General features: G+C 45.4%; 63 protein-coding genes (2 of these 63 cut by a window edge). 51 read left to right on the top strand and 12 right to left on the bottom strand.

All coding sequences use genetic code 11. From position 1 onward, the window contains the following. On the top strand, positions 1-246 hold the 3' portion of the coding sequence (locus tag AC4E8D_RS23925) for a DNA glycosylase AlkZ-like family protein (RefSeq protein WP_405130664.1). Its footprint begins 1002 nt before the window's first position; the window shows 246 of its 1248 coding nt (coding positions 1003-1248); its start codon lies off the left edge, out of view; the stop codon is at positions 244-246. Positions 247-426: 180 nt separating this feature from the next. Here the strand turns inward: AC4E8D_RS23925 and fabV are convergent, their stop codons facing one another. Next, positions 427-1620 carry an enoyl-ACP reductase FabV gene (fabV, locus tag AC4E8D_RS23920; RefSeq protein WP_339178688.1) on the bottom strand — a complete coding sequence of 398 codons (1194 nt, stop codon included), beginning with the start codon at positions 1618-1620 and terminating at the stop codon, positions 427-429. A gap of 203 nt (positions 1621-1823) precedes the next feature. On the opposite strand from fabV, the gene AC4E8D_RS23915 reads away from it, so the two are divergent. From AC4E8D_RS23915 to AC4E8D_RS23900, 4 genes are all read left to right on the top strand, one after another. After that, positions 1824-3104 (top strand): XRE family transcriptional regulator, encoded by a 1281-nt coding sequence (locus AC4E8D_RS23915; RefSeq protein ID WP_490205321.1) that lies wholly within the window; start codon positions 1824-1826, stop codon positions 3102-3104. A gap of 99 nt (positions 3105-3203) precedes the next feature. Then, a complete protein-coding gene (locus tag AC4E8D_RS23910) occupies positions 3204-3437 on the top strand; it encodes a transcriptional regulator (protein WP_076329132.1) in 234 nt (77 codons plus the stop codon). 503 nt (positions 3438-3940) lie between these two features. After that, positions 3941-4357 (top strand): hypothetical protein, encoded by a 417-nt coding sequence (locus tag AC4E8D_RS23905; RefSeq protein ID WP_221824681.1) that lies wholly within the window; start codon positions 3941-3943, stop codon positions 4355-4357. A 98-nt stretch (positions 4358-4455) separates the two neighbouring features. Then, entirely contained in the window at positions 4456-5250 is a 795-nt protein-coding gene (locus AC4E8D_RS23900; protein WP_339185444.1) for a hypothetical protein, read from the top strand. Between the two features lie 97 nt (positions 5251-5347). Here AC4E8D_RS23900 and AC4E8D_RS23895 read toward each other — a convergent pair whose 3' ends face one another. Continuing rightward, complete coding sequence (locus tag AC4E8D_RS23895; protein ID WP_036674482.1) at positions 5348-6163, bottom strand: class I SAM-dependent methyltransferase; 816 nt, start codon at positions 6161-6163, stop codon at positions 5348-5350. A 73-nt stretch (positions 6164-6236) separates the two neighbouring features. Beyond that, a complete protein-coding gene (locus tag AC4E8D_RS23890; RefSeq protein WP_339178680.1) occupies positions 6237-7154 on the bottom strand; it encodes a helix-turn-helix transcriptional regulator in 918 nt (305 codons plus the stop codon). Positions 7155-7486: 332 nt separating this feature from the next. On the opposite strand from AC4E8D_RS23890, the gene AC4E8D_RS23885 reads away from it, so the two are divergent. After that, positions 7487-8920 (top strand): glycoside hydrolase family 1 protein, encoded by a 1434-nt coding sequence (locus AC4E8D_RS23885; RefSeq protein WP_339178678.1) that lies wholly within the window; start codon positions 7487-7489, stop codon positions 8918-8920. A 162-nt stretch (positions 8921-9082) separates the two neighbouring features. Here the strand turns inward: AC4E8D_RS23885 and AC4E8D_RS23880 are convergent, their stop codons facing one another. After that, positions 9083-9814 carry a phosphatase PAP2 family protein gene (locus AC4E8D_RS23880; RefSeq protein WP_397376298.1) on the bottom strand — a complete coding sequence of 244 codons (732 nt, stop codon included), beginning with the start codon at positions 9812-9814 and terminating at the stop codon, positions 9083-9085. A gap of 102 nt (positions 9815-9916) precedes the next feature. Here AC4E8D_RS23880 and AC4E8D_RS23875 point away from each other — a divergent pair, with 102 nt between their 5' ends. After that, positions 9917-10489: a hypothetical protein gene (locus AC4E8D_RS23875; RefSeq protein WP_221824679.1), complete on the top strand. Its 573-nt coding sequence runs from the start codon at positions 9917-9919 to the stop codon at positions 10487-10489. A gap of 344 nt (positions 10490-10833) precedes the next feature. Here AC4E8D_RS23875 and AC4E8D_RS23870 read toward each other — a convergent pair whose 3' ends face one another. Further along, positions 10834-11619: an AraC family transcriptional regulator gene (locus tag AC4E8D_RS23870; protein WP_490205320.1), complete on the bottom strand. Its 786-nt coding sequence runs from the start codon at positions 11617-11619 to the stop codon at positions 10834-10836. A gap of 19 nt (positions 11620-11638) precedes the next feature. Next, positions 11639-12220 carry a LysE family translocator gene (locus AC4E8D_RS23865; RefSeq protein WP_221824677.1) on the bottom strand — a complete coding sequence of 194 codons (582 nt, stop codon included), beginning with the start codon at positions 12218-12220 and terminating at the stop codon, positions 11639-11641. 206 nt (positions 12221-12426) lie between these two features. Between AC4E8D_RS23865 and AC4E8D_RS23860 the strand changes: the two genes are divergently transcribed. The 6 genes from AC4E8D_RS23860 (at position 12427) to mmsB (ending at position 20822) form a co-directional block, all read left to right on the top strand. Further along, entirely contained in the window at positions 12427-13434 is a 1008-nt protein-coding gene (locus AC4E8D_RS23860; protein WP_124116413.1) for a substrate-binding domain-containing protein, read from the top strand. Between the two features lie 91 nt (positions 13435-13525). Next, positions 13526-15394, top strand: coding sequence for a cache domain-containing sensor histidine kinase (locus AC4E8D_RS23855; RefSeq protein WP_339178670.1), 1869 nt, complete (start codon positions 13526-13528; stop codon positions 15392-15394). An 8-nt stretch (positions 15395-15402) separates the two neighbouring features. Continuing rightward, on the top strand, positions 15403-16701 hold the full coding sequence (locus tag AC4E8D_RS23850) for a response regulator (protein ID WP_405132468.1): 1299 nt from the start codon (positions 15403-15405) through the stop codon (positions 16699-16701). 316 nt (positions 16702-17017) lie between these two features. After that, positions 17018-18103: a multiple monosaccharide ABC transporter substrate-binding protein gene (gene chvE, locus AC4E8D_RS23845; RefSeq protein ID WP_221824672.1), complete on the top strand. Its 1086-nt coding sequence runs from the start codon at positions 17018-17020 to the stop codon at positions 18101-18103. Between the two features lie 21 nt (positions 18104-18124). Continuing rightward, positions 18125-19690, top strand: coding sequence for a multiple monosaccharide ABC transporter ATP-binding protein (mmsA, locus tag AC4E8D_RS23840; RefSeq protein WP_490206509.1), 1566 nt, complete (start codon positions 18125-18127; stop codon positions 19688-19690). Then, entirely contained in the window at positions 19659-20822 is a 1164-nt protein-coding gene (mmsB, locus tag AC4E8D_RS23835) for a multiple monosaccharide ABC transporter permease (RefSeq protein WP_036674453.1), read from the top strand. The genes mmsA and mmsB overlap by 32 nt, the downstream gene beginning before the upstream one ends. A 69-nt stretch (positions 20823-20891) precedes the next feature. Here mmsB and mgtE read toward each other — a convergent pair whose 3' ends face one another. Next, positions 20892-22262: a magnesium transporter gene (mgtE, locus tag AC4E8D_RS23830; RefSeq protein WP_221824670.1), complete on the bottom strand. Its 1371-nt coding sequence runs from the start codon at positions 22260-22262 to the stop codon at positions 20892-20894. Positions 22263-22451: 189 nt separating this feature from the next. Between mgtE and AC4E8D_RS23825 the strand changes: the two genes are divergently transcribed. From AC4E8D_RS23825 to AC4E8D_RS23760, 14 genes are all read left to right on the top strand, one after another. Further along, positions 22452-23156: a DNA alkylation repair protein gene (locus tag AC4E8D_RS23825; protein ID WP_221824669.1), complete on the top strand. Its 705-nt coding sequence runs from the start codon at positions 22452-22454 to the stop codon at positions 23154-23156. A gap of 42 nt (positions 23157-23198) precedes the next feature. After that, positions 23199-23753 (top strand): methylated-DNA--[protein]-cysteine S-methyltransferase, encoded by a 555-nt coding sequence (locus tag AC4E8D_RS23820; RefSeq protein ID WP_221824667.1) that lies wholly within the window; start codon positions 23199-23201, stop codon positions 23751-23753. A 219-nt stretch (positions 23754-23972) separates the two neighbouring features. Continuing rightward, positions 23973-25199, top strand: a complete 1227-nt coding sequence (locus tag AC4E8D_RS23815; RefSeq protein WP_490206508.1) for an amidohydrolase — start codon at positions 23973-23975, stop codon at positions 25197-25199. Positions 25200-25327: 128 nt separating this feature from the next. Beyond that, a complete protein-coding gene (locus AC4E8D_RS23810; RefSeq protein ID WP_490205319.1) occupies positions 25328-25738 on the top strand; it encodes a GNAT family N-acetyltransferase in 411 nt (136 codons plus the stop codon). Between the two features lie 32 nt (positions 25739-25770). Continuing rightward, on the top strand, positions 25771-26220 hold the full coding sequence (locus AC4E8D_RS23805; RefSeq protein ID WP_490206507.1) for a GNAT family N-acetyltransferase: 450 nt from the start codon (positions 25771-25773) through the stop codon (positions 26218-26220). A gap of 17 nt (positions 26221-26237) precedes the next feature. After that, positions 26238-26666, top strand: coding sequence for a GNAT family N-acetyltransferase (locus AC4E8D_RS23800; protein WP_490205318.1), 429 nt, complete (start codon positions 26238-26240; stop codon positions 26664-26666). 41 nt (positions 26667-26707) lie between these two features. Beyond that, on the top strand, positions 26708-27409 hold the full coding sequence (locus AC4E8D_RS23795; RefSeq protein ID WP_490205317.1) for a DUF1361 domain-containing protein: 702 nt from the start codon (positions 26708-26710) through the stop codon (positions 27407-27409). Between the two features lie 79 nt (positions 27410-27488). Beyond that, positions 27489-28118, top strand: a complete 630-nt coding sequence (locus AC4E8D_RS23790; protein ID WP_074096143.1) for a hypothetical protein — start codon at positions 27489-27491, stop codon at positions 28116-28118. Beyond that, the gene (locus AC4E8D_RS23785; RefSeq protein ID WP_490205316.1) at positions 28115-28501 is read left to right on the top strand and encodes a DUF6896 domain-containing protein; all 387 of its coding nucleotides are present in this window, start codon (positions 28115-28117) and stop codon (positions 28499-28501) included. Before AC4E8D_RS23790 ends, AC4E8D_RS23785 begins: the two co-directional genes overlap by 4 nt. Positions 28502-28539: 38 nt before the next feature. Then, positions 28540-29484 (top strand): GNAT family N-acetyltransferase, encoded by a 945-nt coding sequence (locus AC4E8D_RS23780; RefSeq protein ID WP_490205315.1) that lies wholly within the window; start codon positions 28540-28542, stop codon positions 29482-29484. Beyond that, the gene (locus AC4E8D_RS23775) at positions 29481-30221 is read left to right on the top strand and encodes a metallophosphoesterase family protein (protein ID WP_490205314.1); all 741 of its coding nucleotides are present in this window, start codon (positions 29481-29483) and stop codon (positions 30219-30221) included. Before AC4E8D_RS23780 ends, AC4E8D_RS23775 begins: the two co-directional genes overlap by 4 nt. 34 nt (positions 30222-30255) lie before the next feature. Further along, the gene (locus AC4E8D_RS23770) at positions 30256-30405 is read left to right on the top strand and encodes a hypothetical protein (RefSeq protein WP_165790026.1); all 150 of its coding nucleotides are present in this window, start codon (positions 30256-30258) and stop codon (positions 30403-30405) included. Between the two features lie 17 nt (positions 30406-30422). Further along, entirely contained in the window at positions 30423-30881 is a 459-nt protein-coding gene (locus AC4E8D_RS23765; RefSeq protein ID WP_339178649.1) for an NUDIX hydrolase, read from the top strand. A gap of 27 nt (positions 30882-30908) precedes the next feature. Beyond that, positions 30909-31436, top strand: a complete 528-nt coding sequence (locus AC4E8D_RS23760) for a DinB family protein (RefSeq protein ID WP_339178647.1) — start codon at positions 30909-30911, stop codon at positions 31434-31436. A 66-nt stretch (positions 31437-31502) separates the two neighbouring features. Here the strand turns inward: AC4E8D_RS23760 and AC4E8D_RS23755 are convergent, their stop codons facing one another. Continuing rightward, positions 31503-32408, bottom strand: a complete 906-nt coding sequence (locus AC4E8D_RS23755; protein ID WP_339178645.1) for an ArsR/SmtB family transcription factor — start codon at positions 32406-32408, stop codon at positions 31503-31505. Positions 32409-32581: 173 nt separating this feature from the next. Here AC4E8D_RS23755 and AC4E8D_RS23750 point away from each other — a divergent pair, with 173 nt between their 5' ends. The 14 genes from AC4E8D_RS23750 (at position 32582) to AC4E8D_RS23685 (ending at position 42410) form a co-directional block, all read left to right on the top strand. Then, complete coding sequence (locus AC4E8D_RS23750; RefSeq protein ID WP_339178643.1) at positions 32582-34075, top strand: glycoside hydrolase family 43 protein; 1494 nt, start codon at positions 32582-32584, stop codon at positions 34073-34075. A 98-nt stretch (positions 34076-34173) separates the two neighbouring features. Beyond that, the gene (locus AC4E8D_RS23745; RefSeq protein ID WP_091020301.1) at positions 34174-34746 is read left to right on the top strand and encodes a hypothetical protein; all 573 of its coding nucleotides are present in this window, start codon (positions 34174-34176) and stop codon (positions 34744-34746) included. Positions 34747-34845: 99 nt separating this feature from the next. Beyond that, on the top strand, positions 34846-35391 hold the full coding sequence (locus tag AC4E8D_RS23740) for a GrpB family protein (protein ID WP_339178640.1): 546 nt from the start codon (positions 34846-34848) through the stop codon (positions 35389-35391). Positions 35392-35432: 41 nt separating this feature from the next. Next, on the top strand, positions 35433-35855 hold the full coding sequence (locus tag AC4E8D_RS23735; protein WP_339178638.1) for a hypothetical protein: 423 nt from the start codon (positions 35433-35435) through the stop codon (positions 35853-35855). A gap of 30 nt (positions 35856-35885) precedes the next feature. After that, complete coding sequence (locus AC4E8D_RS23730) at positions 35886-36407, top strand: cysteine hydrolase family protein (RefSeq protein WP_339178635.1); 522 nt, start codon at positions 35886-35888, stop codon at positions 36405-36407. Between the two features lie 47 nt (positions 36408-36454). Further along, complete coding sequence (locus AC4E8D_RS23725) at positions 36455-36889, top strand: hypothetical protein (protein ID WP_339178631.1); 435 nt, start codon at positions 36455-36457, stop codon at positions 36887-36889. Positions 36890-36901: 12 nt separating this feature from the next. Continuing rightward, a complete protein-coding gene (locus AC4E8D_RS23720) occupies positions 36902-37180 on the top strand; it encodes a hypothetical protein (protein ID WP_339178628.1) in 279 nt (92 codons plus the stop codon). Positions 37181-37389: 209 nt separating this feature from the next. Continuing rightward, positions 37390-37926, top strand: a complete 537-nt coding sequence (locus AC4E8D_RS23715) for a GNAT family N-acetyltransferase (RefSeq protein WP_490205313.1) — start codon at positions 37390-37392, stop codon at positions 37924-37926. 30 nt (positions 37927-37956) lie between these two features. Beyond that, complete coding sequence (locus tag AC4E8D_RS23710) at positions 37957-38445, top strand: DinB family protein (protein WP_490205312.1); 489 nt, start codon at positions 37957-37959, stop codon at positions 38443-38445. A 19-nt stretch (positions 38446-38464) separates the two neighbouring features. After that, entirely contained in the window at positions 38465-39343 is an 879-nt protein-coding gene (locus AC4E8D_RS23705) for an aminoglycoside phosphotransferase family protein (protein ID WP_490205311.1), read from the top strand. Between the two features lie 127 nt (positions 39344-39470). Next, complete coding sequence (locus AC4E8D_RS23700) at positions 39471-39818, top strand: hypothetical protein (protein ID WP_339178621.1); 348 nt, start codon at positions 39471-39473, stop codon at positions 39816-39818. A gap of 239 nt (positions 39819-40057) precedes the next feature. Beyond that, positions 40058-41059 carry an endo-1,4-beta-xylanase gene (locus tag AC4E8D_RS23695; protein WP_490205310.1) on the top strand — a complete coding sequence of 334 codons (1002 nt, stop codon included), beginning with the start codon at positions 40058-40060 and terminating at the stop codon, positions 41057-41059. A 197-nt stretch (positions 41060-41256) separates the two neighbouring features. Next, a complete protein-coding gene (locus AC4E8D_RS23690) occupies positions 41257-41427 on the top strand; it encodes a hypothetical protein (protein ID WP_490205309.1) in 171 nt (56 codons plus the stop codon). A gap of 164 nt (positions 41428-41591) precedes the next feature. After that, positions 41592-42410, top strand: coding sequence for a purine-nucleoside phosphorylase (locus AC4E8D_RS23685; RefSeq protein ID WP_062835781.1), 819 nt, complete (start codon positions 41592-41594; stop codon positions 42408-42410). A gap of 119 nt (positions 42411-42529) precedes the next feature. On the opposite strand, the gene AC4E8D_RS23680 is transcribed toward AC4E8D_RS23685, so the two are convergent. Beyond that, positions 42530-43606 carry a LacI family DNA-binding transcriptional regulator gene (locus AC4E8D_RS23680; RefSeq protein WP_339305346.1) on the bottom strand — a complete coding sequence of 359 codons (1077 nt, stop codon included), beginning with the start codon at positions 43604-43606 and terminating at the stop codon, positions 42530-42532. Positions 43607-44146: 540 nt separating this feature from the next. Between AC4E8D_RS23680 and AC4E8D_RS23675 the strand changes: the two genes are divergently transcribed. From AC4E8D_RS23675 to AC4E8D_RS23640, 8 genes are all read left to right on the top strand, one after another. Then, positions 44147-45007 (top strand): ABC transporter permease, encoded by an 861-nt coding sequence (locus tag AC4E8D_RS23675; RefSeq protein ID WP_223200008.1) that lies wholly within the window; start codon positions 44147-44149, stop codon positions 45005-45007. 16 nt (positions 45008-45023) lie between these two features. Next, positions 45024-45905, top strand: coding sequence for a carbohydrate ABC transporter permease (locus tag AC4E8D_RS23670; RefSeq protein WP_036617174.1), 882 nt, complete (start codon positions 45024-45026; stop codon positions 45903-45905). Positions 45906-45960: 55 nt separating this feature from the next. Beyond that, positions 45961-47568, top strand: a complete 1608-nt coding sequence (locus AC4E8D_RS23665) for an ABC transporter substrate-binding protein (RefSeq protein WP_490205308.1) — start codon at positions 45961-45963, stop codon at positions 47566-47568. A gap of 25 nt (positions 47569-47593) precedes the next feature. Continuing rightward, the gene (locus AC4E8D_RS23660) at positions 47594-49069 is read left to right on the top strand and encodes a glycoside hydrolase family 32 protein (RefSeq protein ID WP_490205307.1); all 1476 of its coding nucleotides are present in this window, start codon (positions 47594-47596) and stop codon (positions 49067-49069) included. A gap of 34 nt (positions 49070-49103) precedes the next feature. Further along, entirely contained in the window at positions 49104-50003 is a 900-nt protein-coding gene (locus AC4E8D_RS23655; RefSeq protein ID WP_490205306.1) for an ROK family protein, read from the top strand. A gap of 257 nt (positions 50004-50260) precedes the next feature. Further along, a complete protein-coding gene (locus AC4E8D_RS23650; RefSeq protein ID WP_490205305.1) occupies positions 50261-50698 on the top strand; it encodes a GNAT family N-acetyltransferase in 438 nt (145 codons plus the stop codon). 327 nt (positions 50699-51025) lie between these two features. Further along, positions 51026-52255 (top strand): MFS transporter, encoded by a 1230-nt coding sequence (locus AC4E8D_RS23645; protein WP_490205304.1) that lies wholly within the window; start codon positions 51026-51028, stop codon positions 52253-52255. Between the two features lie 30 nt (positions 52256-52285). Continuing rightward, complete coding sequence (locus AC4E8D_RS23640; RefSeq protein WP_490205303.1) at positions 52286-53608, top strand: LLM class flavin-dependent oxidoreductase; 1323 nt, start codon at positions 52286-52288, stop codon at positions 53606-53608. A 127-nt stretch (positions 53609-53735) separates the two neighbouring features. Here the strand turns inward: AC4E8D_RS23640 and AC4E8D_RS23635 are convergent, their stop codons facing one another. Further along, positions 53736-54437 carry a DUF6199 family natural product biosynthesis protein gene (locus AC4E8D_RS23635; protein WP_490205302.1) on the bottom strand — a complete coding sequence of 234 codons (702 nt, stop codon included), beginning with the start codon at positions 54435-54437 and terminating at the stop codon, positions 53736-53738. Positions 54438-54670: 233 nt separating this feature from the next. On the opposite strand from AC4E8D_RS23635, the gene AC4E8D_RS23630 reads away from it, so the two are divergent. Beyond that, the gene (locus tag AC4E8D_RS23630; RefSeq protein ID WP_490205301.1) at positions 54671-55498 is read left to right on the top strand and encodes a sugar phosphate isomerase/epimerase family protein; all 828 of its coding nucleotides are present in this window, start codon (positions 54671-54673) and stop codon (positions 55496-55498) included. 69 nt (positions 55499-55567) lie between these two features. On the opposite strand, the gene AC4E8D_RS23625 is transcribed toward AC4E8D_RS23630, so the two are convergent. Continuing rightward, positions 55568-56446 carry an SDR family NAD(P)-dependent oxidoreductase gene (locus AC4E8D_RS23625; protein WP_490205300.1) on the bottom strand — a complete coding sequence of 293 codons (879 nt, stop codon included), beginning with the start codon at positions 56444-56446 and terminating at the stop codon, positions 55568-55570. A gap of 135 nt (positions 56447-56581) precedes the next feature. On the opposite strand from AC4E8D_RS23625, the gene AC4E8D_RS23620 reads away from it, so the two are divergent. Next, positions 56582-57043: a MarR family winged helix-turn-helix transcriptional regulator gene (locus AC4E8D_RS23620; protein ID WP_449003436.1), complete on the top strand. Its 462-nt coding sequence runs from the start codon at positions 56582-56584 to the stop codon at positions 57041-57043. Positions 57044-57173: 130 nt separating this feature from the next. Here AC4E8D_RS23620 and AC4E8D_RS23615 read toward each other — a convergent pair whose 3' ends face one another. Continuing rightward, positions 57174-57375: the 3' portion of a hypothetical protein gene (locus tag AC4E8D_RS23615; RefSeq protein WP_449003437.1), read on the bottom strand. Its footprint extends 89 nt past the window's final position; the window shows 202 of its 291 coding nt (coding positions 90-291); its start codon lies off the right edge, out of view; its stop codon occupies positions 57174-57176.

The following is a 57375-nucleotide window of genomic DNA, read 5'->3' as shown; positions in this document are numbered from 1 at the left end:
TATTATGCCATGCCTATTCTTCACGGTGATCGGTTGATTGGACGTATGGACCCAAGACTTGATCGCAAAACGGGAGTACTTACCGTTCGTTTGTTATCGATGGAAGAGACTGCTCCACCTGTGGAGGAATGGATCACGGATTTTCGGGAGGGGCTTCAATTCTTTGCGTCCATGCATGGAGCACGTTCTATTACTATCGAGAAGACGATACCAAAAGAGCTGAAAAAGCTGCTTAAATCGATTTGATTCGGGGAAATACGAAAGAATGTATGGATAAGGAAATTGGAATTGATGAGTGATTTTAAAAGGGCAAAAAAAAGAGGAGCCAGATGGCTCCTCCTTCATTGATTTTAAAATCCGATCTTTAACATGATATCCGCAAGTTAGCTAACGAAAATCTAAGCTCACGTCCACGCCCAAACTTCTTTAGTTCACCAGATGAGGCATTTCAACGTTTGGATCAACGTCTGCTTCATAATCCACACCATCGGTTTCAAAACCAAACAGCTGGAAGAATTCACGACGGTAACCTTCCAAATCGGACAGATCGTAGATGTTCTCTGTGGTCAACTCATTCCAGAGCTTCGCCACTTCTTCCTGAACGTCAGCTCTCATCTCCCAATCGTCAATGCGAATGCGACCTTCTGCATCGGTTGGAACTTCTCCTCCCGCATACAGGCGATCAGCGAACAGACGTTGCAATTGCTCGATGCATCCTTCATGCAAGCCTTTTTCTTTCATGACTTTGTACAATGCTGAGATGTACAGCGGCACGACTGGAATTGCCGAACTGGATTGAGTCACCAGCGCCTTGGCTACAGTTAAGTACGCACGTCCACCTTTTTCACTTAAACGATCATTCAGCTTGTGTGCAGTCGCTTCCAGATGATTCTTGGCTTGACCGATGGAACCATCACGATAAATAGCATGGGTAAGTTCAGGACCGATGTAAGAGAAAGCGATCGTTGTTGCATCGTCAGCAAGCACGCCGCCTTGTTGCAGGGCATCCATCCATAGTTCCCAATCGTCTCCGCCCATAACGGTTACCGTCTGACGAATTTCCTCTTCGTTTGCCGGTTCAAGGGTAACGGAGCTAATTTCGCCTGTGTGGAAGTTCACCGTTTTGTTCGTGTAGGATTGTCCGATAGGCTTCAGCACAGAGTTGAATACTTCACCCGTGTTCGGATCGGTACGGCGTGCCGAGGCTACGCTGTATACGACCAGATCGACTTGACCGAGTTCACTGCGAATCAGTTCAACGGCTTTGTCTCGTGTTTCGTTTGCGAATGCATCACCTGTAACGCTGTACGATTTCAGGCCTGCTTCTTCAGCGGCTTTTTCGAATGCAGCGGAGTTGTACCAGCCTGCAGAAGCCGTACGTTTCTCTGTGGAACTGCTTGGACGATAAATGCCGACTGTATTCGCTCCAGCTCCAAAGGCAGAAACAACACGTGACGCGAGACCGTATCCGGTGGAAGCACCGATCACGAGCACATTACGCGGTCCTTTCAGCTCAGGCTGGGATTTCACATAATCAATCTGTTCCTGCACTTGCGCAGCGCAACCTACAGGATGGGAAGTGGTACAAATAAAACCACGTGTTCTTGGTTTAATAATCATTTATTTGCATCCTTTCATATTCAGCTCATGTTTCAGCATTTCGATAAAATGCTCTTACACATACTTTCTTATTGTAAAACAATTACCTCGGAAACGGAAACCGTTTCGTTTGATTTCGCTGGAAGGGTGGCGTGATATCTCTAATTTTGCGATGATGTGAATAGAATGTACTCGCTTGTTAGGATAGAAAGGACAGGGATACCATGCTGAAGGAACGCATTGAACTGCTAAGCAAAAGAAAACAAATCTCCCGTAAAGACCTTGTGGAAGGTCTGGTCACGCAGGCCCACTTTGCCAATATCCTGGCGGATCGTTATCCTCTACCTGAGGACTTGGCAGAAGCCATCGCTGGGCGTCTTGGGGTATCCCCTTCCTATATTCTAAAAGCTGCGGCTCAGGACGAGGAAACAATTGAACGGGCAGAGGTCGTTTTCGAACAAATGTCTGTTCCAGCGTCGGCGATATCCGAAGATACGGTGCATGCACTGGCAGATCGGGATGACACGTTGACCGTTGAGCTGACAACGGCCTTGATGAAGGCGGTTTATTATCAGCAATTAAACGATGCAACAGCTCATGAATATATACATACGTCCTACCTCAATTTTTACCTGGAGAAATACGGTCGTCCAGACGATATTGATTTGCCACGTCCGTTAGTCAAGGCACTTTTATTCTATAAAATACAATATTATCGTTCCAAAATGGCTTTTGTGGATGTATTAACTCATGCAACCAGGCTCAGTGAGCTGGCGCTTCCTGGTAGTGAATTCTGGTTGTCTGTGCAAAATATCAAGATGGAAGCCTACATCCAGGTCAAACAGTATGAAGAGGCAAAACAGGTATTTGAGCTTACGATGCATCATGTCTATGATCAGCGGATGTTTCATCGGTTGTCTGGATTATATGTGGCATATAGTGGTTATTGCTTCGCAATGGGGCTGGTTCAGGAGGCACTTTCGGCATTAACCATGGCGGAGGCAAACCTCGTGTATGCTGGCAACCAGGGAGATCTGGTGACGGCGATTGCCAACAATCGGATTGTCATGCTGACGATGACAGGTGAACTGGATCAGGCACAGGCGGAGATTGAACGATTTGAATCGTTATTGCAGCAGGAAACGGAAGAAACACAGATCGCCATGCAGCCGCTCGTCAGTGTGTATCGATGCGAAGTGGCTCTGGCACGGAAGAACTGGGGCGTGCTCGCGCAGAGTGTAGATCAACTCTTGAAATGTGCCACAACACAGGACCAGCAGATGAGCGCAACCTTCTACCAAAGCCATCTGGCTCTTGCGCATGGAGATCGCGAAGTTTTCATGGAGCGTGCACTTGCGTGTCTGCCTTATTTTGAATCCGCGCAGCATGTCATGCGGCTTGAACCGTTATATGAGGGGATGGCCGTAGTATCCGAGGATCAGCGGAAATACAAAGAAGCGGCGATGTATTATCGGAAGCTTGTCTATCTGTTACGCAAAAAATAGAGCGGAAATCAGCTTGGATTTATCCATAAGAGTATATTCATGCTGGCAATGGACCACGCTTAAGGTTAAATATTATCTTATGCGGGAGGTCATCGCTTCTTGAAATTTGAACTAGGACGTTGCTTACTGAGTGAACGATTGATGGAATCCGGAAAGTCAGCAGAATGGTTGGCAAAAGACTTACTTTTTAAACCGGAACGAGTTTACGACTTTATTGAAAACAAAAGAGTGATGCCACTCAAAATTGCCATATCGATCGCCGATTCCATCGGTTGTGATGTTCGTACCTTGTATGAATTAATACCGAACGACAATGAAATAAAAGGAGATTAATGGAGTAAGTGGCAGGTTGCATTAAGGCTACCACTAGTCCGTCTGGAGGTTCGGGAAAGCTTAAAGTTATGTTTTTGGCATGATTTTGTGCATTGCCGATGGATTTGGCACAAAATATGGCTACCAATCGTGAAATGAAGATCGGATCAGTAGATCTTTTTTTGTGAAATTAGCATCATTCCTTACTAAAGAGGCGATCATTCCGTCATTCAATGACCGGATTTTTCGTTTTTTTTGTATGCCGCCAGAAGGGTATTCAAGGACAAGTCACGGTGTTTATAATTTAACTATAAATACGTGTTCAAAAAGTCTGGTTTTCAGTACCGAGAAGATGGAATGAAGATAGAAATGGAGTAGCGGAGCGTAGGAGACCTACGTGAGCAACGGACATTTCGGCTGAATTTCATATTCGATGCTGATGATGCCGCTAGGCATGATTCGTAATCAAAAGTGGACTTTTTGAACAACTTCTAAAAACAAATAAAACAAATGAGGTGTTTGATATGGGATGGTTCGGTAAAAAGAACAAACAGGAAGATGCGATTGCTAAAGCGGATAAAATGATGAATAAAGGACTCACTGGCATGATGATGAAAGGTTTTGTATCAAAGGAACATCGGGAGGCGATCAACCAAAGTCTGGATTCGGCAAAGCAGGCACAGTTGGCTGCGAGTGGTTCTCTGCCTTTAACGGCAACAGCAACGGTGGTGACAATCACCGATACAGGCAAACTGATCAACTTTGATCCGATTGTTGTGCTTGTATTGGATGTGACCGAAACGAATGGTAACCAGTATCAGCGGACATTGGAGACACTGGTGTCCAAAATGCAGATTCCACGAGTAGGCGATCGGGTGGGATTAGGTCAGAATCCAGCAAATCCGTCCGAGCTGATCTACATGGGGCTATTGTCCAGCTAGAAGGTATTTGGTTATAAGACGTCATAATCTATTTAGATAATGCTTATAACAACGTTGAATAGAGATATTAAGAAAAGGATTAAGAGAGGGTGGATCATATGGTGGGATTTCTGAGATTCATTGGCGTATTAACTGTATTCGGGGTGGGGTTCTCCCCATTTCTGGCACAGCAGCTGTGGAATGATCCGTTTATGATTATGCAGGCATGGTGGTACACTCCGGCGATCTTTGCCGGGTTTGCACTGATCTTTGTTCCTGCGATTTTGAGCAATATTTTTGGCGTAGGTCGAGTAAGGACAGGTTTACCAGCAGTGGGAGTCATTAAGACAATACAACTGACGGGGACGTATATTAATGAACAACCTGAGGTTCGATTGGGTCTGACGGTGTCGCGTAAAGGGCGAGAGAAATACGATACCGAGATGAAAAGCGTCATTCCACTGACCTCCATGGCACAGTTTCAGCCGGGCAGTTTTATTCCGTTAGTTGTCTCCGTAAAGGATGAGCGCAAGGTAGGGCTTGATATGAAGGGGCAATTATCACAGGAGGATATGCAGCAATTGCTGGATGAAAAGATGGTACAGCAAGGGGTATCACCTGAAATGATGGATATTGCAAGAACAGGGGAAAAAGCGATGGCCAAGATCCTTGATGTCACTCCACTTGGGAGTGGAGGCACTAATAAGATCAAGCTTCAGCTCAAACTCAGCATAACGAAAACGAACGGTGAAACCTTCATTGTGACAACGCAAAAAGAAATTTTATCATCTGCGCTGCCCCAGGTGCAGCAAGGTCATATCATTAACGTCATTTATTCAAGACAAGATCCAACAAAATTGGTGTTGGCATTGAATGTACAGGAGCGACAATTAAGTGACTTATTCTCTTCCTGAGGATGTAGACAAAAGGAGGTCCTACAGATCATGTTTATGACGTGTAGGACCTCCTTTTTCATTTGGTATGTATAGAGATACAAGGAACGGACGGTTTTCAAACAATACCAAGGCGCATGCGATAAGAAAAGAGTACTTTTCTGGATTCTCCATCAAATACACGATTAGCCAGCGCTCTGAACTCGTCAGCAGCTGTTAATAGATCATCCGCTCCGAGCTTCAACGCCGTTTGCAGGCCGCCTTGGCTCAGGGCGAGATTGACATATCGATCGGCTGTGAATGTCTCGTGGTGATGAAATACGATTTCCCGAACATATCGGAACAGCCCGGACTGCTGAATCTGCTGCAAATGCCCATCCTTGCTCCATTTGTGTGCCTGACTATCCTGGGGAGCCAGACTGGCTGCTCGTTGATCTGCTTCCTTATTCAGCTGCAGATAGGCTTGTTCTAACTGCCAGTCTAACATTGGCGGCCAGTCACAATCGTAGGCTGCAAATATGCCCCCTGTACGAAGTACACGTGCAAACTCGCGTAGTGTGGGTTGCGGCTCCATCCAGTGAAACGATTGCGAGCAGGTCAGCACATCCACACTGCCATCTGGTAGTCCAAGGTCGTGAGACAAGCCGGACACAAACCGCAGGTTATCCGGCTTCCCGGCAGATTCCCACTTGGATTCAGCTACAGACCTCATGTCATCGCTGGGTTCAAAGCCGATGATACGTTCAGCTTCATTAAGCCAGATCCACGAGGATAAGCCGGTGCCACAACCAATATCTGCGACCATACGCGGTGTGCTGCCAAGATATGTCGTTAGAATATCCACCACTTCAGTGGGAGCAGCTGGTCGGTTCTGATCGTATAACGTACCAAAACCTTTGAAACGTTCCACATTGTTGCGTCTAATGTCTTGCATGAATAAACCTCCTTCGGTCAGATGGATGACGGAGAGTCAGCTGTGATCAAAAGTTGTATAGGCCTATATTATATCATTCATGGTTGGGAAGTTTGTTCATGACGTTCTGCAAATGTTCAACGGCTTTGATATGACGTCTGAGCAATTCCTGTCCAACATGAACAGGCTCAATTACGGTCAGCTCGGAACCAAATGACAGCAGGAAGGAGTAGAGCCATTCCCCTACATTCAGTTCGAGAGAAACACGGAGCCTGCCATCAGGCTCTTTTTTAATGAGGGAGGGTTCGAAAAAATCATACACTCGGTATGCAATATTGCTGGAGAACGAGAGTGTAAGAGGAGTCAGGACAGGAGCTGCTTCTGATTCAGGGTCGTTTGATCCGGCAGTAACAGAGTGATCGTGTTTTCTCGTTAGAAAACTCAATTGGGTGATCCGTTTCATTTTGAATGTCTCGAATTCTTTCCGCTCAGGATCATCATGAATATAGCCTTTGAAGTACCATGTACTGTTTTTGAATATAAGTTTCTGTGGCTCCACGGTCGGAATGCTCTTCTCACCATCCGAATTAACATAATGAAACGTAATCAGTTGATTCGTTAATATAGCCTGCTTCACCTGATTGAACAGTTCTCTCTCCTGCAGAGGGATGCTGCCCCATGGTGAGAAATTGAATTCGATCCAATCCAGCTTGTGATCAAAAAGGGCGGTTAACCGTTGGAGCATATGGGCACTGTTAAGATGGGGGATCGCACTGATGCTGTATAGTCCCATCAAAATTTCATTCTGGTCTTCTTCTGACAACAGGGACTTGTCCATGACATAGTTGTCCATCAGATGGATACCGCCATGCTTGCCGGTCGTTGTATAGACGGGAATGCCCGCAGCACTCAACCGATCGATATCACGATACACCGTGCGTACAGAAATCTCGAACATACGGGCGAGTTCGGGTGCGGTGGCTTTCTTTTTCTCCAATAACAAAAGCAACATTCGAAATAGTCGGTTATTTTCCATGCTCTTATTATACCATGACAATAGGTGTCAGGGTATGGGTGGTACACTGGTGTAAAAGTCTTACCAAGACATTTTGACTCAGTCTTATAATTTGTTCTTCATTTATTGCGAAGTAGTGAAGGGGACGATATCGATTCTGAAGAAACGAAGTGTTCGCATTTATCATGGGATTTTTCCATTTAGAAATGGGAATAAAAGAAATCCGAGGATAACAGCGATCAGAAGAACGATTCGTGACCGGAACGGCTACTCGCATAATATCAAGCACTTTATATCGAAATGAGTTAAATATGAAGGAGGAACTGGTCATGACAATGAAAGAAGGATTTTACTGGGGTGGCGCAACGGCTGCCAATCAATTCGAGGGTGGATGGAACCAGGGTGGCAAAGGGCCAAGCACGTCGGACATGATGACAGGGGGAACTCACACGATTCCACGCCGGATTACGCCTGTATTGGAAGAGGGCACGTATTATCCGAGCCATGAAGCGGTTGATTTTTACGGACATTACAAAGAAGATATTGCCATGATGGCAGAGATGGGCTTCAAAATGTTCCGCATGTCCATCAACTGGTCCCGGATCTATCCGAACGGTTACGATCTGGAGCCAAACGAAGAGGGATTGCAGTTCTACGATAACGTCTTTGCCGAGTTGAAAAAATACAATATTGAGCCGCTCGTAACAATCTCCCATTATGAAACGCCATTTGGTCTGACACAGAAGTATAATGGCTGGGCTTCCCGTGAAGTCATCGACTGTTATATCCGCTATTGTACAACCCTCTTTAATCGATACAAGGATCAGGTCAAATACTGGCTAACGTTCAACGAAATCAACTGTCTGACGATGCCGATGGGTGCTTATATGGCTGCAGGTATTCTGTTTGAAGGTAAAGAGACACTGGTCGACGGAGTGGATGATCCACAGACTCGTTTCCAGGCATTACATCATCAATTCATTGCCAGTGCCAAAGCGGTGAAGCTGGGACATGAAATCAACCCTGATTTTCAGATCGGCTGTATGGTCGCTTTCATGACAACCTATCCAAACACATGTAACCCGGACGACATGTTGCTCGCACAGAAGAAAGACCAAATCTCCAACATGATCTGCGGTGATGTTCAGGTTCGTGGAGCGTATCCTGGATTCGCCAAACGTTTCTTCGCCGAAGAAGGCATCCAGATCGAGATGCAACCAGATGATGAACAGACCCTGCGTGACGGCTGCGTAGACTTCTACTCCTTCAGTTATTACATGTCTTTGGTTGAAAGTGCAGACGAGTCCCTCGAGAGAGCAGAAGGTAATCTGCTTGGCGGTATCAAAAATCCATATCTCGAAGCCTCCGACTGGGGTTGGCAGATTGATCCAAAAGGACTGCGTTACACGCTGAATCATCTGTATGATCGTTATCAGATTCCACTGATGGTGGTTGAGAACGGTCTGGGCGCTGTTGATGTGGTAGAGGAAGATGGCACCATTCAAGATGACTATCGCATTGATTATTTGAAAGGTCACATTGAGCAGATGAAAGAAGCGGTAGCTGACGGCGTAGATCTGATTGCCTACACCATGTGGGGATGTATCGACCTGGTTAGTGCATCCACTGGAGAGATGAAGAAGCGTTATGGCTTCATTCATGTCAATAAAGACAACGACGGTAACGGAGACTTGAGCAGAACACCGAAGAAGAGTTTCCACTGGTACAAAAAAGTTATCGAATCCAATGGTGAAGAGTTATAATTTGGTGTAAAAAAAAACAGATCCGTCTGTTCGCTTAAATGGGACAAGCGGATTCATGTATCTGAACGAGTTCAGGACTACTATAATGAATATAGAAATACCCGGCTATCCTTCAGTTAAGGAAAGCCGGGTATTTCTTTGTGTAGTACAACAGCGGGCCGCCTAGGCCAGTCTTCTGCTTTGCAGTTGGGACATGCGTTCCAAATGCCGCCGATAAAACCATATGCATGTGGAGAGCCAGCAACCACTTAAGAAGTATCCGCCGACAATATCACTTGGATAATGTACCCCCAAGTAGATACGACTTATCCCAATGGTCAGTATAAATACGGCGCTGGCAATAATCATCAGTACACGTCCAGTGACGGTGGGTACATGTTTCCAGATTAGAAAGGCCAGTCCACCATACAGGCTAAATGCTGCCATAGAATGCCCACTGGGGAAGCTATAACCGCTCACTTCAATGATTCGGTTAATGGTAGGTCTGGCACGCTGGAATACCAGCTTGAGCAATGCATTTAACAGGGTTGAACCTGCGATCACACAAGCCAGGAAGAGCAGTTCGCGTTTGTGTCGCAGGAAAATGTATAACACAATCATGGCGATGATGGTAATGAAGACCACTGGCATTTCGCTGCCGATCCAGGTGAAAAGGTGCATGAATTGTGTCATACCAGGGGATTCCAACCCCTGAATCCATCCGATTAAGGTATCATCAAATCGATGAATCTGGTTGTCGCTGATGGACAGGGCGATGCTTACAAAAGCGATCATGCATAACGCTGCAACGAGCAACGGGAATGAGACGTTTCTTTTCCAGTTTTGCATCAAATGTTCAGTTCCTCCGCGATGTTTGATTTTGTAGATTGTGTCTGCGAATGCGATCATAGCCATATTGGTATTGTGCTATAATTTTACAATAATTATTGCAGCAATAAAAATATGTAACCTTAACACGGTTGTTTGAGCAGAGAATCTAATAGGGGAGTGGGCGGAATGAAACGACGGTTGGTGATGTGCATGTTGGTCTTACTGTTGGTTACGTCTGGGTTAGCTCTATTTCCCGGAGAGAAAGTGTATGCTTGCAGTTGTGTCGAGAGTAATGTTCAAGAGAGATTGAAGACAAACACAACTGTATTTACAGGAGAAGTGGTGAAGAAGGGACGTTCTCAACAGTCGAAGCATGATGGCATCTTAAGAGAGTATACCTTTGATGTAGATACTGCATGGAAGGGGGTTAATGCCAAAAAGATGAAAATTCTCGCGAGTGACGGTGGTTCTGAGTCCTGTGGCATTCAATTTGAAAAGAATCAATCCTACCTGATCTATGCTTATCAATATGAAGTGGATCATAAGCTTCATACGAATCTGTGCAGTCGCAATGTTCCAATTGAACAAGCCGGAGACGATCTGAAATTGCTGGGTGCGGGCAAGCTTGTAAGTAAAGAAGATTTTGGAGAAACCACCGATGGGAGAAGTGAATATATCCAACTCATATTATATGGTGGAGTCATTTTATTGGCAGCGTTGGCAGTCGTGTGGATATGGAGACGAAAGAAAAGAATCTGAGTGCCCAACGAAAAAAGAAGCCAATCCCCGTAAGAACGTTGAGGTACATCCGCGTTCCATACGGGGATTTTCAGGAGTGGCGTCAAAATTGTATCCAATTGGAGCTGGAACTATCGATCCGATGAAACTATATAAATTAAACTAAACATTTACACAAAACGGAGAGGACAGAAAGAACCAGAAGAAGCGTAGCGTTCGCCTAAAAGCTTTCTGAAAGAAAGCTACATCGGAAGCATACGCTATCCCCGGATTTTCCCTTTATAAAAAGGGATCAAAAAAATCTGGGGATAACAGCGATCAGAAGGTTATTCTGTCATCGGAGTGGCCAGTGTATATTCTTTAGTTCATCTTTTATAGTTTAACTGCAACATGTATTCATAAGCTGTGACACCAAATACCCGTTTGAAATGACGATTCAGATGGGTCAGATCAACAAATCCGCAATCGGCAACAGCAGTATATACGTCCTTCTGCTTTTCGATGGATTGACGGGCACGCTCCACCTTGCAGTTTAAGAAAAACTGGTAGGGGGATATACCTGCATGTGCCTTGAATTCACGGATAAATTGAAACTTGGACATGCCAAATTCGGAACTTAGGTTGTCCAGCTTGAGCACATCTTCGGTGCTGCAAAACATGATTTCCTTGGCTTTTCGAACCAGACTGTCCTGAGGCAACCAGAGCTTGGTGTCCATTTCCTTCTGAGCCAGAAGGTGAACCAGATCGAAGACCCGTTCGCTGCACTCGGCTTCGTCCTGTCTGAGTTGAACGGCGTCGTTCAGCATCAGGATCTTACGGGCAAGCTCGGGATCATAGACGATGGGACTTCCAAAACGCAATTCCTTTTTGCCTATAATCTCCTCTACCAATTCCGGCTTCAAATACAGCATCACATAGTCAATGCCAGCCTTATCATAGGAACTTCCATCATGGGACTGTTCACGGTTGAACAACATGACACCATTTTGGTGAGACGCCTGATATTGTCCGTCCAGGTTGTATTGTTGAATGCCACGCAGGGTTACGCCAACCGCATACTCTTCATGGCAATGTTTTTTGTATGCAAAATCAGTAAAGCTGGCGGATAGTGCCAGCACGTCTTGCGACTTTTTATAGTTAAATCGTTCCATGCAGCACACCTCCCAAGCTTTAGATTAATCCGGATACTATAATGGCTGAGTATAACAAAAAAAGGGCCATGAGAATACTTAGTATTTTCTGGTGGCGATTCAGCAACGTTTTGAAAACCGTGCCAAAAACAACCCAACTGGAATAGGCCAGGAATCCAATGAAGGTAATTAACACCACGAACAGGAACGAAGAAAATGAACTTTGATAAAAGGGCAATACATAACTTGGAATGACAGTGAAAGTAAACAAGACTACCTTTGGATTCACAAATTGCATGATGAAACCGTTCCAAAATCCGGTAACTTGTTTTGGTGCATCCTCCGTGGTACCCATCTTGTAGATCTGGTACGCCAGATACACCATGTACAGGCCGCCGACAATCTGCATCACCTTCAGAATTCCGGGCAACACTCCCGCAAGAAGCTGATTAAGAAAAGCTGAAGCGGTAAGCAGCAGACCAAATGCCAGCGTAGCTCCCCACACATATTGCATCGTTTGACGTGCCCCAACATGTTGTACGGAAGAAAGAATTACGATATTGCTGGGGCCGGGGGTGAATGTAACGACGATGCAGTAGATTAAAAAAGATGCAAGATTCATAGTGATGATGCTCTCCTCAGGTTGTAGTTTAGTTCCATGATCATACGTCTAGAGGGAGAAACCATATAGTACATTATTGCAGCAGGTACACCGTTAGCAACAGGAGCTTCCTTTTAAAAGATAAGGGGGAGTTTTCTTTTTGAATGATTGCGTTTACAATTTAAACGAAGTACAAGGTGATCAGACAACTTGAGGAAGTGAACGGAATGAAAAAAATGTTGCTTGTTTACATTTTGCTAATCTCAGCATTTGCGTTGTATGTGTTGAGATTCGAATACACCAGTCAGGTAAACAGTTCTTGGGAGGACCGGGGGCTGCGCGGTGATATCGGAGAGACGTATATCATGATTACATTCCAGTCCGGGCTGGAGTATTGGAAGAGCCCGCTCAAAGGCTTCGAGGATGCCGCGGATGCGCTTGGCGTGACCGTAGAATATCGCGGGGCTACCCGGTATGATGCGAAGGAGCAGACCATGGTAATCGAGCAGGCTATCGCTCGTAAACCCGCAGGCATTGCTATATCTGCAATCGATCCTCAATCGTTAGTTCCAGCGATTAACAAGGCAATCGACGCAGATATCCCTGTTGTATTATTTGACGCGGATGCACCCGATAGCCAGGCCTATTCTTTTCTTGGGACAGATAATTACAAGTCGGGTGTAATGGCTGCCGATAAAATGGCTGAACTGCTGGGTCGTGAGGGAGAGGTCGCGGTATTAACCTTGCCCGGACAACAAAATCATGAAGAGCGCACGAAGGGCTTCCGCGATACGATCAAGGAGAGATACCCTTCCATGCAGATTGTTGAAGTTGCAGACGGACACGGCGATGCGATGGTATCCAGAGACGAAACACAGAGAATGATGAAGGAACATCCCGAGCTGGCGGGTATTTTTGTGACTGAAGCTACCGGAGGGGCAGGAGCGGGGGAAGCCGTTCAAACTGCCGGGGACAGACATCCGTTGCAGATTATTTCGTTTGATACAAATAAGGCTACATTGGATATGATCAAGAACGGTACGATCTCAGCTACAATTGCACAGGGAACCTGGAATATGGGATATTGGTCACTCCAATATCTGTTCCATCTACATCACCAGTTAACGGTTCCTGCCCCATCTTCATCCGGTGAAAATGCACCGCTTCCCGTGATGGTGGACACAGGCATCTCTGTGGTGACACGCTCGGATGTGGATGATTACTATGCCAAATAACAAGGAGGATTTTAAGAGTCCAGGGCATTGGAGCAGGAGAGCGATTCTCTCAACTTTCAGGAACGGGATTCGGCGTTTACGCTTGCGTAATATGCCCCTTCGCTACCAGCTGATGCTGCTTTTTCTGCTATTCGCCATTGTACCTTCCGTAGGACTTGGGTTGCTTGTGAACTGGACGGTGGAGCGGGTAGTTGAGCGACAGGTTGAAGGGCATACCATGCAACTGATTGGCAAAGTGAATGAAGCTCTGAACAGCAAAATGGAGAATTTGCAAAATATGACCTATCTGATTGCATTTGACCCGGATATTGATGGTTTTATGAACGACAAAATGCCACCGAATGATGATGCAGGCATCGAATCGATGGACATGGACACAATTACCGAAACACAGCAAAATCGGTTATATGGCATCAAACAAACCTTGCAGGGGTTCACAACATTGTATCCTGAAATCGCCGGGATCGTTCTCGTCAATGCAAGTGGTGACTATATTAGCAACGAGATGTATCCCCGAGCGGAACAGAGCCTGATCCAGGAAAATTGGTACCAAAAAGCTTCGGCCAATCCGGGCATCTTCATGGTATTGGGTCAGCCGAAAGACCGTAATCTCACGACACATGTACGGTACAAGGATGATGAGATTGTATCGGTTGCACGCTCCATAACGGATGAAGCGTCAGGACGTGTGCGGGGCGTTATTATGATTGATCTTAAACTAAGGTCCGTCTCTCAGGCTGCCCGTAATGTAACCTTGGGGAAATCCGGTTATGTGATGGTGACGGATGCAGAAGGTCAAAGTGTATACAAGCCGGAGCACCCGCTAATAGAACACATTCCCACAGACTGGTTCCCCTCCGGTGAGAGTGGAACATTTACCGCCGATACAGAAGGTGGAACGTTATTATTCATGTATCAGTCGTCTACCTTTACGGGTTGGAGAACGGTAGGGGTATTTCCCACAAGAGACTCGATATCCGAAGTACGCCAAATCCAGTTTTACGTGGTTAGCTTTGTATTTGTGGTGTGTTTGTTTGGCCTGAGCGCCTCTTTATGGTTCTCCCGTTCCATTGCTCAGCCCATTTTTCGGCTCATGTCCTACATGCGCAGGGCGGAGACCGGCAATCTCAGACCAGGCCGCTGGAGTGATCGCGCTGACGAGATTGGCATGCTTGGCAACAGTTATAACCGAATGCTGGCACAGATTCGAGAACTGATATCACTTAATGAATTGCGGGAGCGGCAGAAGCGTGACGCTGAGATGCGAAGTTTGCAGGAGCATATCAAACCACACTTTTTGTACAATACCCTGGATACGATTCATTGGATGGCACGCAAAGAGGGTGCAGAAGATGTATCCGGCATGGTAGGCGCGTTATCTCGATTATTTCGCATAGGGCTTAGTAAAGGACAGGATTACATTCCGCTGCATTCCGAGATTGAGCATATGACCAGCTATCTGCAAATTCAGCAGACACGATACCGCGATCGTCTTCAGTATACATTGAATATTCCAGAGGATCTGCGGAACCTTTTTGTGTTAAAGCTGCTGCTTCAGCCCCTAATAGAGAATGCAATCTATCATGGAATCAAGGGCAGACGTGGGCCGGGACACATTCGGGTGGAGGCCAGATTGGAACATAACAGACTGCTGCTGACCGTTCAGGATAATGGAGCAGGAATGTCCAACGAACGGCTTGCCGAGATGCAACAGCTGCTCGAAGCTCCTTTGGCCAGTTTGGAAGCGTCTTCGCCTGGGATGACAGGCAAAAGTTATGGAATGTTGAATGTGCAGGCCCGTCTCCGGCTGTCCTTTGGTGACGAGTACGGTATTGTGCTGGAGAGCCAGGAAGGTGAAGGAACGAGTGTGACCATCATTCATCCGTTGATGCGGGAGCTCCCACCAACCAAGCAAATCAATAACGAAGAGAGGCAGGAGAGTGAATGGGAAAATTCATGAAGTCGACCGTGACAACTTCCACTGAAACAGATGAGACACCCGCTTCAGCCACGGTAATGGAGATTACGCAGGATAGCGATGTGGCGAAGAAATACCGCGTGCTCATCGCTGATGATGAACCGATCATTCGTGAGGGGATTCGAGATGCCATTGACTGGGCAACGCTTGGGATGGAGGTTGTTGGTGAAGCGGAAGATGGCGAGGAAGCGCTGGAACGGGCGGCTGACTTGGGTGTGGATATTGTTCTCGTTGATATGAATATGCCATTCCTGAACGGTATCGAACTAATCCGTGCCCTTCAGCAGAAGTGCCCGGGCTGTCGTTACCTGATCATCTCGGGACATGATGAATTTGCATATGCGCAGGAGGCGGTTCGTCTTGGCGTAGAGGATTACATCTTGAAGCCTGTGCAAGCAGAACAATTATATGCTGCACTTGAGCGATTGCATCAGCGACTTACTGAAGAGCACCAGAGGACGGCATATGTACAACAGGCAGCTCATCAGATTGAACGTAATATCCCGTTGCTTCGCCAGCGATTTATGCTGGAGTGGCTGGAGGGGCAGGCTGAAGGAAGGGATCTGACGGAGCAGCTTGTGTTTTTACGGCTGCCCGCCGTCCCACCTGTGCAGATCGGGGTCGTACGCTGGCCTGCCGCTGAAGCTCGTCAGACGATACTGAGAGAGAATGATCGTCAGTTGTTTCTGTTTGCAGTGGAAAATATAATTAGTGAACTGCTGGGGGACGTGCCACATGTCCTGTTTCGGGACGTAAGCGGCTTGATCGGCATGTGTCTGTGGCAGGAAGCTCCTGAAGAAATAGAGTCTCTATTGGAACAACAGATCAGTTCTTGCCTGAATATTGCCATTCATGCTCATGTGGCGACACATGCAGGGACACTGGAAGAAACGCCCGATACGTACCGTCATTGCCGTGAACGGGTTTACGGGGAAGTGCAGTTGTCGCCTCTGGTGCGCAGGGCAAGACAACTTATTCACGAAGAGTATGCCGATCGGGAACTGACGCTGGAATCGCTCGCTTCCCGTCTACAAGTATCTGCTGTATATCTTAGTCGTGTGCTGAAGAAAGAGCTGAATGATTCCTTTGTCACGCTTGTCACGCATGCTCGCATTCGCAAGGCTATACAGCTGTTGGACTCAACAACACTGCCGATCCACACCATAGCTGAGCGTGTAGGTTATGATACCCAGCATTATTTCAGCACTGCGTTTAAGAAAACAATGGGCATTTCACCAGTGCAGTATCGAAAGAACGGGGGGACAGCTTATCATCCTTCCGCGAATTAAATATCGCATTACAGTTGTTCATTCAGACGTGTGATAAATGAGATGGATATGTTCTACTTCGTGTGAAGCGAAGTGGAGCATGTCTTTTTTTGATTCTGGTATGGTTTCTCATGGGTCACACTTGTATTTTAAGCGTTTCCATCAAAAGTTGAATTTTTATAAAAAAGGTTCAAAACGTGCAAAGACCTTGCGGCATCTCGAATGCTACCATTAGTCTCAGACAGGAACAGCAAGCAACAGGATGCACTACATGCATTGTAAGCGTTATCTTATAACTCATTCAGAACCGTATGACGTGAGGAAAGGGGAACTTCATATGAAAAAAGGAGCAATGCTCATCTGGCTTCTGGTGATGACCTTGATGCTCTCGGCCTGCAATCTGGCAGAGAGTGGTCCAGGCAGCAAAGACAAGGGATATGTCGGTATATCGATGCCAACCAAATCATCAGAACGATGGGTGGGAGACGGGGAGAACATGGTCCGTCTGTTTCAGGAGCAGGGGTACAAAACCGATCTTCAGTATGCTGAGGATGTGGTCGAAAATCAGATTTCACAGATTGAAAACATGATCACCAAAGGTGTGGATGTGATGGTCATCGCGTCCGTGGATGGCAACACATTAACGGATGTAATCAAGAAAGCGCATGACGAAGGGATACAAGTGATCTCGTATGATCGGCTCATTCGCAATACGCCATACTTAACCTATTACGCCACGTTCGACAATTTTAAGGTGGGTGTGCTTCAAGCCTCCTACATTGAACAAAAGCTTGGACTCAAGGATGGAAAAGGACCGTATAACATTGAGCTGTTTGGTGGCTCTCCTGATGATAATAACGCCTATTTCTTCTTCGACGGTGCGATGTCTGTGCTGAAGCCGTACATCGATTCCGGCAAACTGGTGGTACGCAGCAAGCAGATGACGATGGCCCAGATTGCGACCTTGCGCTGGGACGGGGCACTGGCCCAGTCACGGATGGATAACCTGCTGAGTGCGTATTACTCGGGTGATAATCTGGATGCAGTATTATCTCCTTATGATGGAATCAGTATTGGTATCATTTCATCCTTGAAAGGGATTGGTTACGGTACTTCGAACAAGCCGCTACCCGTTATTACAGGACAGGATGCAGAACTTGCCTCAATCAAGTCCATTGTGGCCGGGGAACAGACGCAGACGGTGTTCAAGGATACACGGAAGCTAGCGGAGAAGACGGTAGAGATGGCCAATAGTATTTTGCAAGGAAAACAGGCGGAAGTTAATGATACAACATCATATAACAACGGAATTGAGGTTGTTCCGGCGTATCTCTTGGATCCGATCTCAGTGGACCGTACAAATGTGGAGCAGGATATCGTTGGTACACAGTATTACACGAAGGAAGAAATCGGACTGAAATAATAAATGAAAGGAGCACATCCCATGGCCGGAATCATTCTGGAAATGAAAAACATCACCAAAACCTTTCCTGGCGTCAAAGCGCTGGAAAATGTCAATCTGAAAGTCCGTGAAGGCGAAATTCATTCCATATGTGGTGAAAATGGCGCAGGTAAATCTACGTTGATGAAGGTGTTGAGTGGTGTATATCCACATGGCACGTATGAAGGTGGCATTTTATTTCAGGGCAAAAATTGTGAGTTCAAGGATATTAAGCAGAGCGAGGATCTGGGAATCGTCATTATCCATCAGGAGTTGGCCCTGATTCCCTACCTTTCAATCGCGGAAAATATATATCTGGGCAATGAGCGTGCCAGCAGAGGAATTGTCAACTGGAAGGAAACTTTTGTAGGTACACGGGAACTGCTCTCGAAGGTGGGACTGAGCGAAAATCCAAACACGCTGGTATCCAGCATCGGGGTAGGCAAGCAGCAACTGGTCGAAATTGCGAAAGCGCTCTCCAAAAAGGTGCGGCTGCTTATTCTGGATGAGCCAACCGCTGCGTTGAACGAGGACGACAGTGAAAACCTGCTGCAATTGATGCTGGAATTCAAGAAACAGGGCATCGCCTGTATCCTGATCTCACACAAGCTGAATGAGGTATCCAAGGTATCCGATTCCGTGACCATTTTACGGGATGGCAAGACGATTGAGACGTTGGATATGAAGAAGGAAAAAGTGACGGAGGACCGGATTATTAGCGGAATGGTAGGACGTGATCTCACCAGCCGTTATCCGGAGCGTCATGCCACCATAGGTGAAGTTATCCTTGAGGTAAAGGACTGGACGGTATATCACGAACATCATGCCGAGCGGAAAGTACTGGATCAGATCCATATGAATATCAGACGTGGTGAGATTGTAGGTATTGCCGGGCTGATGGGCGCTGGGCGTACCGAGCTTGCCATGAGTATCTTTGGCAAATCCTATGGCCGGAATATTTCGGGTCAACTCATTAAGAATGGTAAACCGATCCACAACAATACTGTCACAGAGGCTATTCAGAACGGTTTTGCTTATGTGACAGAAGACCGCAAGGAATACGGACTCATTCTGATGGATGACATCAAGCGCAATATTTCCTTGACGGGTCTGAGCAAGCTGACGCGAAACGCAGTAGTGAACGAGCGTGAAGAAGTACTGGTAGCAGAAAAGATGAAGAAAAGCATGAACATCAAAGCACCAAGTATTTTGCAGAAGACCGGTAATCTGAGTGGAGGCAACCAGCAAAAAGTGGTGCTCAGCAAATGGATTTTTGCCGGACCAGATATTCTTATCCTGGATGAACCTACCCGCGGTATTGATGTGGGAGCAAAATTCGAAATCTATACGATCATTCATCGGCTTGCTGCTGAAGGCAAGGGTGTACTGGTAATCTCATCCGAGCTTCCGGAGGTTCTTGGCCTGTGTGACCGGATCTATGTGATGAATGCCGGACGAATCACCGGTGAAGTCAGCCGGGAGCAAGCATCGCAGGAAACGTTGATGAGATATATGACCAAGTCTGGAGGCGGCAAGCATGGAAATGATAACAAAACTGTTCAAAAATAATATCCGTCAATACGGCATGATTATTGCCTTGGTTGTGATTATGCTTTTGTTCGAGGTACTTACAGGCGGGCTGTTGCTCAAGCCGATTAATATTACAAATTTGATTTTGCAGAACAGTTACATTTTGGTGCTGGCGATCGGAATGGTGCTGGTCATCATTACCGGGCATATTGACCTGTCTGTTGGTTCCATTGCAGCCTTTGTTGGTGCCGTTGCTGCGATTATGATGGTTGATTGGCAGCTTCCGGCTTGGCTTGCAGTCATCGCTTCCTTGCTGGTTGGAGCTTTGATCGGTGCATGGCAAGGCTTCTGGATCGCCTATGTGCGGATTCCGGCATTTATCGTGACGCTGGCAGGGATGTTACTGTTCCGCGGCTTGACGATGATCGTGCTGGAGGGGCAATCGATCTCTCCTTTCCCGGGTGGTTTCCAGAAAATAAGCTCTGGCTTCCTGGCGGACATTCAATTCTCAGGTTTTGGTCTGGTATCTATCATTGTGGGTCTTGTGCTCACCGTTTGGTACATTGTCAATGAACTGCGGGAACGCCGTTCCCAGCGAAAATATGGATTTGAAGTCGTGTCACAGGGACTGTTTTTGCTCAAGTTGATTGTGGTGGCTGTTGTGACAAATCTGTTTACGTTTGTACTCGCAAGTTATGCAGGTATTCCGAATATCCTGGTCCTGCTGTTTGTCCTGATCGTTGTGTACTCCTTCGTTATGAATCGTACTGTCATGGGACGGCATGTGTATGCGCTTGGAGGTAATGAGAAGGCCGCAGGTCTGTCTGGGGTCAAAACAAAAAAGGTAACCTTCTGGGTTTTCGTAAACATGGGTACACTTGCCGCGGTATCCGGGTTGATCTTCGCCGCACGTCTGAATGCAGCTACGCCAAGAGCGGGTACCAACTTCGAGCTGGATGCCATTGCGGCCTGCTTCATCGGTGGTGCTTCCGCTTCAGGGGGCATAGGTACGGTATTTGGTGCCATCATCGGTGGTTTGGTTATGGGTGTGCTGAATAACGGGATGTCCCTGATTGGTCTCGGTATTGACTGGCAGCAGGGAATTAAGGGATTGGTACTACTGCTCGCTGTAGCGTTTGATATCTATAATAAAAATAAAAGATCAGCGTAACACTGGATAAAATGAAAAAACAGACCTTGATCTCAGGATCAGGTCTGTTTTGCTGTATGCCCAACTTATTTACATCAAGGCATCGAGGAAACGTGTGGCGATGCCAAAATAGATAAACAGGGACAAGATATCATTCAATGTGGTGATTAACGGGCCAGAGGCAACAGCCGGGTCGACTTTGAAACGACTAAGCAGAAGCGGGATGCATGTACCGGTCAGTGTACCAATGACAAGAGTGAGGAACAGAGATACCCCTATAATGGCGCCCAGCAGCCAGTCCCCTTGCCAGAAATAAGCGATGACAGTAATCAGCAATCCACATACCAAGCCAATCATTATGCCTACCTTGATCTCCCGACCAATCAGTGCGAGTACGGTGGCTTTGTCGAGTTTGCGTCCGATCAGTCCGCGTACCACAACAGCCAGAGACTGCGTTCCTGTGTTACCTGTCATACCTGCAATCATCGGCATGAAAAATGCCAGTGCTACAACCTGATTCAATGTATCCTCGAAAAAATCCACGATACTTCCCGAGATTAATCCAATCAAGAGAAGCAATATGAGCCAGGGAAGCCTGCGTGTGACGGCCACAAGTGGTTTGGTATCAAAGTCGATATCCTTGCTGCCGCCCCCCATCTTGGCCAAATCTTCACTGGCTTCATCCATAATAATATCGATGACATCATCCATCTGAATGATACCGCATAACCTGTGATTTTCATCCACCACCGGAAGTGCAATAAACTCATAACGCTGTAGAAGCTGTGCTGCTTCTTCCTGGTCCATATCTACCGTTGCATGGATCACCCGCCGGGTCATCAGTTCTTCAACCTGGGTCTTATCGTCAGCCAAGGCAAGAGATCGATAACTCACAACACCGACCAGTTTGCCTTCATCATCGGTCACATAGAGGTAACTGGAGGGGGAGATATGCATGGTGCCTTGCGATTGCCGTAGGGCTTCCTTTGCTGTCTCGTGGGAGAGCAGGGTCCGGTACCGATCTGTCATGATGCGTCCTGCCGTCTCCGGCGGGTAATTAAGCACGGATCGGATAATGGCAGAGTGATCCAGATTCATGTTGGACAGCAATTCTTCTCTGCGTTTGGCGGGTAAATCGTGCATGAACCGAATCAGATCACTTTTGTCCATCTGCTGCATGACTTCAAGTGTTCGTTCCGGCCCAAGTCGTTCAAACAGTTGAATCTGTTCGTGCAGCTTCAAGGTCTCGGCGAGATCCGCCAGAGCATCGGGTTTGAACAGGAGCAGAAACCGATTGGTTTCTTCTTCAGGGAACTTTTTATATACAAGTGAGAGGTCGTAGGGATGCAGTTCTTTCACCAATTTATAGAAATCGGGAAGGTTCTGGGATTGTACATGTTGCACGAGTTGTTCGGTGATCTCCTCCACGGAGAAATCTTTCTTGGTATGAGGTCCGTTCATATCGACACTCCTTTCTATTCGGTCAGCTTCATATTTTTAAACGAAATAGGTTGGCGGTTAAACAAATGGAGAAAAAGAGAATACCCAAAATGATATTGTAATCTTGCTCAAACATTCGATATGGGCTTACAAACATTCGCTGCAAGGATATACTTGTTGTACAGCAACAGACGAGGAGGACATGCGCTAGTGGAAGTAGATATCAGAACACAATTGCTCAGCATGGTTGAGCCGGAGTATCAGAAATTCTCGGCTGCACTTATTCCCAACATCACGAATGTACTTGGTGTAAGGTTGCCAGCCTTACGAAAAATTGCCAAGCAGCTTGCCGCCGGGGACTGGCGCACGTATCTGGAAACGGCAGAGGATGAATATTTTGAAGAAGTGATGTTGCAAGCAATGGTCATTGGACATGTACAGGCTGATCTGGACGAACTGTTAAAGGCTATTGAAACATTTGTACCGAAGATTGACAACTGGTCGGTGTGTGACAGCTTCTGTGCGGGACTGAAATATACGAAGGTCCATTCGGAGCCCATGTGGGCGTTCTTGCAGCCGTATCTAAGATCAGATCAGGAATATGAAATCCGGTTTGGTGTGGTAATGCTGTTGAATTTTTATCTGAATGAGCGATATATCGATCAGGTTCTATCCGCATTGGATCAGATTAGACACGAGGCGTATTATGTGAAAATGGCAGTTGCTTGGGCCATCTCAATGGCTTATGTGAAACAACCTGAGGTGACTATGCGTTATCTAAAGGATAATACCTTGGACGATTTTACGTATAATAAGGCACTTCAGAAAATCACGGAATCTTATCGCGTTGATCCGGAGAGCAAGCAGATCATCCGCAGTATGAAACGTAAGGTGAAGAGGCAGGTTACCTCTTAGTCCTAACTTGAAGCATTCCACCGGGGAGAGGGCGATAAACGAATGAGAAATAAGTTGATGTACACCACGATGCAGTTGGACGGTCGTCCATGGGTGCTGCTCGCTACGGAACAGGGATTGTGCCGAGTGGTTATGCCCAACGAAACATTGGAAGATTGGAACGGCTGGATACAAAAAGTTGCACCTGGCGTGGAACTGGAAGAGAACGAGGATGCTCTGAAACAAACAGGTATGATGAACTGGTTGCAGTCCTATTTTGCAGGAGAGCCCATGACTTATACAGAAGCGATCCCACTGGACTTGATCGGAACGAACTTCCAGCAGGAGGTATGGAGAGAGTTAGGGCGTGTGCCTTACGGTGAAATTCGGACCTATGGTGACATTGCCGCTGCGATTGGAAGACCTTCGGCTGTGCGAGCGGTTGGTGCTGCAAATGGAGCCAATCCAATTCCGGTTCTGCTACCGTGCCACCGCATTATTGGGGCTAATCGCAAGCTGACCGGGTTCCGGGGAGGCCTGGAGATGAAGCGCAGACTGCTGGATATCGAACAGATTGAAGGCGTGACCGATGGAGGGCATGCGAGGTTTCATTTCTAATAGACTCGCGTAATCAAGAAGATTAAGGCGATTATAGAGGGCAGGCACATATTGTGCCTGTTTTTTGCATGTATGTAAGGTAGCGTAATGCAAACGTTCCGCATATAGAACACCAACCTTTTACGTATTTTTGCCCGGTGAAACCGTATGGTACCATGGATCATAGATCAATTGGTATCCGGGGGACGTAATGCCGGGTAAGGAAAGAGGGACGACATGATGAAGCAGGCTTATTGGTTAACAAACGTGACTGTGGAGCGGAGTTATATTCGGGAAGGGCAACAGGTGACGGGGACACGGACAAGCCTCGCTCATCTGCGGATTGAAGATGGAGTGATTGCGGATATTGTGGAAGGAAACAACCCGCTGTCTAGCGATCTACCACAAGTAGATGCCAAGGGACTTCTGCTGTTACCTTCGTTCGAGGAGGCACATATTCATCTGGATAAAACCTACTACGATGGGCCGTGGACAGCCGTTAAACGTATCTCCAGTATTTTCGAACGTATTGAAGAAGAGAAGGTTCTGTTGCCCAAGCTGCTACCAGATGCCCAGCGTCAAGCGGAGAGTATTCTGACCTTGATCCAGGGGTACGGCTCCACTCATGTACGTAGTCATTGCAATATTGAACCTGTCAGTGGCTTGAAAAGACTGGAAGCGACGCGGCAGGCTCTGGAATCATTCTCGGGCAAAATCTCTTCCGAGATCGTGGCTTTCCCGCAGCATGGACTTCTTCGCTCCCATTCAGTGGAGCTTATGGGCCAAGCGATGAAGGAAGGGGCAACACATGTGGGCGGACTTGATCCCCATACGGTGGACGAACAGATTGAGAAATCACTGAACGCCATGGTTGAACTGGCTGTTCAGCACCAGGCGGGCATCGATATTCATCTGCATGATGGCGGGCAGGCCGGCAAACAAACGCTGCTGGAACTCGCGAATCTGACCGAAGCCGCAGGGCTTCAGGGTAAAGTTACGGTAAGTCATGCGTTCTGGTTCGGCGGCGCAGACCAGCAGGAGGCAGAAGATATGGCGCAGCGAATGGCCTCGCTTGGGATGAGCATTGCTTCCACGGTGCCCATTGGCAGAACGATGATGCCTCTTCCCATGCTCCGCCGTATGGGTGTGAACGTGAAGCTGGCCACAGACAGCTTGACGGATCATTGGTCTCCTTTTGGCAATGGGGATATGCTTGAGAAAGCGGGACGATTCGCAGAACTGTACGGATATAGTGACGAACTGTCCTTGTCTCAATCTTTGGCATGGGTAACAGGCGGTATTACACCACTGGATTCACAAGGGGAGCAAGTCTGGCCGAAGGTAGGCGACACCGCGAGTTTTGTATTGGTGCATGCGAGTTGTTCGGCGCAAGCCGTTGCGCGGCGATCTGCGCGGCAAGCTGTATGGTACATGGGGCAATTGGTGAGCAGATCGACATCGGATTGAGGAAAATAGAGCGGCTGGAGCCACGGGAAACCGTGGTTTTTTGGCATGGGAGAAAAAGAGGAAGGAACTGTTCGCATATACCACATTTTGGGTTATGATGGACGTAGTTAATGAAGGGGGCAATTCCAATGAAGATTGAATATGCAACGGAAGCCGACTATGACTATATCATTGAAAGAGATCGGCATATGCATCAGCCACTTGTGAAAACGAAGATTAGTGAGAAAGAAATATTTATCCTATGGGACGAGGACGAGGGATCAAGAGTTGGATGGATGAGGTACGGTTACTTTTGGGACAACCTTCCCTTCATGAATATGATCTGGCTTGATGAACCCTATCGAAACGGCGGATATGGCAAAAAAGTGGTGCATTACTGGGAAAATTTAATGAAGCAACAAGGCTTCGATACGGTGATGACTTCAACGCAATCAGACGAACATGCCCAACATTTCTATCGAAAGCTGGGGTATGTTGATGCTGGGGCTCTGTTGCTCGATACACAACCTTTGGAAATTATATTGATCAAGAAAATTTAATAAGTAAGCTGCAAGGAGAGAGGATTGTGGGTATGGAGCAAGTGTCGTTACAACCTATAACCAAAGAAAATGAACTTGAGTGCATCCAACTTAAAACACGGGAAGATCAGCTGGATTTGGTAGCTAGCAATGCGGATTCATTGATTCATGCAACGAAGGAAATTACGTCCAAACCATACGGTATTTTGGCAGAGGATCAGATGGTCGGTTTTATTTTATTTGATAACGAGATCTACAATGACGGGTATTACTGGATTCTGCGCTTCATGATTGATGAGAAGTACCAGGGGAAGGGTTACGGCAAACTTGCCATTCAAGAAGTGGTTCGTATGTTGCAAGAGAGGAGTGACTGCCAGCAAATCAGGGTATCCCATGTTCCCCATAACATTGCGGCAAATGCGCTGTACAAACGTTGCGGATTTCAGGACACGGGTGAATTCGAGGACAACGGTGATATCATTTTAAGTTATCAAGTGAGGTAACAGGGAGGGGAAGCTTGATGATAAGAGAGGCAGAAGCTAGGGATGTAGCGGTTATTGAAAGGCTGTATAAAGAATTATTGCCGAACAACTTAAACACGAAGGTACTGGCAGAACGGATTGAAGAGGTTCGGAATAATCCAAACAGTTTTTTGTTTGTGTATGAAATGGGTGATCAGGTGATCGGCACGGCTCATTTACATATTTGTCTGGATGCTTTGGTGGAAAATAGACCATTCGGCGTAGTTGAGCGGGTTATCATTACGGAACATGTGCAGAGCAAGGGATATGGGTCTGAATTGATGAAACATATAGAGCATGTATGTGTGCAGAAAAATTGTGTGAAGGTGTTTCTAACGAGCGGATCATCCAGACATGAAGCACATCACTTTTATACGAAATTGGGGTACAACGGAGAATCCAGCAAGGCATTTAAAAAGTATTTATAACTTATAACATTCATCAAGGAGAAGGAAGTAGAAGCAAAGAAATGAAAGATAACAAACATCCGGTTCAAGATCTCCGACTCATCGTTACCTTGCTCGTGGCTACTTTATGTTGTCTAGGTGTTGTGATGTATTTACGTGCCCAATCAGATACGAATATGTATCGATTTTTAAGTTGGGACATGTTCCTGGCATGGGTACCATTCATCATCTCATCCTGCATTAGATACATATTTAATAAGAAATTAACCACAACGAGCATGATATGTATGGGGCTGATGTGTGGAGTATGGCTCTTTTTTCTGCCCAATGCGGCCTACCTTTTTACGGAGATTCTGCATTCATTCAGATATTTTGATGCTCAAGGGGAAGTTAGATTTTGGGTTAATATTGATTTTTGGTATGGACTCACCCTGACGTTTGCCGTAGCGATCATCGGATTGCTGCTCTCGACTTGTTCGATCATTCAAATCCACGAAATGTTAAACAAATTAGTAAATAAGTACATCAGCATGATGGTTGTCGGTGTTATTTTCCTATTGAGCAGTATAGGGGTTTACATTGGTAGATTTAATCGGTGGAATTCGTGGGATGTATTATCCCGGCCTGGGAAGATTTTCGTGGATCTTGTGAATGATTTTAATGCAACGAACAGCATGATGGTTGAGTTTGTTGCCATTGTATTTACGGTTCAACTTTTTGGATACGTTATTATATCCTTGCTAACCGCAAGGTCGGGCAACTAATTATTCCATTTAAAAGGGTAAAGGAACAGCCATTGCCTATTTAATTATAAAAATGACACCAAGGAGGCAATATCACACGATGGGTAATCTCAATTTTATCGATAAACTTCCTCACATTAGTGAATGCAAACAGATTCTAAAGGCAGCAGCTATGTTGGATGCCATTTTGATGCCGGAATGGGAGTACAGGTATTACTCGTATAATTCCCAGTGGGACACGAATGAGCAAATGGCATCCATGAGAGATGGGCAAGGAGATCATTATTTTGCAATATTCAGTCCGAATGGGCTGATAATTAAAGGCTTTGATAAAGAGTATACACTTCAGCATAAGGTTGATAGGAGCGAGGTGGTAAAAAGCGTTCCAGAAGCATTTAATACTTTTGTGGTAGAGCCGGCATTTGTAATGGATCAGACGACGTTCTGTATCTGGAGTGTGGCGGATCAGGAAGGGTGGTCTGCGGGCACAGAGCTTGGGGATCATGAATACGAACTGTTAGAGATTTTGGTAGGCGGCGCGAAATATTATCATGCTTGGGCACAGGATTACTACGAGATAGCGTTGGATATCAAACTGGTTGAACAGGTATTTGATATGAAGCCGATCGATGAGGTCTTACTACAGCAATTAAATGATGAACTGAAATTAAGTGATATCGAAGGTGAAATTGCAGAAATTGGATACCCGGATAAGGATATGAAGGTATGAAGGCAATAACCCAGGAAATCACGGAAGAATTGTTGGCTGTGATGGATATGTACCAAAGAATCGCGCGGCAATTGATCGACCAACTGATATTGGAAACCGATCAGCCTGATCGGGCGGAAATTCTCGCAGGTGCGTACCATCTGCTGACCAATGCGGATGTAATCCACGGAGAAGAAGAATTAACGGGAAATTGGTATTTTGATGTTCACGGCGAGCACTGTATGTTCAAGAATACAGAAACAGGGCAGACATTAGAGGTTTTCCTTGGTAGTCTTTTGTATTTCGAGAATCCGTTTAAGGACATGTTGGATTTCTTCGAACGTATGGAGGCACAGCATGTGTTAATTCATGTTCACGGGGTGGGGTATAGAAAAATGATTTGATTGCTTGCCATTTAATTAAAACTGAGGAGGAATTACATATGGGGTTAACTGAGTGGTCTACAGATATTCTTCAATATGATCTGTCGGATGAATATTCGATTCGCAAAGCAGATTTTGCCGAATGGGGATTATATTGCACGGTTTATTATGATATGCGTTATGTCGGATTTTTCAGGGAAGAAGAGTTCAGTTCTTCCAAGATCAGTGCGTACTGGATTTACAAAGGGGAAAGCAAAATAGGTGGCGTGAGAATGGAGCCTAACCGGATGTATCATTTGTTTTTTATCCCGCCATTCCAGCAGTGCTTTGAGGTATTGAAGCTTCTGAAGCATAAATTATTACAGTGGTCGGATCGCACGAAACGCATTCTGACCTTTGAGATTCTTCCAGACCAAGTGGATCTATACGCAAGAGCAGGATTCTGGCCAGTGGAGTTCAGATGTCGCTGGATGCAGCGGCCTACAGATCATTTTGAGATCGAGTGGGACAGCAGGGTAACTGTAAAGAGTCTGGAAATTATCGAAGATGAAGCGGGTACCCGAAAGTATGTGAATGAGGCTGAAATTGCTCAATGTGACCTGGAGAGTTTTGCGGGAAGTCTTGAAGCTACACGAAGAAAACATACCACTCTTGCAGATTTCATACCAAGCGATGACCCTAATTATACGAATGAAATTCTGACCCAAGCGTCCACACTTGTATACGACAAGGAAACGGGACAGCTTATTGCAAATTGTCGCTTGTGCTTGCAAGATAATCAGGCTGCTGTATACAGCATAGGGGTTCGGCCGGCCTATAGAGGAAGAGGGCTTGCTACACTGATGTTACAGAGAGCATTAAATGGACTTAAGGGTGAGTATCCCGTTCTGCGATTGTATGTGATGCAGGGAAATGATGCCGAGTCCGTATATCTGAATATGGGATTTATTCCGGGCGTACAGGAGATTCAGACAATGTATATTCCAGAGGAGGAATCACAATGAAGGTTGCCATCTTAACCGATATTCATGGGAATGTTCCTGCGCTTCAAGCGGTATTGGCTGATATCGATTCCAGAGTGGATGTTGAGCATACATTTTGTTTGGGGGATATGATCGGTATTGGCCCGTACTCCAATGAAGTGATCGAGATGTTATATAGCCGTAAAAATATGCTAGCGATTTCAGGGAATCACGAAGAGGCCGTATTAAGTTTGCTTCAAAATAAGGGTCCATTAGAAGGGCACAAAGGCATGGCCGAGCATCACGAATGGATTGGTCAGCATTTGAGTGCAGAATCGATCAAGAGAATACAAGATCTACCAAAATTCGTTGAAATAGAGGTCGAAGGACGTCAGTTCCTTTTGACTCATTATCATATGAACAACGACAAGCTGGATGTCATCGATAAAGAATCATCCGGAACCAAATTGGATGCAAGGTATCAGGATACGAACTATGATTTGGTTTGTTTTGGTCATCATCACATTCTTCATTATTATAAGACAGATCAACGAATCTATCTGAATCCGGGAGCTTTAGGCTGTAACGATCTTGCCATTGCCAGATATGGGATCGTGGATCTCCAAGAGGGTAAAGTGGACGTGAAATTCATTGGCGTTCCATATGACAACAGGGAGTATCTGAAATCGTATGAACGGTTGAACGTTCCGGATCGGGCTTTTATTTTGAAGGCATTCCATGGAATTCAGTTGGAGAGAGAGTATAGTGAACGTTCGTAGCAATGTGCTGCTACTTTGGAAAGGAGAGATGTACTTGGGAATGATCATTATGTTGGTGGTGTATCTGTTCCTCGGTATTTATGTTGTGAAAGTTGGAATAGATAACTCAAAAAATAGCCAGCACACCAAAGAAATATTATCAGAGTTAAGGGAGATTAAGGACCTGTTAAAAGAACGAGGGTAAAGAGGAGGGATGTACTTGTGTCTCGAGCACCATTTCAAATATTAGTTTTTCCTTATACCAGGTTGAAAGATTCAAATGACTATGCATACGCTATCTTTCGAAGATCAAGAGAAGGTTACTGGCAGGGCATAGCTGGGGGAGGGGAAGATGAAGAAAAACCATTAGAAGCAGCTATGAGAGAAGCATTTGAAGAGGCGGGTATCCCTTTAAATAGTAAATACAGGAGTCTTAATTCAAGATCGACTCACTCCGTGGTAGATGTGGTTGGTTATTTTATGTGGGGACCTGATACATTTGTTATTCCTGAGTATTGCTTTGGAGTAGAACTGGATGAAATGGATCTGTCTTTATCCAATGAGCACTCAGAATATAAATGGGTGGCTTATGAAGAAGCTCGTGAAATACTTAAATGGGATAGTAATAGAGTAGCAATCTGGGAATTAAATCAAAGACTGAACAGAGAGTCAGCGAAATAGACATGTATTCAAGCGAGGAGGGATGCTATGATTTACGATTTACAAGGTGAAGCAAATATGGAACCTATTGTTGGAATGTTATTTTCGGCAGTAAGAGAGAATAGTGAGCGACTTAAATCGATTACTGAGGGGATGTCGCAAGAAGAGGTAGATTACAAAGGGGAACAGAACCAGTTTAATAGTACAGCTCAATTAATACGACATATTACGTTTGTTGATATGAATTGGGTTTATAGAATAAAGGGAGTTGCCCTTCCGCAGCCATTAATAGAGGAATATGGTCCCATGATTGATGAAAATAATAGACTTCCGCTGGTTCAAGGTGTGTCACGTGACATACTTATCTCTCAATATGAGGGTATATTAACCCTTCTGAAAAAAACCTGCACACAAGTAGCAGATGCTGACCTAAATCGAGTAGTTACTTTTGGACATCAGAACGAAAAGCAAGCTACGGTACGTTGGGGATTATGGCATATGGCTGACCATAACCGTTATCATCAAGCTCATATGAATCAGCTAAGAAAGTGGTTCCAGACACAAAATGATTGCTAACACATAGACAGGTTATTTTTCTAATGCCAGATCTGATGATATCACCACCTCCCCTCAGTGGTTACTTCAGATCTGAAGTACACGAATAACAATATCCTGATCATGGTTACCAAAACCGGCACCATAGATCGTTAATCCTCCTACGTTGGGGCTTTCCTCGTCAACTGTGAAGCGAAGCGTCCAGAACGGTTCGCTAAGCTTAATATCCGCGAGAGTAACGTCTGACATCCGCTCACCATCCATATACGTACCGGAGGCATCAATGCGGATGGTCTTCAATAATCCATACTGATTCACATTGCGATGCCACCATTCCGGCGTATATTTGCCGCGTGCTGCTCTGCCAAAGTCGGCAGGGCTTGTCCACGTTCCAAGTGAAATGCCATTGAAGGTGAAACGAATATCCGAAGGCCAATGATCTCGCAATCCCGGAGCTTCAGACGCCAGTTCCATCGAAATTTCAATAGCATCAGTTGTCTGATCCGGTAGTACAAAGTTAGGTGTTTTATATTCAACATAGCCCTTCCCAAACCACAAGATAGCGGCGTGAACACGTTCAGGATCAAGGAAGTAACGTGGATCGTCCCATACGCCGATTTCTTTCTCAAGTGTTCCTAGCCCACAGGTAGGGTGAATATCAAAAGCAGTGTAGTGTCCCACGGCTATCGTCTGTTCTCTGGTTCGTGAAGTTTGGCTTGGGGATGGCAGCTCGATCTCAATCTGATTTTGCTTGAGGTAACATAATTTGTGCGTCCCTCCGTTTATCCGAACTCGTCTGCTCCCAATTAGACCCGCATCCTCCAGTTTGCGAATATGCATCGTGACAATGGAGGGGCTAAGCTCTAGGGCTGCCGCAATATCCTTCACATTCATTTCGCGATCTGCAATCATATCCATGATTCTCCATCTGACTTCGCTTGCCAGCGCCTCATATAAAGGAAGGAACTGGGGCTCCCCATTTGCTTTGATCATCTGTACAACTCCCTACCCTCTAAAATCACATATATATTAATTTAATGAAATTAACTCCAAGATGCAATCCAGATTCATTGCAAGTTAATGCCCGATGGTGTTTAATTTTTGTAGTTGTTACCAAGTTGAATTCTTATATATGTGAATTTTATAATAAGAGATGGAGTGGAGTAATGAAATACAATAACCCTGTTGTGAAAGGTTTTTATCCAGACCCTAGTGTGATTAAGGTGTACGATACCTACTATATGGTGTGTAGTTCTTTTCAATATTTTCCGGGCGTACCGCTCTTTGAAAGCAAGGATTTGCTGAATTGGAAGCAGATTGGTCACTGCCTGACTCGTAAAAGCCAGATTCAGCTCGAGACGGTGAATAGCTCCGGGGGTGTATTTGCCCCAACCATCAGGCACAATAACGGGCGTTTTTATATGGTCACAACGAATGATACGACGCATCAGAATTTCTATGTCTGGACGGACGATATCTACGGAGAATGGTCTGAGCCTATTTATGTGGATCAAGGCGGGATTGATCCCGATTTGTATTTTGAAGATGGAAAAACCTTGTTTATGAGTAACGGGGTGGATGATGAAGGCATTGGCGGAATTGTTCAGTGTGAGCTTGAAATTGAAACTGGCCGCAAACTGACCCCGAGTCGTTCGATATGGAACGGAACAGGTGGACGATATCTGGAAAGTCCGCATCTCTATAAAATGAACGGTTACTACTACCTGCTTGCAGCCGAAGGCGGCACCGAGTATGGTCACATGGTAACGTATGCCCGGGGAACTTCGTCTTCAGGACCGTTCGAGGCCTATGCGAAAAATCCAGTTCTAACCAACCGTAATCTGGGCGGATATGAGCTCCAGGGAGTAGGGCATGGTGATGTGGTTCAGGATGATCGGGGGAACTGGTGGCTCTTTCACCTGGGATTCCGACAGATTGGCAGATGGGCTACGTACCATCATCTGGGCCGAGAAGTATTTCTGACTCCAATTACGTTTGGTGAAGACGGATGGTTTACAGCCGGGCATGAAGGCACAACACTGACGAGTTTTGAGACCAATCGTATCCCGGATACGGTGATCCAGCAGGATAAGAAGAATTATACGTTTGAAAATACAGACTGGAACCTCGACTGGTGTTATCTTCGTCATCCAAATACAGAGCATTACCAGCTCGAATCAGACAAGCTTACGCTAACAGGAACCGATGTAACGCTGGACGTTCCGGCATCCCCGACGTTCATCGGGCTACGTCAAAAAGACTTTAATGCAACAATTTCAGTTGATATTAGTCTGACAATTGGAGAAGCCGGGATCACGATCTACATGGATGAGAATCATCATTATGAAGTGGCTATTCGTGGGCAGCAGAACGGTTATAAGGTGGTCGAGCGTCTAAATATCGGTGATATCAAATCGATAGAACATGAAGTGGATCTGGGAAATAAACAGTATGCAACGCTGGTGATCCGATCAAGCCAAGAACGCTACAGTTTCCTGTTTCAAGCAGCAGATGGTGAAGAGGTTCTGCTGGGCACGGCACAGACGAGATACCTATCCTCGGAGGTGGCAGGAGGTTTTACGGGCGTACTTATTGGGTTATACGCGAGCGGGCAAGATACTTCAGCTGAGTTTACAAATTTCAAGTGTGATTATCATTAAGAAGTTAAGGGGAGGGCCTAAGGGTCCTTCTCTTTTTTTTAATTTGTGTCAAAATATAGATATATTAATCAATGCCAATAGAAGAGAGGTATGCAAACGTGGAAGTACATTATAAAATGCCGGAATCATTAGAAGGCATCGTTCGAATAGATAAGGAATTACGTAAACAACATGATGCGACCCTTCATGATTATGTGGGGTTTTATATTAGTTTTAACAATGATGATGATCGATACTATTGTACGCCAGATGATGCCATTATATTTGGAAGAACAGGGGCAGATGGTGACCATTTTGCTTTTTTCACGTTTAACAGATCCATTAGTGATTTGGAAGAAGCTCCGGTTATCTTTATCCAACCTACGGCGTTTGGTAATCAAGTAACTTTAGTTGCCAGAAACTTTAAGGATTTTGTAGCATTATTTATTAATCTTAAGGAAGTATATGTTTTGGAGAGATTTCGATTTTATAAGAACAAATTAGATTTTATGAATGACTATAACGATAACTATTTGAAAGATATAAAGATGCGAGAGAGTGAAAATCAATTAATTATTGAACTGTTAAAAGAGAAAATTAAAGGGATAACAGAAATTGATGATGTGTACGAATACATGATTGAATCCAAAAAACAAATAGAACTAGGGATAAACAATGATGATTTTGCATGATATCAATATGGCATCACTAAATAATCTACATGTAACAAAAGGTTAAAAGAACGTGTTATTTAATTATAAAGCTTGATTGGATAACCAAGGAGGAGTTGTATGGAGGATCAATGGAGAATTGCAAAGTATGATCCGGCATGGCGTAATTTGTTTCTCGAAACGGGTTCGAAATTAAGAGAAGCGTTAGGAGAAAAGGCCGTGCGGATTGATCATGTTGGGTCCACTTCAATTGTGGGAATAGACGCCAAACCCATCATAGATATACAACTATCTGTTTCGCAGTATGAAAATTTGTTGGACTACAAACGTGAGATCGAAACCGTCGGATTTGTATTCAGAGCAGAAAATCCAGATAAGACTAAACGTTACTTTCGGGAAGTGCCCGGAAGCAGAAGGATACATATACACGTTAGACAGGCAGGTAGTTTCTCCGAGCAGATGACCTTGCTGTTCAGAGACTATTTAAGGGAGCATCCAGAAGATTGTTTGAACTATGCAGAAGAAAAGCACAGACTTATGTCACTGTATAAAGATCAGCGTCCCAAATATGTTGAAGGAAAAGGACCAATGGTGTGGAGCATATTACAGAGAGCGCATCGTTGGTCTCAAGATATCGGATGGCAACCGGCAAAATCTGACGCATGAGCACATCCAATGAATAGAGATAACTGTATTGGAGTGATGAGATGAACATGGGAAGAAAGCTGATGACAACCGTTCTAACCATCATTTGTTTTACTTTGGCTGCAAGTCTCATATCGATGAATGAATCCTACAGTTTTGATTTTTATATTCTTATTTATCTGGTATACGCGACTCCCTTGATCCTGTTGATCGGGCTACCTTTATCGATATTGCTGGACTACCTGCTCAGCCGAATACAATTCTCTAATCATGTGTTGTATCTAAGTACGAGGATATTAGGCTATGCATGTGCTGGAGTTTTAGGCATGTACATCTATTATCTGGTCATGGGCGCAGGAGAAGCAATCTTGGATTTCAAAGAGACGTTAGTTCTGACCTTATTTGGCGTTCTTGCCGCTATCCTATTTGTACTGATTGATATGGGATTGGAAGTTTTGTTAAAGGTACGAAGAAAAAAGAGTTGAATTAAATTGATTTGTCAGGAGGGAAGCAAAATGACAACGCATTGTGCACTTCTCATCATTGACGTACAGGTAGCGATGTTTGATGAAGCAGATCCCGTATATCAGGGGGAACGATTGCTTCAGAAGATCCAGGTGTTAATTGCCAGGGCCCGTGAAGCAGGGCATTCCATCATATATATCCAGCACTGCGAAGGGGCAGGCAGTCCACTGGAACGAGGAACTCCGGGATGGGTCATTCATCCGTCCATTACACCTAGTGCTGGTGACCTCGTGATCGAAAAAGAGAAACCGGATTCATTTCACGAAACCAATCTGCATCTGAAATTGCAAGAAAACGGCGTGACGGAGTTGATACTCGCGGGAATGCAGACCGAGGTATGTGTAGACACGACTTGCCGCAGAGCCTACAGTCTGGGATACACGGTCAATCTGGTTCAAGATGCGCACAGCACATGGAATTCAAAGACGCTTCAAGCAGAGCAGATTATTGCACATCACAATACGGTACTGAGACTGTTTGCCAACGTGGTGGATACGGAGAATGCGCTGTAATGCTAGGAATACGTAGGCGATTCTGGTTTTTCATAGGTGCGGCAATTATGTTTCTGTATTTTCTAATCACGAGTAATCCAGATCCAAATAAGCCGATTTCGAGAAATCAAGTGATAAGCACAGAGATGAGCATAGTTGTGTACACCAGGACAGGCGACGGTGGAGCACACGTTAGCATTGACAATGTTACGTTAAGTAAAGAAGACATTAGCCGTATAGTCGGCTGGCTGAATGCAGCCCCGGAATCAGCCAAAATACCAGTAGATGATGTCACAGGAAGCATGAGTGCAGGAATTGCTTTAAAATTAAAACATAACGCTGAAGTTACAATTCAATACAATCGGAAACAGATTATAGTATCCACAAAAAGCAGATTTAATAGAGATACGAAATATAAACTTGATCAAAAGGACTTAAGAGACTTTATGGATCAAAAGTTGGAAGGGACGTATTTTGGTGAAGATACCGTTAGTGTTGAATAAGGAGGAGAGGTATTGACGATTAACAAAAGAATAATGAATCTATCAGCCTGGCTTGCTGTATTAGCCATCCTATGTATTCCTGGAACTTTACATACTGAAGATGGACCGCTCCGAACAGAGTATGGTTTCCCGATCCGATTCTTTACGGATTATCATTATGCTAATTCTGAGGGAACAATCTGGTTTATATCTGGCATCTATTTAAATGTACTTCTATATTTGTTCAATGTCCTGTTTATTTATGCAGGAATTCATGTAATCTTGTATATAAAAAAGAAATTAACTAAATAAATTGAACTGAATATTTACACAAAACGGAGAGGACAGAAAGGACCTGAAGAAGCGGAGTGTTCGCCTTTATCCCCGGATTTTAACTTTATAAAAGGAATCAAAAAAATCTGGGGATAACAGCGATCGGAAGGTTGTTCTGTCATCGGAGTGGTAAGTGTAAATATTCAATAGTGCAACTTTATATAGAATATAAAGATGGAGTGATTACGATGAAACAACTTCCAGTAGAATGGAAGTCAGACCGACTTATTGTCTCGAATGTGGAAGAATCTGATATTCCTGAACTTGAGTCCATATATGAGACCAGTCGGTACTTGCATCAATGGGATGGACAAGAGCATGATCGGAACTATGTGAAAGAATGTTTTGAAGAAGGCCACCTTCCGCCAGGAGGCAGGCTGGAGAATTATCGAATTCAATCCATTCGCACGAATGAGGATGACCGCTATATTGGTTTGTTAAGTGTGTACCATGGGTATCCCTCCGAGGATTCGATCTATCTCGAATTTTTATATATCCATAGCGAGATCCAGAAGCAGGGATATGGACAAGAATTAATTCAGGCGTTGACGCGTCAATTTTCCGAACTTGGTTACAAGGAAATTCGAATCAACGTAGCGCTCAAAAATTGGCATGCTTTACGTTTTTGGATCAAATCCGGATTCAATCAGGTCAGCGGAATTTATGGTGATCTTGAACATTCTGATGAAACCTTTGCCAATACAGAATTGATCAAAGCTCTCTGAAAAACATAGCCGATAAAGGGGAATATACCAATGGAAACATTCTTTCGTTATAACTGGATGGTACGTGAGCAATGGTATGCGTGGTGTGAAGATGTATCGCTTGAAGAATTGCTTCGGCCTCGCACAGGCGGAGTAGGCAACATATTAGAAACATTATTTCATATCATTGATGTAGAGTGGAGCTGGCTTCAGTTGCTTCAGGGCAAACCGGATGATGCAGAAGATTTTGCAAACTACCAGAATCTTGAGGCAGTAAGGCAACTCGATCGCAAGTTACGTCCTGATGTGGAGGCATTTGTTACAGCCTGGGATTCGAGTATGGAAAAAAGAGCTTATATCGATCATCGCTCAGCTGGCAAGGCCAGTACAGATTCATGGGGAGAAGTTATGCGACATGTGATTGCCCATGAGATTCACCATATGGGACAGTTATCCGTATGGGCGAGAGAATTGGGCAAGCAGCCGGTATCCGCTAATGTCATTGGCAAAGGCCTGACTAACCAGGAGAGGCGTTCATAACACGGAAGAAGGGGAAACGATGACAATTCAACTTAGCCAGATGAATTGGATAGAACTGGATGAACATATCCAGCAGGTGATTGAACAGGAGTATCAGATCATTTCCTTGCCACCTGGACTGGAAGCCAGTGTGATGAGAATTGAAACGGAAGATCAGCGGTACGTATTGAAAGTCTGGGACAAGGATTCCAAACCGGATATCGCCAGACAATATCGATTATTGTCCAAGCTTTATCAAAGTGGAATTCGTGTTTCCAAACCCTACGGTTGGGGATTAGACGAGCAAGAGAATCAAGTGCTGTTAACGAGCTATGATGGAAAGCCCGTTACCCAATTAACACAAACCAAATTGACACATTTGGCTGAGCGATTAATGGAGGTCCATCGTTATCCGGTGAATGAAGTGGGTACTGGAGAAGGTGAAGAATACATATTCAGATACGATTTTGTTCAATACTTTTTTCCTCAAATTGAATTACATGATGATATAAATGATCTTCTGGCAAAGTTGATTCAGCAGGTCCAGATCAGACAGGACCGTTTGATTCATGGCGATTATAATCTGGGAAACATTCTTGAGATGGGCGACCATTACACCATCATTGATTGGACTAATGGGCAGTATGGTGATCCAAGGTACGATATGGCATGGTCTGTATTTCTGATCACCGTCTATAATGGGGAAAGTTACGGCGAGATGTATCACGCTCAATTTGCACGTTCTGCCAGTTATACGTACACGCTGGAAGAGGAACAGATTTTTGGAGCAATAGCTTGCCTGCGCTGGATTCTGTTGAGGCGTGTTGGGGATGTACCCATGGGGCCAGATGTAATGGAAAGGGTTCACAGTATGGCTGTCCATAATCCATATTTAAATGAACACCTGCTGCAATCGTAATACGGGGATACACAATGAGATAGTATACGATTAAGTAATAGAAAGACCACTTTTTTTAATTAAAATAAACAGCCAGTCCTAAACTAGCGATCCTCGCATACCTATGATAGTAGGGAGCGTGATCGATATGGAGCAGAAAGTACAAACTTACTTTGACCTGAAGCAGCAGCAAAAAGATATTGAGCAGCAGCTGTCTGTACTACGAGATGAGATTGTCGCGTATTGTGTAGAACAAGGGGTGTATGAGACGCAGGTTGGTGGTTACACCGTGAAAACAGTGCTTCAGAACCGGAAGGAATACGATGATCAGAAGCTGTATGCTTCTCTTCCAGACCCGGACATCTGGCGATTGTTATCCAAGGTAGACAGCCATAAGCTGAAAAGCCTCATCAAGCTGAACATTCTGTCCGAGGAGCAAATTAACCCGGCATGCACAGTGAAACAGGTGACCTTGTTACAGGTGGACAAGCTGTAACGCTTCATACCCTCTTTGGTACATGAGTTGAATTTAACTGAACATCCGATCACAAAACACCTTCCGAGAAATGTTCTGTTGCGATGAGCAGTGGAACATAAGTGGAGGTGTTTTTGTTGTGCGAACAGGGCCGAGGATCATAAATAGTTAAATATGAGGGGGAAGAAGTATAATTTGTTCATTGTAAGCGTATTCAACAAACGATATGATGGATAAAAAATGGCAGGGAGGAATTGTAAATGCCAACCGAAATTCCATCACTACATGCTGCTTATGCCAATACGTTCAAAATAGGTGCTGCAGTACATACCAGAATGTTGCAGTCCAAAGGGGATTTCATCGCCAAACACTTCAATAGCATCACGGCTGAAAATCAGATGAAATTTGAAGAAATTCACCCGGAAGAGGATCGTTATAATTTTGAGGCGGCGGATAAAATTGTTGATTTTGCTGTTGCCCAAGGGATTGGGGTTCGCGGACATACTTTGGTCTGGCATAATCAAACATCGAAATGGGTCTTTGAGGATAACTCAGGTGCTCCTGCTTCCAGAGAGCTATTATTATCTCGCTTGAAGCAACATATTGATACGGTAGTAGGTCGGTATAAGGGGCAAATATATGCGTGGGATGTCGTTAATGAAGCTGTTGAAGATAAGACCGACCTGTTCATGCGGGACACGAAGTGGTTAGAGCTGGTGGGGGAAGATTATTTGCTGCAAGCGTTCAGTATGGCTCATGAAGCTGATCCAAATGCTCTTCTTTTCTATAATGACTACAATGAGACGGACCCGGTCAAACGGGAGAAGATCTACAATCTGGTTCGGTCTTTGCTGGACAAGGGAGCGCCTGTACACGGGATTGGGTTGCAGGGGCATTGGAATATTCATGGTCCTTCGATTGAGGAGATCCGAATGGCTATTGAGCGTTATGCTTCACTGGATGTGCAGTTGCATGTTACGGAGCTGGATATGTCCGTGTTTCGTCATGAGGATCGTCGAACGGACCTCACCGCGCCAACTTCGGAGATGGCTGAGCTACAGGAGCGTCGATATGAAGAAATCTTTAATTTGTTCCGTGAGTATAAATCATCCATTATCTCTGTGACATTCTGGGGAGTAGCGGACAATTATACCTGGCTCGACCATTTCCCGGTTCGTGGGCGCAAAAATTGGCCCTTTGTTTTTGATCAGCAGTTGCAGCCTAAGGAATCATTTTGGCGTATCATTAACCCTATGTCCTGAACATCAGGGAACTGGAGAGAATCGGTCACGATGTGGCCGATTTTTTGTTGTAGTCAATATAGATTATACAGAACGGCCATCTCGTGCATGATTGAGGCGTTGATTTGTGTGGATGATAAAATATGGTATTAAATGGAATTATGTGATAGGGTTGAAGAAATGGTGAACCAAATTCTTTCCTGAAATGAGATGAGAAGATGGATTACATCCGAAACTATTTAATTACTTTTGCCGGAAATTTTATATTTAGTTATTATATTTTTGAAGAAGGTACTTTTGCCAAACCGCTGATGTTTGCTACATTGATGCTGTTGCTGATCATGACAATTGATTACATGAAAAGTAGAAACAAATATACATTGGATTAGGACATGTCCATGTTTTTAAACGATTCTGGAACACAGGGTCGTTTTTTTATTGGATATAGAACAGCTTCCATTTACATCAAGACCATTGTTCATTACACTTGATGAGTAACACCTCATTAACTCAGTTTTCGTTACTCAATTCAGATCATCAGGAGGATATCATTATGCATCAATCCGCACATATTCAGGAAGCAAGAGATTACATATTAAACCGAATCCATACCAAACCTGCCGTAGGCATGATCCTGGGTTCCGGACTGGGAGCGCTCGCGGATGAGATTGAAAATGCGACCGTTATTCCGTATACAGAAATTCCGTATTTCGCCCAATCGGAGGCTATTGGTCATGCCAATGAATTGGTTATTGGTGAACTGATGGGCAAAACGGTTGTAGCGATGAAAGGCCGCCTTCATTATTATGAAGGTTTTACACTAGACGAAGTGACTTTCCCCGTTCGGATCATGAAGGCGCTGGGTGTCGAGCAATTGCTTATCACCAATGCCTGCGGAGCCATCAACACAAGCTTTGAGCCGGGTCAACTGATGCTCATTACAGATCATATTAACCTGGTAGGCAATAACCCGTTGATGGGACCGAATAATGCCGAACTGGGTGTTCGTTTCCCAGACGTATCACAGGTATACAATCGCGAACTGCGCAGCATTGCCCTTAAGGTTGCAGAAGAGCAGAATGTTGGCCTGCAACAAGGTGTCTATGCATGGTGGAGTGGCCCGGCATATGAGACACCAGCAGAGATTCGCATGATTCGTACGATGGGTGCGGATGCAGTGGGGATGTCGACGGTACCTGAAGCCATTGTTGCCATTCATGGCGGTATGAAGGTACTAGGCATTTCCTGTCTGACCAATATGGCCTGTGGTATTCTGGATCAGCCGTTAAGTCATGATGAAGTTATTGAAGTGGCTGCGCAAGTGAAAACAACCTTTATCGGACTTGTAAAAGGCATCTTGAAAGAGATCTAATCGCGAGATGATTTTTTTTCTAGGCCGCGATGGATAAGATAGAGTTTTCATCCAACCCAATCGAAACCACCAAAAAACGTATGCTTCACGAGCTGTTACTCGTGAGACATACGTTTATTTTATTTTGCAGAACTATGAACCATCTGAGAATGATCGGCCATAATTGCTGGTGTGGACTCCCTGATGATGGGTTTGGTCACAATGTGTGAGACCTGATACGGCTGTGTCGGGCTATTAATCCGGGATAACAGCATCTCCGCAGCCTTAATGCCCATCTCATTGCTATAAATATGAACCGTCGTTAATGCTGGCTCAATAATTCGAGATTGGGGTGCATTATCGAATCCGCATATCACAATATCCTGTGGCACAGCGACATTTCTATCTTTTAACGCCCTGATCAGATCAACTGCTATAAAGTCATTAGCGCATACGTAAGCAGAAGGTAGGGATGCCAGCTCGGCCACTCGCTGGTTCAACCATCCTGGCTTGGAGAAACACAGGCGATCATTGTCCAGGATGCAATGGGACAGGTCGACCTGCAACCCCGCCTCCAGCATAGCACGGTGATATCCAACCCATCGTTCATTAAAGCTCTTGCAGTGATTGTAATCTCCAACGAATCCAATACTTGTGTAGCCGCTCTCAATTAATTTTGTGGTTAACTGGTAGATGCTATGTTCATTCTCCATGAGTAGCAAATCTGCTTGGAATTCGGGATAACATATGTTGGAAGCGCAATCGATAAAGATGGTGGGGATGCCCAGATCGGTAATCAGCTGTGTATATTCCAGATCAAATAATTCAATGCAAATAATGCCGTCTACTTTGGCTATATCAAAATTGTTGGGAAGTGTAAGTGTATCTTGATCGTCTTCACGCACGATATGAATCGAGAGATTGTATCCCTCCGCACTGATTCTTTTCTCCAGACCGCTGATTAACAACGAACCAAAGTGAGATGTATTAGGCAGGTTTTCAGTTAACAGGGCGATATTGCCCGGAGCCTTGCTTAGAACATGCTCATTGTCCATATAGGCAAACTGTTTATATTTAAGTTCAATTGCTTTTTTAATTACACGATTTCGGGTCTCATCCGGGATGTTTCCGCTATCATTTAATGCTTTGGAAGCTGTATTCCTGGAGATCCCCAAAGCATCAGCGATGTCTTGTATCGTGACTTTTTCCTTTGCCATCTAATGCTTCACCTCTAATCATCAATAGTCATCCATATTCTTCTCTAAGTCAAATGTATAATAGAACGGGACAAATAGCAATCTCTGTTTTACAAATGCACAATTACATTTACATTTAGATAGGTGAATTCTATTTTCATAATTGTTCCAGAAGTTTCGTTAACTAGTGTAACAATGATGATCTATTACAGTAATGATATAGAAATATCTAGGCTGGTATTAACGATCCAGTGCTGTATACATGCAAATTCAATCCTCTTTAGTTACATTAATGCAAAGATGAAATGATCAAATGCACAAATATTTTTTTACAAAACGTATTGACTAAATCCGTTGAAACCTGATAAATTGTAAATTATTAAATAGGCAATTGTAAATATTGAAAGCCCTTACTGAAAACAATTGTCAACTTCTAGAATGAACGGGGGTATCGTGTTGGATAACATAGCCGACAGCAAAAAGGGCGAAGGAAGGGTACTGAAAGTGAGGACGACAAGCGGTCACAGGTTGCAGCAGCTCAAAAAAAATTACTTTTTATATATGTTGCTTGCACCTGCCTTAATTTTGACTCTTATCTTCAAGTACATTCCGATGTACGGAGCCATCATTGCGTTTAAGGATTTCAGTCCGATCAAAGGCATCATGGGTAGTGATTGGGTAGGCCTGAAGCATTTTGAGAAATTTATAGCTTCACCCAATTTCGATATCATTTTAATGAATACGCTTAAACTCAGCTTTTTGGGATTAATATTCAGTTTCCCGGTGCCCATTTTACTGGCACTCATGCTGAATCAGGTACGCAAAGCTGGCATCAAGAAAAATATCCAATTGTTTCTATACGCACCCAATTTCATCTCGGTTGTCGTTGTTGTGGGTATGCTATTTATCTTCCTCTCACCGACAGGGCCAATTAATCAATTAGCCACATGGATTACAGGTCAGCCAATCATGTTCATGTCTGAACCGGAATATTTCCGCTGGATCTACATTTTGTCCGATATCTGGACTGGAGCGGGTTGGGCTTCCATCATATACGTCGCGGCTTTGGCCAATGTTGATCCAGAGCTTCACAATGCGGCTAATCTGGATGGAGCCAATCTCCTTCAGCGTATTCGCCACATTGATCTTCCAACGATTCGTCCGATTATGGCCATCGTCTTTATCCTTGCAGCTGGCGGGATTATGTCCATTGGATTTGAGAAGGCCTATCTGATGCAGACGTCCATGAACCTGCCGTCCTCCGAGATTATTGCCACATATGTCTACAAGGTGGGGTTACAGTCTGGAGATTATGCTTATTCAGCGGCAGTTGGATTGTTCAACTCGGTTATCAATGTGATTTTGCTGGTGACGGTGAATCTGATTGTGAAGAAATTGAATGAAGGCGAAGGCCTCTATTAGGAAAGGAGTATTATCCATGGTTGTTAAACACACGGGAATGGATCGGTTGATCCTCACACTCAATGCCATCTTTCTCACCTGTGCTGTACTGGTTGTGGTTGTTCCCCTGATTTATATTGTTATCGCCTCATTCATGGATCCCACGGTGCTACTGAATCGTGGACTGTCCTTTAATGTATCGGACTGGAGTCTGGACGGATATCAGATGATTTTGTCCAATCCAGCCATGATCCGGGGGTTTGCAAATGCGGTATTGTACTCGGTTTCTTTTGCACTGATCACCGTGACCGTATCCATATTTGCAGGTTATGCATTGTCGGATGATAGACTCGCGGGACGTGGATTTTTTATGATTATCTTTATCATTACGATGTTCTTCGGTGGGGGATTAATCCCTACGTATCTACTCATACGTAATCTCGGCATGCTTGATACGGTGTGGGCGATCATCATCCCTGGAGCGGTTAACGTCTGGAACATCATTCTCTCCAGAACCTTTTTCAAAGGAGTCCCTCGAGAACTGAAAGAAGCTGCTAACGTGGATGGCGCTTCTGAGATGAAGATTTTCTTCCAGATCGTCATTCCGTTGTCGAAACCGATCATTTTTGTACTTGCACTCTATGCGTTCGTTGGGCAATGGAATTCCTATTTTGATGCAATGATCTATCTCGATAATCCGAACCTGCATCCGTTACAGCTCGTTCTGCGTTCCATTCTGATTCAGAATCAGGCTGCACCGGGCATGATCAGTGATCAGCTCGCGATGGCGGAACTGAAACGGCTCTCCGAGATGATTAAATACTCAGCGATTGTCATTTCGAGTCTGCCACTCATCATCATGTATCCGTTCTTCCAGAAGTATTTCGAAAAAGGTGTCATGGTCGGTTCCCTCAAATAGTGAACAGCCTGCGATACAGTAAGTTGATCCAATCCAACACATGGAGGTCATGATTATGAAAAAAGTAAACAAGTCCAGAAAAGCCGTTACAACGGCGTCCATTTCCATGTTATCTGCAATGCTCTTTCTAACCGCTTGTGGCGGAGGTGGAGGCGGCGCGGCAAGTGAGGCGCAATCCCCTGATGGCAAGGTGACATTGAATTTTATAACACAGAGCTCTCCGCTGGCTCCTGCTGATCCGAACGACAAGCTGATTAACAAACGACTCGAAGAGAAAACCAATGTGCATATCAACTGGAAGAACTATACGAGTGATGTGTTTGCAGAAAAAAGAAATCTGGCGGTCGCCAGCGGTGATTTGCCGGATGCCATTTTTGATGCAGGTTACGGGGATTATGATCTCCTGAAACTGGCGAAGGACGGGGCGATCATTCCACTTGAGGACATGATTGAACAACACATGCCCAATCTGAAAAAGGTGTTGGAGGAAGCTCCCGAATACAAGAGCATGATCACGGCTCCAGACGGACATATCTATTCATTCCCATGGATTGAAGAACTCGGAAGTGGCAAACAACGGATTCAGTCAGTGGATAACTTGCCCTGGATTAATGTGGAATGGTTGAACAAGCTTGGACTGAAGATGCCAACGACAACCGAAGAACTGAAAGAAGTATTGATCGCGTTCAAAACGCAAGATCCAAACGGCAACGGTAAGGCCGACGAAATTCCGTTATCTTTCATTAACAAACCGGGCGGAGAAGATCTGACATTTCTCTTTGCGGCATTTGGACTCGGAGAGAACTGGGATCATACCGTGGTAACCAATGATGGGAAAGTGGTCTTCACGGCAGCTGATGAAGGTTACAAGGAAGCGGTTAAATACATTCATGAGCTGGTTAAGGAAGGGCTGATCGATGTCGAATCGTACCAGCAGGATTGGAACACGTACCTGGCGAAAGGCAAGGATAACAAGTACGGCATGTACTTCACATGGGATAAGGCTAACATTACAGGCATGAATGATACGTATGATGTTATGCCTCCGGTTGCCGGGCCTAACGGAGAGGTCAATGTCACAAGAACAAACGGAATAGGACTTGATCGTGGTCGTATGGTCATTACCAGCAGCAATAAAAACCTGGAATCCACAGCGAAGTGGGTAGACCAACTGTACGATCCGCTCCAATCCGTACAGAACAACTGGGGTACCTATGGAGACGAGAGTCAGCAAAATATTTTTGAATTCGATGAAGCCAAAGGGATGCTGAAGCATCTTCCACTGGAAGGATCTGCACCTGTGGAACTTAGACAAAAAACCAGTATCGCAGGACCATTGGCCATTCTCGACAGTTATTATGACAAATACACAACCAAACCGGAAGATGCGGCTTGGCGGATGGAACTTCTCGACAAGGTTATGGTTCCGCATATGAAAGCGGAGAACGTATATCCAAGTGTGTTCTTCTCCATTGATGAATTGGATCGATTGTCCACGATTCAGACTGATCTCTTCGCCTACGTGTTACGTCTGCGTACAGAATGGTATCAGAACGGGAAAATAGATCAGGAATGGGACGCTTACTTGAAAGAGTTGGATCGCCTTGGATTGCAAGAATGGCTACAGATTAAACAAGCGGGATATGACCGTAATAACAAATAAAGAGAAGTACGGAGGAGAAACCATAATGTCGACAATTCTTAAACAAGATTACAGAAATGAATACCATTTCTCACCGAAAGAGAAGTGGATGAACGACCCGAACGGCATGGTGTTTTTCAATGGGGAGTATCACTTGTTCTATCAGCATCACCCACATGGAACCACATGGGGACCCATGCATTGGGGCCATGCAGTGAGCCGGGACCTGATCTCCTGGGAGGAACTTCCGATAGCCTTACTCCCTGATGAGAATGGCACTATATTCTCGGGAAGCGCCGTAGTGGATTGGAATAATACGAGCGGATTCTTTGAGGGTGAGCCAGGATTGGTTGCTATTTTCACCCATCATCTTGAAGTTAAAAACCAAGATGCCATACAAACCCAGAGTCTGGCGTATAGCAAAGACAGCGGCAGAACCTGGACTAAGTACGAGGGTAATCCGGTATTAAAGCATGAGTCCTTTGTTGATTTCCGTGATCCCAAAGTGTTCTGGCATGAGCAGACCAAGGAGTGGGTTATGATTATCGCTTGTGGTCAAACGGTATGTCTGTATCGTTCTCCCAATCTGAAGGATTGGACGTTAGGAAGTGAATTTGGCGCCGGGATTGGTTCACATGATGGCGTATGGGAATGCCCCGACCTGTTCCCGCTTGCAGTGGATGGAGATTCAGGGCAGGAGAAATGGGTGATGCTCGTTAGCATCGGTGCAGATCCTGCTTTTATTGAAGGCTCCAGAACACAATATTTTACCGGAGAATTTGATGGAACTATATTTGTCCCAGACGAGGCATCCCATACGGTTCGCTGGATTGATTATGGTCGGGATAACTACGCAGGAGTTAGTTGGTCTGACGTTCCTGAGGAAGATGGAAGACGCCTCATTATCGGCTGGATGAGCAACTGGATGTATGCCAACCAGACGCCAACCAATGATTACCGTGGAGCAATGACCATTGCCCGGGAGTTGACACTGGAGACAAGAGCGGGAGAAGTTATATTGATTCAACGTCCTGCACGTGAACTTGAGCAAGCCCGTACACCAGTATTGTCTCTACAGGATGCTTCGATTCAGCAAGTGAGTGAGCAGTTGAACGCTTTGCAACTCGTGAACTATGAGATCCATGCAGAGTGGGCTCAGGATCAGTCGTTCCATTTTGCGCTAAGAAGCGGCGCAGATCACGAGACGGTCATTGGTGTAGACTCGATCCGAAGTGAAGTGTACGTTGATCGTAGTCGATCGGGCATCGGCAATTTTCATGAACTTTTCCTGAGCCGTCATACAGCTGAGTTAAAAGAAGTGAATGGAAATCAAAGTTTGCGTATCTTTGTAGATCATTCATCTGTGGAGGTATTTGCAAATGATGGTCAGGCCGTTATTACGGATCTAATCTATCCTGATGCGGATTGCCAAGGCCTCTCTGCTCATGCAGAAAATACAGATCTGGTCTTCTCTTCACTTCATATCTATGAGATATCACCGACCAAGGCTAACAAGGCTTAAGGTTAATTGTAATGAAGGAAAGGAGCCCAGAACGATGCGTATTGGAGCCATAGAAGCGGGCGGAACAAAGTTTGTATGTGGTGTAGGCAATGAGCATGGACAGATTGAAGATCGGATCAGTTTTCCAACAGAACATCCTGAGACAACACTTGCCAAGGTTATCGACTATTTCAAGGATAAAGACGTGGAAGCAATCGGGATAGGCTCTTTTGGTCCGATTGATCTGCAACCGGATAGTCCCACTTATGGGTATATTACGACCACGCCTAAGCCTGGTTGGGAAAACTGTAATGTGATTGGAACCTTGAAGCATGAATTTCCGGTTCCTTTTGGATGGGATACGGATGTGAATGCTGCCGCGCTCGGTGAAGTGACGTGGGGAGCGGCGCAAGGACTGGATAACTGTGTATATTACACGATTGGCACAGGCGTTGGTGTTGGAATCGTGGCAGGGGGCCAACGAGTACACGGATTGTTACATCCCGAGGGTGGACATATACGCACAAGACGCCATCCGGACGATCACTTTGCCGGATTATGCCCGTATCATGGCGATTGCCTGGAGGGAATGGCAGCAGGTCCAGCCATTGAAGCTCGCTGGCAGATCCCTGGCAGTGAACTGCCGGCAGATCATCCAGCGTGGGAGATTGAATCCTTTTACATTGCGGAGTCGATTACAACTGCCATTCTGCTTCATTCGCCGCAGAAGATCATCTTGGGCGGTGGTGTGATGCAGCAAGATCATCTGTTTCCTATGATCCGGGAGCGGGTAGTGCGGAATCTCAATGGTTATGTGAATGCAACTTCAATTACGCAACATATCGATCAATATATTGTCCAGCCCGGATTGGGCCAGCATGCAGGCCTGTGTGGTGCACTCGCTTTGGGTCTGGAAGCATTGCAACAAGCAGCACAAGCTTCACATGCTTCGTAGTTCTCTAAAATAATATACATCCCAGAAGGGACGGTTGCGGGTTCGCTTATTGGTATAAGCCAAACGACGCACTGTCCTTTTTGGGCTTTTTTATTTTTTTGAAGAGTTAAGTAGTTTGAAAATATAGTACGCTCTAAAATTCGATGTTGCTCAAGTGAGCTGCCAAAGGTATGATTTTTAGTGTTCGATCTCTATCGTGCGATAAAGACATTCCAAATTTAAATTTAACGTGCCTCAAAATGAAAGGAATCCACCCAATGAACCAAATAACGATGCGTCAAGCCGTACAGACAGACCAAGAGCAACTGGCCGATTTGCGGGCGTTGGTATTATACGATGATTTAACCAGACTGGGAAGGTACGATGATGTGAAGGTACGTGAACGTTTCCGAAATACATTCGACCCTGCCGACACACATATTATTGAAGTGGAGGGTTCAACGGTAGGTTGTGTCGCCTTGAAGCCCAAGTCTGAGGCATTTCTATTGGAACATTTCTACATACATCCCGATTATCAGGGCCAGAAAATAGGAACTCAGGTACTGAAATTGCTGCTGGAACAGGATCAAATTCAGGGGAAACGGGTTATTTTAAATGTGTTGCAGGGAAGTCCTGCTCGCCGATTGTATGAACGATTTGGATTTATATTGGACAGTGAAGATGAGGTCGATGTGTTTATGTCGGTCCAAGTGTAGTAATTTTTACTGTACATCTATATAAGTTGAACTATTCTTTTACACAGAAACGGAGAGGGCAGAAAAAACCTGGAAAAGCGAAGCGTTCGCCTGAAAGCTTTCTGAAAGGAAGCTACGTCGTAAGCATAGGCTTATCAGCGGATTATACCCTTGAGAAAAGGGAATCAAAAAAATCTGGGGATAACAGCGATTGGATATAATAGACCCATTCATTTAATTCTTGAATGGGTCTATTGAACTTTTCTATTATACTTTCCAGTGGTCGTACCCTAATATGGGTAATAACCTACTTTTTATATAGGAATTATATAGTATGGAGAAGCCAAGATGCCACAATGGAAACGAAATCTGTATATTCTGTGGTTCGGTCTGTTTTTCAATCATATGGCGTACTCGCTATCCGTTCCGTTCTTTCCTCTATTCCTGCAAAATGATCTCGGGATCGATACCGGTCTGGAAGCCTGGTCCGGTATCTCCATCTCCATCAGCTTTCTGATCAGTGGATTATGCGCACCCTTCTGGGGATCGCTGGCTGATCGATATGGAAGCAAATTGATGCTGGTGCGTTCAGGCGTTGGGCTAGGCATTGCGCATCTGGCTAATTTCTTTGTTTACGATCCGTATACGTTTATCGCGGTAAGGGTCTTTCAGGGACTCATGGCTGGTTTTCATCCCGCCTCAATTACACTGATCGGCACCAATACTCCGGAGAAACATGTGGGTTATGCACTTGGCGTGATCTCCACGGCCAGCGCTGCGGGCGGAATACTGGGTCCTCTTGCCGGAGGGGTATTAAGTCACTGGATTGGACTGAGGGGATGCTTCATTGCATCGGCTGTGATTACGTTGCTTGCGGCTCTGATGGTTCTGGGTGTGAAGGAGTCACGGCTAACTCGTACGGTGGTTCCAACAAGGATCATGGGGGATTTGAAGAGAGCCGCTTCTACTCCCGGGTTGATGCGCATCTACGTTTTGATTTTGCTGGTTTCAACGTCAGTGCTCATTATCGAACCGGTGCTGACGCTCTATGTCGTACAGATTGGCGGAGATATCGGCAGTGCAACACTTAGTGCTGGTATCGTCTTCTCAGCCATTGGTGTGGCAACAGTTATTATGGGGCCCCGGTGGGGGAAGATTGGTGGCAGGATCGGATACGAGAAAACATTGTTTATTGGACTGATTGGTGGTGGAATTGGCAGTCTGCTGCAGATGACAGCAACGAATCTGATTTATTTTGGCAGCCTGCGATTTGTCTATGGTCTGTTCTTTGCCGCGGTCTATCCGGCGCTCAATGCGCTGATCATCAAGTATGCTGATCACGATTTTCGTGGAAGGGCTGTCAGTTTGAGTCAGACGGCGAGTCAGTTCGGCATTGTCCTTGGACCATTAATCGGCGGTTTTCTTGGTGGATGGATCGGCATTCCGTTTATTTTTCTATTTACAGGGATTGTACTACTGGGAGCGGCTTGGGCAGTCCGTGTAAGTGATGTGAAACAGGCGGGTGAACCGGGTTTGCGTATGACAGTAGACTCTGGCAGAACACATATGAAGAAGTGAACGTTCACAATGAAATAGGGAGGAATATATATGTCACAACGACGATTGAAACTGGGAGCCAATCTGAACGGCGTAGGGAACAGCATTTCCTTTTGGCGTCACCCCGACATTCCCGTTAACGCGAGCGTTAGTCTGGAATTCTACCAGAAGCAGGCACGTATCGCGGAGAAAGGGAAGTTCGATCTGCTTTTTATTGCAGATGGTCTCTTCATTAACGAGAAGTCCAATCCTCATTTTCTCAATCGCTTCGAACCTCTGACGCTTCTGTCCGCACTCGCCGGGGCAACTTCTCACATTGGGTTGGTTGCTACATTGTCTACTTCATATAGTGAACCCTTCACGGTTGCGCGGCAATTTGCCTCACTGGATCAATTAAGCGGTGGGAGGGCCGGGTGGAATGTGGTCACTTCACCTCTGGAAGGCTCGGCACTGAACTTCGGCAAAGGCGAACATCCGAACCATGCTCTGCGCTACGAAATTGCGGAAGAACATCTGAATGTGGTCAAAGGCCTGTGGGATTCCTGGGAGGACGATGCCTTTATCGGAGATAAGGAGCAGGGCGTATTCTTCGATCCTGCGAAGATGCATACGCTGAATCACAAGGGGGAGCACTTCTCCGTACAGGGTCCGCTTAATGTGGGACGTTCGAAGCAGGGTCATCCGGTGATTTTTCAGGCGGGTTCATCCGAATCTGGTAAAGATCTGGCTGCCCGATCGGCGGATGCCGTATATACAGGACATGAGACGCTGGAGGAAGCAAGGGAGTTCTACCGGGATGTGAAGGCAAGAGCAGTGGCATATGGACGTCAGGCAGAGGACATTCTGATCTTCCCAGGCATCGGTCCCATTGTGGGTAGAACAGCGGAAGAGGCTGAGCGGAAGTATCAGGAGATTGCTGAATTGGTCAGCATTGACCAAGCGCTGAATTATCTGGGACGTTACTTCGACCATTATGACTTCTCCCAGTTCCCGCTGGACGAACCTTTTCCCGAGATAGGGGAGATCGGCAGCAACAGCTTCCGCAGTACAACAGATAAAATTAAGCAGCAGGCACGGGAACAGGGGCTGACCCTGCGCCAAGTGGCGTTGCTGGCATCGACTCCACGCACATCGTTTATTGGTACACCGGATCAGATCGCAGATCAGATTCAGGAATGGTATGAAGGCGAAGCGGCAGACGGATTCAATGTTCGTACCGTGGTGCCCAATGGACTGGAAGATTTCGTGGAACTGGTTGTCCCGGTTCTGCAAGAACGAGGGCTGTTCCGGACTGAATATGAACAGGATACGCTCCGTGGTAATCTGGGTCTTGAAATTCCGCGTAATCGATATACGTTAGAGCGTGTGAGATAGATATATTTTAATTGTGAGCCTTATAAAATAAAACAAAACGGTAATCACATCATCCATGGATTGGACGTGATTACCGTTGTTCTGATGCAGAGCATTTCTGAGCACACTCCACTCAGAAGAAAATATCTTAAAATGCTTGAAACGCGGCCCATATGGCTACGATCATGCAAGCTATACCGCCAATTTTGCTCATGACGTAATAAAATTCGCTAGGTTCGGGATCTTTTAACCATATCCAGCGGAGAGAGAGCAAGAATTGAAACTTCTGAAACTTTGGATAATAGAAGCTGCACCATCCATAGATGAGTCCGGCAAGCGCGATGAACAGGAGAACGGGTGTACCTGGCGTGTGATGATATTCCGGATAGGCAGCAGTCACGAGCATAGCAGGTGTATACTGCTCTTCGTCATCCTCCATGACTCGTTGGCTGTCTACATACATGTTGACCGGAGAAAGCATCTTCCCGGTTTCATCGTAGCTTAATAATTGCTCGGATTGTTGTTCAACTGTATATTGGTGGTCGTTAGGGTATACCACGTTATACGTTGCAATAGGGGTGGAGGCGATTTGGGTAATGACATAGTTCTGCTGATCGATGCTGACCGTACGCTTCTGCTGATTGACGGTGACCTGAATGGGGTCTGCTGTACTGCTCTCATACGTAATTTGATAACCTTGCTCGTGATCGTAAGTGTACTTATGCTGATCTACATAGAATATGGGCTCAGTAAAATAGGGTCTGGATAATATCCCAACAAGTAAGGACACGACGACAACGCATACCAGAAAGATTAGGGTAGGGACATGTTTTTTTGGTATGGAGTTCATTTTTAAGATTACCAATCCCTTCCTTAATTAGATGTTCATTTTAATACGTGAAAGTTGGATATAAGTTGCAGCTGCTTGCACTACTCTTTTCAAGAATGGGATATGATGGTTTCTTTTTGAGAGAGTACTGTTATTATAAAAATATGCCCTGTTCAAACCAGAGTGTTGGTTAAGGGGACAAGAAAGTGGTTGGACAATCTGTAATTCCAGACGAGTCACAGGAGGAGATTGGGATGATTAGAGGGTTAACAAATGCGGGATTGGGGAACATCGAGTCTGATGAACAATATATCACAGATGCGGCCAAGCACGGATTCGGATCTGTAGATTTGAATCCGCTCTCATTGATTGAAACGTATGGCAAAGAACAAGCGCAACATCTGTTGGAAAGCAATCAGGTGATCATCGGTTCATCGGGCCTGACAGTGGAGTGGCGGGCGACAGATGAACAGTTCCGTGAGGGGTTGCAATCGTTGGTCGCTATGGCAGAAGCTTCTGCTTCGCTGGACTGTTACAGCTGTTGCACGTATATTTTACCCTCAACGGATCAACCGACAGCGCAATTTATGGCCGCGGCTACGAAACGCTTGAGACTCTGTGCAGATATCTTGGATGCTTACGGGATTAAGTTGGGTCTGGAGTTTGTGGGCTGCCACCATTTGCGGACGCAATGGAAGAATCCGTTTATCTGGCGTGTGGAAGATACGCTGGACTGGATTGAGACGATCCATGCGCCTAACGTAGGTTTATTGGTAGATTCCTATCACTGGCGTACGAATGGTTTACCGATGGAAGATCTGTTGAAGCTGAAGAAAGAACAGGTTGTTCATGTTCACATTAATGATGCCTATGATCTGCCCGTTGAAGAATTGCTGGATTATGAGCGTTTGTATCCCGGGGAAGGGGTCATTGATCTGGGTGGGTTTCTGAGAAATCTGCAGGCGATTGGTTACAATGGCGTGGTGGCTCAGGAAGTACTGGCACCGGCATCGAAACTAAGTTTGAGTGAAATATTGGCTAAGTCGAAAGCGGGTTTTGACAAGGTATTTGCAGCAATCTAAGTACTGAAAAAAGGAGGGGGTGTTACTAGCTGTGTTTATGGCTTTTGGAACACCCCTGTTCTTGTTCAATTAATCCAGCACGCCGTGATCTTTCATCAGTTGTTTCGTAACGATCCATAGTCTGTTTTGCATGGCCTCATCTCCCCCAGGATGTATAGGAACAATAGATGCTCCAGTTCCCACATTAAAATATCCTCCTGAAACCTCGCCATACTTCGGTTCCACAGCCAAACGAGTAATGATATCCGCACCCCGGCGCGGGTCGCCGATGTGCAAAAAGGTTAACAGGCGTTCAAGCACACTTGCAAACCATAGCTCTCGTCCAAGCCCCGTAACATTAAAGCCAGGATTCAAGGCATTTACGCGAATTCCAGTTCCACGCCATTGTCTGGCTAGTTCACCAGTAAACATAATATTGAGCAGTTTGGTTTTGCCATAGATTGGAGAGGAACCACGTGCAGTAAAAGGAGTGATATCCGTTAAGTCATCTGGCAACACTAGAGTGCCGTGATTCCGCGAAGCTTCAGATGCAACATTGACGACACGGGCATGGCCCGACTGAATCAGGGAAGATTGCAAGGTGTGCGTTAACAGCCAAGGTGCCAAATAGTTGACGGCAATCATCTCGGCATATCCTTCGGACGTGACTCGCTGTTCAAAAGCATGAAGTCCGGCATTATTCAAAAGTACGTCTATACGCGGATAAGCGGCTACAATCTCCAGCCCAATACGTTTTACATCACTCAGTAAAGACAAGTCTCCATAGAAAAATTCGATTTTGGCAGAAGGCATGATTTCCTTAATTTTGTATCTGGTAGCCTCTGCACGTTCCTTGCTTCGGGCTGTGAGTATAAGATGTGCCCCGCGTTTGGCGAGTTCCATGGCTGCAAGCTGCCCTAAACCGCTTGTTGCTCCGGTAATTACAATAATGGGATGTTTAGTTTGCATAAGAAGATCTCCTTTTGACACGAATAGATTCGGAATTATATAATGGACATAAATCAACTATAAATATTAATTGATATTTGTCAACTATATTTTAGGAATCTACTTTCATGTTTCAGGGAGAGGGAGTTAACAATAATGAGTGAAAATCCAGTCAAAACCAAAGACAGAGCAACCCTGGAGCTAGCGCTGGGTGAGCAGATTCATGCACTGATCAGTGCTTCGCATGCGCTTAACGTTCGATCTGCCGAGCGTTTTGATGCGAACCTGCAACCTGCCGCTTTTCAACTGGTACGGTGGCTCTACTCCTATGGCCCAACAAGCGCCGCGGCTTTGGCAGAAGCGAATGCAATGGACCGCAGCTCGGTCAGCCGATTAATCAAACAGCTCGAACAGTCGGGATATGTTAGCAAAGAACAAGACCCCAAGGATCGCCGCGGGGTGTTATTGTCTCTCACGGAACTGGGTCAACAATCGACGGTTGCTGCGCTCAAGGAGAAGGAGTCAGCTTTTTATGACCGTATATCCAGATGGGATGATAAGGAACTGGAGCGTTTCACCGCCATGCTCAGGCAGTTTAACGGATTGGTGGAAAAGTGAGAGGAACAATAGTGTGGATTGTATTTGATACCTGAACCATAGGAGATGTCACCATTGAGCGAGGTAGTCTACAAATTCATAGCAAAAGCGGACATCTGGTGATGTCCGCTCGTGAAGTTCCCAGATCATTTTATAGTTTCCAGGGAAGCTGCGGGTTTTTATATCGGAAACCCTGATGGTTTCCTTTTCTCACATATATCCAAGGTGGTGGGACAGGGGTGCCTAGTGTTTTATACAAGACCGTTCCTTCATCGCTTGCGGAATATTCTTCAATACTACTTTGGATATCTTCCCAATGAACCTTACCTTGGTAAGACAGTGTCTGCCCTTGA

The organism is Paenibacillus sp. SRL342 (assembly GCF_984798905.1).
Note: the sequence above shows the minus strand (reverse complement) of the source record. Positions and strands in the feature narration are given on the sequence as shown.

Coding starts and splice junctions, on each gene's coding strand:
- chvE (WP_221824672.1), top strand. CDS start 17,018: ATGAAAAAAGGAGCAATGCTCATCTGGCTTCTGGTGATGACCTTGATG.
- AC4E8D_RS23645 (WP_490205304.1), top strand. CDS start 51,026: ATGCCACAATGGAAACGAAATCTGTATATTCTGTGGTTCGGTCTGTTT.
- AC4E8D_RS23905 (WP_221824681.1), top strand. CDS start 3,941: ATGGGATGGTTCGGTAAAAAGAACAAACAGGAAGATGCGATTGCTAAA.
- AC4E8D_RS23900 (WP_339185444.1), top strand. CDS start 4,456: ATGGTGGGATTTCTGAGATTCATTGGCGTATTAACTGTATTCGGGGTG.
- mmsB (WP_036674453.1), top strand. CDS start 19,659: ATGGAAATGATAACAAAACTGTTCAAAAATAATATCCGTCAATACGGC.
- AC4E8D_RS23885 (WP_339178678.1), top strand. CDS start 7,487: ATGACAATGAAAGAAGGATTTTACTGGGGTGGCGCAACGGCTGCCAAT.
- AC4E8D_RS23730 (WP_339178635.1), top strand. CDS start 35,886: ATGACAACGCATTGTGCACTTCTCATCATTGACGTACAGGTAGCGATG.
- AC4E8D_RS23695 (WP_490205310.1), top strand. CDS start 40,058: ATGCCAACCGAAATTCCATCACTACATGCTGCTTATGCCAATACGTTC.
- AC4E8D_RS23635 (WP_490205302.1), bottom strand. CDS start 54,437: ATGAACTCCATACCAAAAAAACATGTCCCTACCCTAATCTTTCTGGTA.
- AC4E8D_RS23735 (WP_339178638.1), top strand. CDS start 35,433: ATGAACATGGGAAGAAAGCTGATGACAACCGTTCTAACCATCATTTGT.
- AC4E8D_RS23775 (WP_490205314.1), top strand. CDS start 29,481: ATGAAGGTTGCCATCTTAACCGATATTCATGGGAATGTTCCTGCGCTT.
- AC4E8D_RS23800 (WP_490205318.1), top strand. CDS start 26,238: ATGATAAGAGAGGCAGAAGCTAGGGATGTAGCGGTTATTGAAAGGCTG.
- AC4E8D_RS23895 (WP_036674482.1), bottom strand. CDS start 6,163: ATGCAAGACATTAGACGCAACAATGTGGAACGTTTCAAAGGTTTTGGT.
- AC4E8D_RS23670 (WP_036617174.1), top strand. CDS start 45,024: ATGGTTGTTAAACACACGGGAATGGATCGGTTGATCCTCACACTCAAT.
- AC4E8D_RS23785 (WP_490205316.1), top strand. CDS start 28,115: ATGAAGGCAATAACCCAGGAAATCACGGAAGAATTGTTGGCTGTGATG.
- AC4E8D_RS23660 (WP_490205307.1), top strand. CDS start 47,594: ATGTCGACAATTCTTAAACAAGATTACAGAAATGAATACCATTTCTCA.
- AC4E8D_RS23780 (WP_490205315.1), top strand. CDS start 28,540: ATGGGGTTAACTGAGTGGTCTACAGATATTCTTCAATATGATCTGTCG.
- AC4E8D_RS23790 (WP_074096143.1), top strand. CDS start 27,489: ATGGGTAATCTCAATTTTATCGATAAACTTCCTCACATTAGTGAATGC.
- AC4E8D_RS23815 (WP_490206508.1), top strand. CDS start 23,973: ATGAAGCAGGCTTATTGGTTAACAAACGTGACTGTGGAGCGGAGTTAT.
- AC4E8D_RS23855 (WP_339178670.1), top strand. CDS start 13,526: ATGCCCCTTCGCTACCAGCTGATGCTGCTTTTTCTGCTATTCGCCATT.
- AC4E8D_RS23640 (WP_490205303.1), top strand. CDS start 52,286: ATGTCACAACGACGATTGAAACTGGGAGCCAATCTGAACGGCGTAGGG.
- fabV (WP_339178688.1), bottom strand. CDS start 1,620: ATGATTATTAAACCAAGAACACGTGGTTTTATTTGTACCACTTCCCAT.
- AC4E8D_RS23655 (WP_490205306.1), top strand. CDS start 49,104: ATGCGTATTGGAGCCATAGAAGCGGGCGGAACAAAGTTTGTATGTGGT.
- AC4E8D_RS23760 (WP_339178647.1), top strand. CDS start 30,909: ATGATTTACGATTTACAAGGTGAAGCAAATATGGAACCTATTGTTGGA.
- AC4E8D_RS23750 (WP_339178643.1), top strand. CDS start 32,582: ATGAAATACAATAACCCTGTTGTGAAAGGTTTTTATCCAGACCCTAGT.
- AC4E8D_RS23685 (WP_062835781.1), top strand. CDS start 41,592: ATGCATCAATCCGCACATATTCAGGAAGCAAGAGATTACATATTAAAC.
- AC4E8D_RS23665 (WP_490205308.1), top strand. CDS start 45,961: ATGAAAAAAGTAAACAAGTCCAGAAAAGCCGTTACAACGGCGTCCATT.
- AC4E8D_RS23915 (WP_490205321.1), top strand. CDS start 1,824: ATGCTGAAGGAACGCATTGAACTGCTAAGCAAAAGAAAACAAATCTCC.
- mgtE (WP_221824670.1), bottom strand. CDS start 22,262: ATGAACGGACCTCATACCAAGAAAGATTTCTCCGTGGAGGAGATCACC.
- AC4E8D_RS23755 (WP_339178645.1), bottom strand. CDS start 32,408: ATGATCAAAGCAAATGGGGAGCCCCAGTTCCTTCCTTTATATGAGGCG.
- AC4E8D_RS23890 (WP_339178680.1), bottom strand. CDS start 7,154: ATGTTGCTTTTGTTATTGGAGAAAAAGAAAGCCACCGCACCCGAACTC.
- AC4E8D_RS23705 (WP_490205311.1), top strand. CDS start 38,465: ATGACAATTCAACTTAGCCAGATGAATTGGATAGAACTGGATGAACAT.
- AC4E8D_RS23690 (WP_490205309.1), top strand. CDS start 41,257: ATGGATTACATCCGAAACTATTTAATTACTTTTGCCGGAAATTTTATA.
- AC4E8D_RS23865 (WP_221824677.1), bottom strand. CDS start 12,220: ATGAATCTTGCATCTTTTTTAATCTACTGCATCGTCGTTACATTCACC.
- AC4E8D_RS23820 (WP_221824667.1), top strand. CDS start 23,199: ATGAGAAATAAGTTGATGTACACCACGATGCAGTTGGACGGTCGTCCA.
- AC4E8D_RS23675 (WP_223200008.1), top strand. CDS start 44,147: ATGTTGCTTGCACCTGCCTTAATTTTGACTCTTATCTTCAAGTACATT.
- AC4E8D_RS23680 (WP_339305346.1), bottom strand. CDS start 43,606: ATGGCAAAGGAAAAAGTCACGATACAAGACATCGCTGATGCTTTGGGG.
- AC4E8D_RS23740 (WP_339178640.1), top strand. CDS start 34,846: ATGGAGGATCAATGGAGAATTGCAAAGTATGATCCGGCATGGCGTAAT.
- AC4E8D_RS23620 (WP_449003436.1), top strand. CDS start 56,582: ATGAGTGAAAATCCAGTCAAAACCAAAGACAGAGCAACCCTGGAGCTA.
- AC4E8D_RS23860 (WP_124116413.1), top strand. CDS start 12,427: ATGAAAAAAATGTTGCTTGTTTACATTTTGCTAATCTCAGCATTTGCG.
- AC4E8D_RS23625 (WP_490205300.1), bottom strand. CDS start 56,446: ATGCAAACTAAACATCCCATTATTGTAATTACCGGAGCAACAAGCGGT.
- AC4E8D_RS23715 (WP_490205313.1), top strand. CDS start 37,390: ATGAAACAACTTCCAGTAGAATGGAAGTCAGACCGACTTATTGTCTCG.
- mmsA (WP_490206509.1), top strand. CDS start 18,125: ATGGCCGGAATCATTCTGGAAATGAAAAACATCACCAAAACCTTTCCT.
- AC4E8D_RS23870 (WP_490205320.1), bottom strand. CDS start 11,619: ATGGAACGATTTAACTATAAAAAGTCGCAAGACGTGCTGGCACTATCC.
- AC4E8D_RS23700 (WP_339178621.1), top strand. CDS start 39,471: ATGGAGCAGAAAGTACAAACTTACTTTGACCTGAAGCAGCAGCAAAAA.
- AC4E8D_RS23880 (WP_397376298.1), bottom strand. CDS start 9,814: ATGGCTATGATCGCATTCGCAGACACAATCTACAAAATCAAACATCGC.
- AC4E8D_RS23710 (WP_490205312.1), top strand. CDS start 37,957: ATGGAAACATTCTTTCGTTATAACTGGATGGTACGTGAGCAATGGTAT.
- AC4E8D_RS23630 (WP_490205301.1), top strand. CDS start 54,671: ATGATTAGAGGGTTAACAAATGCGGGATTGGGGAACATCGAGTCTGAT.
- AC4E8D_RS23805 (WP_490206507.1), top strand. CDS start 25,771: ATGGAGCAAGTGTCGTTACAACCTATAACCAAAGAAAATGAACTTGAG.
- AC4E8D_RS23810 (WP_490205319.1), top strand. CDS start 25,328: ATGAAGATTGAATATGCAACGGAAGCCGACTATGACTATATCATTGAA.
- AC4E8D_RS23795 (WP_490205317.1), top strand. CDS start 26,708: ATGAAAGATAACAAACATCCGGTTCAAGATCTCCGACTCATCGTTACC.
- AC4E8D_RS23725 (WP_339178631.1), top strand. CDS start 36,455: ATGTTTCTGTATTTTCTAATCACGAGTAATCCAGATCCAAATAAGCCG.
- AC4E8D_RS23650 (WP_490205305.1), top strand. CDS start 50,261: ATGAACCAAATAACGATGCGTCAAGCCGTACAGACAGACCAAGAGCAA.
- AC4E8D_RS23875 (WP_221824679.1), top strand. CDS start 9,917: ATGAAACGACGGTTGGTGATGTGCATGTTGGTCTTACTGTTGGTTACG.